Here is a 57,671-nt window from a genome sequence, read left to right on the forward strand (position 1 = left end):
CTGCGTACCTGATGAAGCTCTATGCACGAAGCGTCTTCCCGGTGAACGCTGATCGGTTCGAGCGCGTGTAGAAACACATCACGCGATTTTTTCACCGTCGAGAAACACGTTCTTGAGCGTCGCACCTCCGTTCCGAATGACTCGGGCCTTTGTCGCATTCCACCCGGGCGTGTTGATCACGAAGTCTTTGACCGTCGCCTGATCAACGCCCTCGTCGACGACAAGGGCTTTCATCGGCGTATCCTTGATCGTCACCTCCACGTTTTGAATCACTGCTTTCTCAACACCGTGCAACGCTGTAAGTGACCATCCGGTCGGCTTTGTTTGGACGATTTTCGTATTCGAGACGGTACATGTGCCGTCGTCGATTCGAATCGGGCGCTGTTCGTAGTAGAACTCGTCCCCAAACGAGCGATCGGTCACAACGACACAGTTGTGGATTCGTGAATTATCGCCGCCGATACGGATATTCGACGCCTGACTGTTCGCCGCGATGCAGTTCACGACCTCGACCGTCCCGTCGCCCGTTTCAGGATGCCCACCAATCACGTAGATGCCGTTGTCCGGCCACCCGCCGAACAGTGAGTTCTCGACACGGAGGTATCCTTGTGCCTTCGGATGCATCGTAATTCCCGACGTCGCCCACGAACGGCCAGCGTATGGGCCACCGTCGTACGTATCCCGTGTGTTGATCGTCTTCTGGTACGTGAGTCCACCAAAGCGAAAATCAACGTTACTTACGCGGGCTCGGGCGTTCTCCGTCGCCGGATGAATACGAAGTGGTCCCTGGCACCCGAGCGAATGCATGCCGACTTGGCGAAGCGAACGAATCTCCGATGTCCCTGCTGTATGGTGGTTCAACACCTGTATCCCTTGGTTATCCCCGCGCCAATCGAGCGTGAACCCGCCGAACACGAACTTCCCCCGATGTGGATTGTCTGGAATGCCAATTTTGAAATGCTGGGCAGGGCCGTGGAACTCGCCTGCTGTCACATCGAAGCCGTTGATTGCGTCGACACGGCCATGAACGAGGGTTGCGTTTTGGCCGATAATGCCGAGGTTCTGAAGCCCGACACGCCGAACCTGGCTGTTCATCTTGTATCGTCCTGGTGGGAAATAGAGGAGCGTATCACTCCCAATTTCGCGCTGGATGACGGGTGAGACGTCCTCATCTCCCGTCGGATCCGCACCTGCCTTCGCCATGTTCACGATATTATCGAACTTGCCGCGCCACGGCTGGGGATCGATCGATCCGAAATCACCATTCGTTGCGTTCGTGCTGTTGTTTGTCGGGCCTGCAGGGGGAACACTTCCGCTACTCGCGCCTGTCGGGAGGAGACAGCCCGATAGAGCTGTCGCTCCTACACTTGCGCCTGTCGCGAGAAACGCCCGTCTGCTGTACGATTCGCGGGTATCTGAATCAGCGGGTGGAGATGGTGTCATGGAGGGGGATCACTCGTGGTTCAGTGCGAACGTTGTTCCAAGAATATATCATTACATCTATCTAGATAAGATTTTCGTGAGTTACTGCATTTACTGATTTAAGTATCTTAGAAGTTGCAACTGTCGTGTTAGCATACGATGCTAATGAGAAAGCGTCACTGTCTAGATAAGGACGAGCAGGTTGAAGAGATAGTGATTGATACTCTCTTCGCCGGACATATCACCGTCTACTATGGTGGACTTGATTCGGTTTGATTCACTCATGGGAACGGGGAAAGCTCGAAGAAAACAATAGCTATCCCAAATATGTCACTATTATCTAAGCTCAAAACGGCAATCCGACTGCATTCCCGAGTATATCCTCTTTAATACTCAATATTTGGCTGGCTCTGACCATTCGGCTATATTAGCACTCCCTAAACTCGCCAATCGATTTACCGGTCCCAAACTATCTATCGAATTTTCGTCGATGACAAACATTATTTATCCCCAATATAAAAAACCAAACTATTAGACAGGGTTTTATTCAATAATCAAACAAGTGGATGTTCCTCTGACATAAATACCATGCTACTCGGTAACAATGGGTAGTCTCATGAGCTTTATCGCCGAGTTTGAGCTTGACACTCCGATCATGCGAGAGGCCTTATCGACAGTTCCTAAGATGGTGCTTCAGATTGAGGACCTTCACCTACCTCGGAATGGTAGTGCGAAGATCGTATTTTGGACAGACAATGGTGATTTCAAGCAGTTTGAGTTGGCACTGCAGTCTGACCCCACCACTAAAGACTATACGTTACTTACTAAAATAAATGATCGACGATTATATCGAGTAACTCTTACCGACAGGGGAGAAAACATGTTAAGTTATCCAATATGGGCGGCATACGATATTGTGTTCCTCGACTCGACCATTACACATAACGGAGCACAGATTCGAGCCCAAATACCGACGCGCAAAGCGCTACAAGAATATCGCGAGGCCTGCCAGGAGCTAGGAGTTCGGTTTCTTCTTCGGAGTCTTTATCGTGAAGAGGCAGATAATCCTACCGACCGGTTCGGTTTAACGCCGGCCCAGCGCGATGTGCTTGTGCGGGCGCATGACCAGGGGTATTTCAATGCCCCACGGGGGATTACGCTCGAGGGGTTGGCTGAGGAGTTCGAGGTCACTGCCTCCGCGCTCGGGCGACGGATGCGTCGTGCCCAGAATACTCTTATAGACCAAACGCTTCGCACTGAGATCGAATAGATAAAGTATTCAACCTGTCCTGATGGCTAATACAAAAACTCGATAGATGCGTATTAGCTTATATTGAAAACGATCACGGTTTCTTCTAAAAGCTCATTTAAAACCGTAGATGGTTACTACAGAGATTCACCTGCAAAACGGTACTCGTAGTAATTGAATGGCAAGTAGAACACCCCGGATGAAATACGAGATAGGTAAAGATGAGTTGCCGAGTGAAGCGGTTATCAGTGCTGTGGCCGCGAAATCCAATAGTGATCCAATGGAGTTGGATCCCCTCTATGAGTTCATTGCTCCGGAAGCATTAGATACCATCTTCCAACTCCAGTCTGCCAAGGAGTCACGATCCAATGACATTCACCTTGAGTTCAAGATGGAGGGTTACCGTGTGACGGTGAAAACTGAACACGTGTGCGTCCGCAGTTGATGAATAATCGCTAAGCAATTAAAAGACACCATGACTAATTACAATCATTCGCAATCTAATAACTACATTCGAGAGACATACACGGAGTATCAAGTGGGAGATTGTACGATTGCTGTAATTGCCGATCCACAGATCGAAAACGCGTGGATTAAATCGAATATCACATCAATAGTAGAACCATAATTAATTCAATGTCAGACCATCAGTCAATCGACGATACTGAAGCGTTGCGATCAGCTTTGAGAAAGGTATTGGAAGAGGCACAGTCAAACGCGGTGGAAATAGAGGGGGCGTTCACAATCCGAACGAAAATGCAGTCTCGTCCAGACTGGGAACTCCAACTCTGGCGTATCGTATGATTTCATCAACGCAAATTTAACACTCAAAGAGATAGGCATGATTGAATCAGATTATTGTTGATAGATATTTCGCAGGCAATTTAATGATGAACATTTGATCTTATATAGCAATTGGATGAATTTTTAACAGATATTTTAAAATAGTGTCGAGAATTTCTGGGAGAGCCGATTGTTAACTGGAATATCAATCAATTCTCTGTCCGTCAATGTCGGCGATTTCAATGTCTGTACTCGCTTACAATGCGGGCCGACCGTTTCCATATGTCGTGGGGTGGATAGCCTGCTGAGCGTCAAGTAGTTGCTTGAACAATTTGGACAGTACGATGATCATTAAAGACCGAACCAATCGCTCGATACCGAACTCTTTGAAGAATAGCTAAACTAGACGTGCGTTAATCGTTCGTTTGATATTGTTGGCTGCAACTGTACACATAACCCAGAGAACTGGTGAATTAGACCCGTACTTGAGAACTTTGCTATCCAAGCGTTTGATAACCAAGATAAAATTATCAATCTATGAGTGTTGCACCGCCTGTATGTATCTGCGTTTTCCTTGCCTTGTAACCAGCATCAGATAGACCTGTTTCAAGCGCGAAAACTGTATCACCAAGCATCGCCATGGCTGCTTCCCCATTTACTTCATCAACAGCCTGGATAGCTCTGTGTACATTGGGTGTCAGTAACTCTGCCTCCTGGGAGAACCGCCTTGAGGCACTCATTAGTGCTGGCAATGTAGGGGTATCTGTAAGACGCTCAAGTGCCTGTTCTCCCGCTGTTGACAACGCAGAAAGAGAGCTATCATTAGCAAGGATTGATTCTGTCGATAGGGTATCAAATACAACATATTCAATCGGAGTCACTGCAGGAATACCATCTAGTAAGTTATATTGGGGACTTCCAGGTTCACGTACGAGCCGGACACCACCACGCGCCTGACCAATGACATCACCAAGACCGGTGCCTGCTTGTACCTCTGCTACATGAGCAATTGTAATAAGTTCATTCTCTGATTTTGCCAAACCGAATTCCTGGTTTGCCGCTATAGCTGTACCAAGTGCTAGAGCTCCAGACACCCCAAATCCAGCCCCAATTGGTAGTGGTGTTTCAGCATCCACTCGCGCTGTAACTCCCAATGTATCTAATACTCGATCGACCGCTTCAACAGTTATTTGTTCATCATTAAATCGTAATATTGTACGGTTAGTGTCTGTACTACAAACATTGATTGTAACTCCATCTGATAGTGCAAGACCTGCTCCACGTGAACCCGCTCGTTTTGGGTCGTCGTGAGCATGAACACTAAAAAAGCCAGAAAGAGCCCCTGGAACAAAAACTTGTGTGCGATTATTACGCATACGTTGCCATTCTAATCACAAGAACAAATTATTTTATTCTCTTTCACGCTTAAGGCGGTAGATTATTAGTCACGCAGAGATAGTGCTGTGAAAGCGTAGCGGACAAGAATGAAATTCAGGCGCGATCAAGTTTAACACCCCGTCGGTGGCCGTTCTTCCATTGAGAGATTGGTGCGGTCACTGATGGTTGTAGTAATCGAAGAACTGTTCAACCTCTTCTCATGCGCTCGATCGACTGCCCACCCACGACGTGTGGAGACGGTTGTGGCGCATTTGAGGGTGTGAAACCACTTTTCGATGAGGTTTCGGTCGGTATAATCTGTCTAAGAAATTATATTTCTCGTGGAGTCCATGCAGAAATGCAGCCCCGGGTCAGTGCCATGGCGTCTGAATAACTGAACGTCGTAGATCAAATTTCTGTCGAGGTCGAATGCAGCTCATTAGTAACTCCACTCACCATTAATCTTAATAGCAGTCTCATCGTTAGCGGCCCGTTTCGGCTGCGCCTTGGGCGGTTCGTCAATGCTATTAGATACTCGATGAACCCACTGGAGGATCGCTTGATGGGAGCGTTCACCGCTGAATAACTGATGAATATTTTATACCTCTCTCGGTGAACACCTGATCGCGTGGGGGCAGACGACAAACGCCCCGACGGGCGTCCCCAAGAAGCGTTGATTTTTGGTGTGCGATCCAGATTTGGAGTGTTTCGTTACCGCCGCCATCCATTTACGCTCCTACCATTCACAACTCGCTGTTTCTAACGCTTTGCTGAGCAGTTTTTGGTTGAGCATAGGCTCTCAGACAAACGATCTGGTCGTTGCTCAAACTATCTCAACTAAACAGGACCGGTATAGAGAGTATATCTAAGAGTTTCAGCTATAAGCTAAATAAGTCATCTTTGAAGTGAGCGTTCGTTAGATATTAGTCACCCGTTCATATTCATCGTCAAGCGCGGCTGCATCCTCGGGTAACAGGGCAGCGACAAGATACCCAGCATACTCGCTAAAGTATTCAACTAATGTCGCAATCCGATCTGAGTCGATCGCTTCCAACGAGTCCAGCAGAATAAATGGCACCACCTCATAGACTTCATGCGCCAGGTAACCCGCAAGTGCGAATACCAATCCGGTTACTTCACGCTCGCTCTCACTCAAATGGTCAATCGTGTCTTCATAGGCCGCTCCCGACTCTGTACTTCGAATCACGTGGAGAGAGAAGACACTTTTCGTGACTTTCCGGCGTCCCTCACGAACGTCTTGCTGTGATCGTTCAATCCAAATACGCTCGAGATTCGCATAGTCAAGCAACTCAAGTACAGTCTCCATATGTGTGTTGAACTCATCGACTGCATTCTGCTCGATTTTCTCGATGCGAGTGCGGAGATCAGCTAACTCGGCTTGAATCTCCTCTCGCTCTGCTTCAAGTTGTTCTTGTTCCGCGAGCTTCGCCTCTATCTCTTCAATTTCCGCTTCAACATCATCAAGATCAGACTCAAGTCGTTCGAGTTCGAATTCAAGCTGATTCGCTTCTTTGTGGAGGTCAAGGACTTCACTGTAGTCTTCCTGTTCGAGTGCCTCAACTTCATTTTCAAGCCTCTCAATATCGTCAGTTAGGTCGGCACGTTCAGTTCTGAGTTCCTCGAGACGGTCTTTCCGATCCGCAAGCTCATCGGAATTCTGCGTAAGTTGCCGCTCGGTTTGATTACGCTCACGTTGTTTCGTCTCTATTTCGGACTTTTCACTTTGGAGGTCGCTAATTTCGGAATCTAACTCGGAACGCTCGCCAAGCGTCTCTTGCCGAAGTGTACGAAGTCGCTCGAGGGTTGCTTCGATTTCTTGTTTGTCGACTTCCGTCCCACACGTCCAACATACAACTGTTTCAGAATCAGCGACTAGCTGATCGGTAATCGATCCGCTAGAGTCCTCCTCGGAGGTTGTTGTCGGCTCGAGGGCGCTCCGAACATCGGGACTCGTCCCTTCGAGCATTTCTTCATTAAATTGGATTATTGTTTGTAGCTCATTCAGTGTTGAACTAATCCGTTGTTTGCGGTCACGACGCGTTTGGATTTCCTGTTCTATTTCTGCGGTATCTCCTGTCTCGTCTGGGAGCTGTTCTTGATTCGCCTCTAGCTCAGCAAGCTCGTCCTCAAGCGCCTCAATACTATCTTCTTCAGTACTAATTTTGAAGCGAATATTTTCGAGCGTAGAGCGAGTTTTGCGGAGTTCTTCGAGTTTTTCATCAAGTTCAGCTTTTTCATCTCGCGTCTCGCTGACGTCCGTATCTACCTCCTCGAGTTCAGTTTCTTTCGCCTCGAGTTCTGTCTGCTTTTCTTCGATTTCAGTTTCGAGACGCGTCTGTTTTTGCTCGAGTTCAGGTCGCTGCTGTTTGAGTGATTCCAGAGTCTCGAGTTCAGAGTCGAGTTGCTGTTTTTCTGATTCACATCGGTTGATTTCAGCTTGGATCGCGTCAGTGTCGACGGGACGCATGATCAAGTCACGTAGATCATCATCGCGAGCGACAGCCTGACGTGCCTCGTTCGACTCAAGCAAAAAGGCAAACAGATCGGCGAGTTCTGCATCTTCGAGATACGGATCACCGCTGGCCTTAATTACCCCATTCGCGCGGGTGAGAGTTCGTGTGTATGTCTCATCGTCAATTGTGAGTTCGACTGATCCATTATCCGCGTCACCTTTGAGTGTGGCTTGGTCGCTCCCAAGTGCCGCCATAATAGCCTGGAGAAATGACGTTCGATTGGTTGCATTTCGACCCGTAAGCACCGTCACTCCAGGAGAGAACTCCACATCTGTATGGTCAATACCGCCAATATTAGTCGCGCTCAGCTCAATATGATGCTGATCCTGTTGTGATATTCCCATAATTGGATTAGTGGGCTGGAGGTTATAAGTGAATGCCGGCTGAAAGCGGCGTGCAGCAAGGATTCGTCCATGGATCTCTACCATATGAAATCAATTAACCTAATTATAACCGTCTGCACCCCACTTCCAGAACCTTTGTTCAATGCCCCGCCACCGATATCTATCTCGGAGCACTAATCACGACAGAAAATCAGCCGTTGGGTGTCGATAATAGGTATTGCGTCCTTAGAGTACATCCTTAGAGAAGCATTATTGTCCTTTTTACTGCCGCTTATTTAGATAGCAGAAGAATAACTTAATGGTGAGTAGAGAAGGTGCTCGACCTTCGCGAGATCCGTGTTTTGGTCGATGAGATATTGGAGGACGCTGTAGAGCACTTCCCAGACCTACTGGTCGACGCAAATGAGTGAAAGATCTTAACCCGCGCACAACGAAGTGCGTCTTAATCTTGATCCTTATATCTATCGAACGTCCACACATCATATAGATGCTATTCTACTACGTCTCTTTTAGAGTAACAGAATCAAATAAGACTTGAAAAGGGTGGTAGTCGGAACTTTCCACTGCATCATGAACTTATTTCTCGTTTCACGGTAAATTGCAACTATGTCCCTCAACTATTCGATTGGCTCGCTTCTGATTCGTTTGGCCCTTGGCAGCATTATGATCATCCACGGCACTGGAAAAATGTTCTCGGTCGGCCCAGCCGCGATGTCGATAACTCAGTTTACGGGGTTTCTCGCCAGTCTTGGTATTCCAGCACCATCTGTCATTGCATGGTTCGTTGCATTCGTTGAACTCGTTGGGGGTCTCTATATTCTGGTGGGCTTTCTCACGCGTTTTGCTGCATTCGCAGTTGCAATAGATATGCTCGTTGCGACACTACTAGTTCATCTTCCAAAGGGATTCTCTGATTCAGAACTGACGATCGTCCTGTGTTTGATTTCGCTCGCTCTCGTGTCAATCGGGGCAGGCACATTATCGATCGATGAGTTCATCGGTGATAACCAGTCATCATCGATGCTTCTAGTAGGCGAGTAACAGAGCTGTGCCTTTCTGTTGAGAATCGTGTTAGGAACCCAAATCCAGATATACAGTGTGAATCTCATCATAGTACCAGTTAGGTAGTATGCTAGAAACAAAGCCTTAGGAGTGATTTGAACGCTCGACTGACTCCTTTCAAAGGAGTTGCTCTACCAGCCTGAGGAGTGGTGTATTAGTATTCAATGCTCCGATAAATATAGAAATTCAATATAATCCATTTGTTTGTCATCACCCACATACTTCGAGTTCATTTCCATGTTTTCTACAGATGAGTAAGGCGAGTGACTTGAGGCCTGACCGCGAGGCGATTCTCACTAATCAAATAGGCTGGTGGAGGTATTGAGTACTGCTTTAACCACGTATGACAGGTGACTTCAAAGCAGGTCCTGTCGTGCGAGCCGAGTTTCGAGACGATTACATGGATGTGATAAAAAGTTGCATAGTGTAATTTTACTTTTTATTACTATAGACCAATACTACTGTAGAATATAATTTTCCTAATATGTATGAATAATGAGTGATATTCAGCAGGGTTGACTCACTATGTTTGAAGAGGGATACCGAAGCGGATTGTTTGCATAGAAGTTGTTGGCTAGTTTATCCGAGACCAACTCTTCTGGCGTAAACATCATGTGAAGGGATCTCAAAGAGGAGAAAATGAGCTTAATTGCTGAGTTCGAACTCGACACACCGATCTTGCGAGAAACCCTGTCGGTGGTTCCAGAGATGATGCTTCAGGTTGAGGACCATCATCTGTCTCGGAATGGGGGTGCAAAGCTCGTGTTTTGGGCTGAAAACGGCGATTTCGAGCAATTTGAATCGGCACTGCAATCTGACTTCACGATTGAGGATTATACCTCCCTGACAGAGGTGGAGGGTAGACGACTGTATCGTGTGACGCTCTCCGAAAAAGGAGATGGCATGTTAAGTTATCCAGGATGGTCGGCATACGATATTGTATTTCTCGATTCGACCATTACACATGACGGAGCGTACATTCGAGCGCAAATACCGACGCGTGAAGCTCTTCAAAAGTATCGTGTGGAATGTCAAAGTATAGGGATCAGGTTCCTGCTTCAAAGTCTCTACCGTCAAGAGGCCGATGATTCGATTGACCGATTCGGTTTAACACCAGCGCAGCATGATGTACTTGTACGAGCACATGACCAGGGGTATTTCAATGCCCCTCGGGGGATTACGCTCGAAGAGCTAGCTAACGAATTTGAGGTTACCTCCTCTGCACTCGGGCGACGGATGCGTCGTGCGGAGAATACGCTTATTGAGCAGACGCTTTGCACAGGAGTCTAATAGCAGAAGTATCCAGTCTGTCTACCGCAAGACCCTAATCAATCTGTGCCAGCATATTCTGCAGCGAAATACGCGTTCGCTATTCTCTACTAAGTTTTACTATTTAAAACTGTAGATGATTACTACAGAAGTTCACGTAGCTCACGATAGTTAGTAGATTCACATGGCCTCTAACATGTGCCAAGTGAAACATGAGTACAGTAGCAGTGAGTTGCCGAGTGAAGCGGTCATTAACGCTATTACCACGATATCCAATTGTGGTGCCCTAGAGCTGGATCCCCTCTATAACGTTATTGAACCAGAGGCGTTGGACACCATCTTTCGTGCTCAGACTCAAAAAGAGTCGCACTCTGGTGACATCCAGGTTGCATTCTGGATGGAAGATTACCGTGTGACGGTGACTAAAGATGAAGTGTGCGTCCAGAGTCCCAAGAAACTATAATCCACTTAATCTATTAAATACTATGATAGATCGCAAGACCCCACAGTACAGTAAGTTCATTCGAGAACCATTACGAAGTATCAACAGAGAGGCTACAAGATTTCTGTGATTGCCGATCCACAGATAGAAAACGCGTGGATAAGATCAAATGTTACCTCAAGGGTAAAACCATAGTCAAAATAATGTCGGACTCTCAGCCAATTGAAAATACTGAAGCACTACGGACTGCTTTGCGAGAGATATTGGAAGAGGCACAGTCGAATGGTGTTGGAATAGAAGGATCTTATGCACTTCGAACATCGTCACAGTATCACTCAGACTGGGAATTACAGCTTTGGAGAATCGAATGAGTTCCTAAGTTCAATGAACAGATATAATGGCTTACATACGGACCCCAACATAATCCACAGGTCATTGATCGTTGCAATACCAATTCTAATCTCGATGTTGCTCGAACAGTAGCTTCAGATCGATGAATTAGAAGAGGAGCTTGATCACTCAGAGGGAGATTTGAACGATCGGAGGTGAGGCGATCGTGTACAAAATCGACTACATTGGTGGCGACGCGATCATTTGGCCACTAATTGAGACGGAAAAGAACTATGAGACAATGAGTTGTAAATAAACTTTTTACTATACTTTAGATCGTCAAAACTAACGGAGTGAGTTTTTACCCGCTGTCTCCATTGCTTTGATTCTGAGAATCAGGACATTGTTAGTCTCATCACTGTTATCGAGTTGGCCTTCGATAACCAGATTTGAGAGTGGTGTCGGTCCAACACGTACTGCATCGTCGACATGGAAGTCAGTCAGTGATCCCTGAATATGAATCTCGGCACGGCAGAGTTCTGGGTGATGAACACTATTTAGTGAAATCTGCTCGACGGTTGTGTCCTCTACTGGGTCACCGTTGCGGAGGAGTGGCACTTCGACTGCTTTGTCAAGAGTTTGTATATCGAGGGCGTTATAAGCCGTCTCGGTTGGCTTATACCCACCCTTTGGTCCAGTTACACCTTCGACGAGTTGGAGTGCTTTCAGCGATTGCATCTGATTCCGAATCGTCCCTGTATTCCGATCGATTTCTTCTGCAATGTCTTCGCCCTTGATTCTACTTTCGCTTTCACCGTGGAGGTTGACGAGTGCAGTCAAGATCGTTTTTTGGCTTGAGGTCAACTCTATTGTTGACATAGTGTGGTATCTCTGTTGTTGGGGGTTAAATCCATCTTTCGGGCAAATAGTCGATTTTTTAAGACTTTAATTTATTCAACTGACCACTAATCTACTATTACTAAGTCTCCAGATATCTTCGGCGAACTATCTTAAATTACTTTTTTAGAAGTGTTTCAGCATGGATTACCAGCAATAACATTGCATGCTATTATTCCGTCAAGTAATATTCTCTCATTTCACCTGTAGTCGGAGCAAGTCTACTCCCAGAGATCCTCAATAACCGTGTGCTATTAGACCGGACGGATGGACCACTGGTCAACAATCATCAAATTATTGTTTGATAACTTCTGCAAAAGCAAATCTCGGTGTTACGGACGTAATTTCAATCGTTACTCGCTCATCGGGTTTTGTGTCAGGAACGATTACTACGTAGCCGCGTTCAATACTAACAATTCCATCGCCCTGTTCACCAATATCATCGATTTCAACACTCCGTCGCTCTCCTTCCTCGACGGGTGGCTCAAGCCAACCATCAGGTTCGTCAGAGTTTCCGTCCGAACCGTCTGTTTTTGTTGATTGGGACGCGAGTAATGCAATTCGATACGAACCATTTTCGTGGATACGTCCATCCACTACCTCCTGCTTTGGTACTGTAATAGTGTATGATCCTTGTTGTTCTTCGATAGATTCGCTGAACAAGCAGAGCAACTCATCGGGAATCTCCATAGATCATACCATATAACACAACAGCAAAAGCATGTACCTAGTTCCCAAAAATTACGTAACTAATGGATATTCTCGATATAGCTAGTCGAACGCTATCGATGGTCATCTGAGCTTTTCAATTAACGTGAATCCATTTCTGAATTCTATTTAGCTTTCGAATCATCGACTTTCGGTCGCGCTCACAACACCCATGCCTACATGTGTGTCTGTCGCGACAACGGTGACTGGCGCTACGCCGTCGCTACAACGTAACTACATCGCAACACCAGCAAGCGTAGTGTCTACTTTCTCAACCTGTCCTTGATTCGACGCTCGAAGCCGGTTCGTAACTCAGAGCAGTACAGCTGTAGTGAGTACGACGGATTAATTCGCAGTGGGGGAATATGGACCTTAACCGACTTTCGTTTAAGCGGCTATCACGATAATAAAATGTTCGAAGGGTTTCTTAGACAATTAGCATACATATAAGTCATTTTTATTTGCGAATTCCTATTACCTAGTTTGAACGTATGTACATAGGTTTATAACTGAGTAATACTACTGGATCATATGTGGCAAAAACACAAATCCAACGTGCCCGGTCTGGTAAGATAACACCGGCGGCAAAGCGAGTTGCAACGCGCGAAAATCGTGATCCCGAATTCATTCGTAAACAAGTTGCTACTGGACAGGCCGTTATTCCGCATAATCAGACTCATGAATCTCTTGATCCGATGATCATCGGACGGGAGTTTGCCACGAAGGTTAACGCTAATATCGGCAATAGCGAGACCACTAGCGATCTCCAGGGTGAACTCCAGAAACTCCATACGGCAGTTCACTACGGAGCAGACACGGTGATGGATCTCTCAACAGGAGATGATCTCGATAAAATCCGAACGACAAACATCAGATACTCTCCTGTTCCAGTTGGTACTGTACCCATCTACGAGGCGGTCAAGCACGCAGAAAGCCCAGAAAGGATCACACACGAACTCCTGCTCGACATCATCAGAAAACAGGCACAACAAGGCGTTGATTATATGACAATCCATGCTGGCGTCCGTATGGAACATCTTTCACTAACCGATAGCCGAAAGACCGGGATCGTCTCACGGGGTGGGTCCATTCTGGCTCAGTGGATTGAAGAAAACGGCATGGAAAACCCGCTCTATACAAAATTCGAGGAGATTTGTGAAATCTTCGCCGAATACGACGTGACTTTCTCACTCGGTGACGGTCTCCGCCCAGGCTGTCTTGCCGATGCCAGTGATGCTGCCCAGTTTGCCGAACTCGACACACTTGGTGACCTTACGCGAACGGCATGGGAGCACGGTGTCCAAGTCATGGTTGAGGGCCCGGGTCACGTCCCCCTAAACCAGATTCAAGAGAACGTTGAGCGACAACAGGAGATTTGTGATGGGGCTCCATTTTATGTTCTCGGCCCGTTGGTGACTGATATCGCACCGGGGTATGATCACATCACCAGCGCAATTGGGGCAACAGAAGCCGCTCGTGCCGGAGCTGCCATGCTTTGTTACGTTACCCCAAAAGAGCATCTCGGATTGCCAGAAAAAGAAGACGTACGAGATGGTCTTGCAGCGTATCGGATTGCAGCGCATGCCGCTGATGTCGCGACTGATCAACCAGACGCCCGGAAATGGGATGATGCGCTTTCAGAAGCTCGTTACGATTTCGATTGGCAGCGACAGTTCGAATTAGCGCTCGATCCCGAGTGTGCACGGAGCTATCATGATCAAACACTTCCGGGCGACAACTACAAAGAGGCCCGATTCTGTTCGATGTGTGGTGTTGAGTTCTGTTCAATGCGCATTGATCAGGATACTCGTGACGTAGACGGTGATATGTCGTCCCTTACTGACACCACAGATTTAGAGGCCTCAACTGCTGCAGAAGTCAACCTTCCACCAGTTGGAACGCACGACACTAGTCGTATTCCAAAGAAGATTGAAATCAATGGCGTCACATTCAGATCGGAATCCCATGTTGATGACTGAATAGATATCTCTCTTTCTGTTTCTACGAAACTGACAAAGTGGCAATGGAAATGGCAATGTGATGGCCTATACGTGTTCATATCCGGTCGATTGCAACGCTGTATGCAAATACATGGCCGGAGTCGAGACCGCATCCGTGAGGTTCTTCATAATTTGGTTATATTTGTAGTAGCGCGGGGCATATGAGGACCAAAGTGTCCAACGACTACAACAATGACTGGTCGAAGTGTGATGGGACGATTACTGAATTCAGTTTCAACCGGCAGTATTTGGACACTGGCCAACAAATAATGGTCTGGAAAGGCATCACCTGCATGATGGCCTACGAAAATTTAGATGCAGAATTAATCAATGTCTTATTGAATGACGGTCGAGCCAGTCTCCGTGGCATTGCCAAAGAGTTAGAAGTCTCGGTGACAACCGTCTCAAATCATCTTGAAGACTTACAAGATACCGGTGTTGTTACAAGCTACACCCCTCGGCTCGACTATGATCCATTGGGCTACGATGTGACCGCAATCATACAACTCAAAGTGGAAGGTACGGCACTCCCAGAAGTCACTAGCCGTCTCCAAGACCAACCCCAGATGATCAGCGTATATGAAGTCACTGGCGACCATGACATCATTGCGATCGGGAAATACACTGGCACTGATGAAATGAGCCAACAGATCAAAACGCTGCTGAGTGATGTAGACATTAATGAAAGCAATACAAGCGTGGTCCTGAATGCGGCTTGCGAACACGAACAGTTCAAAATTAAAGAGGAAAGTTAAGATTGGAGAGCCACTCTATGTGAGGGAAAATTCTGACGGGGTGAAGTTCCGCCGCATGATTGCGAACGAAGACTGGTCGATATTAGTTCCATAGTTTGTTGATCAGTCATCAATGATATCGAGGATGAGCGACGGTTAGAGTAGACTGATGAAATACCGGTTGCAATCAAATCGACATTAACTGAGCAACATAGAATGTATGAGCATGCGCATAGACGTACTGGATAGTCCTCTGTCTCGTTACTAACGAGTAGAATTAATAAACCATCCAGCTACTCCACGATCTCCTCGATGAGTGTTTTTTCGGCATACTGCTGGAGTGGATAATGACTGTCGAGTTCACGTTCAATAACGAACGTGGAATCAGTGCGAGCCACTTCGTCAAGTTCTTCAAAATCAGAGATGAGCCGCTCAACGCTGTCACTATCGGGGAGCCGAGCTACTGCTATGAAATCTGTGCCACCCATCGTAAAGAAGACCTTTGTCACCCCTTCAATATCAGCGATAACCTCCCCACTCTCGGAATGAGATTGATTGTCTTTCGTGAACACTTGTACAAGAATGGTTACCCCCAACCCAAATTCGTCGAGATCAAGATCCAATCGATCATTTGTGATGACTCCTGTATCCCGGAGTTTGTTGAGGCGATAGTGAATCGTCGACAGCGGAATCTCTATGGCTTCGCTCACTGCTTCGGTACTCGTGGTTTCGAGTTCTTCGAGCGCTTTCAGAATTCGAATGTCCTTTTCGTCCATAGCGTGTTGATAACTCTCATTCGAAGTAGCTTCAAACTTTATCTTATTTCTCGCGGCTATCTCGAAGCACATACAGAGAATACAAAATCCGCTCGGAGAACTGCCGTGTTCATCCTATTATTGCCAATCCAGTGATTATCAATAGACAACACACTATGGGTGCGACACGTCAGCAACGATTTCAGATCCCTGTAGGGCTCACCATCATTGGATTGGGTTTTCTCTGGGGAGCAGGCTTCCCGGCGATCGATATCGTCGTGGCACAGCTACCGCCACTGGGTGCAGCGGGCATTCGGTACGCTGTTTCCGGTTGTATTGTCCTTATGTATGCACAAATGGTGACTGACCGGCTGCTTCCAAAAACCATTCATGAACTCCGAAATATTGGCATCGTTGGTGGATTCATGTTTGGTGGCTACCAAGCGGGATTGTACTTAGGTACACAGCACATTTCAGGGGCGATCGCGTCTGTCGTCACTACAATGTCGCCAGTCGTAGCCGCCCTCGTTGCAGTCCCAATCCTCGGCGAGTCCCGAGGCCTCCTTGATGGTATCGGATTTTGTCTTGGTCTTAGTGGTGTCGTGATCCTTTCACAACCATCAGTCGGAACCACATCCTTTTCATCAACCGCACTCGGCGTTGGATTGGTCTTTCTTGGAACGACATTATTCGCAGTTGGCTCTGTGATATTCCAGTTATTCGATGACAATACAGAACTGCCGGCTGAAGTCCTTCAAGGATGGGCAATGCTCGTTGGGGCGGCATTACTATTCTGCGGCGGTATTCTTCGCGGTGAATCGATTCCAAATGTCCAGTCTCTCTCTCCACTTGCACTTGCTTCGTTGCTGTATATTACATTAGTTGCTGGTGCGGGTGGCTATCTCCTCTACTTCCGGTTGGTACGTCAGGTTGGAGCGACAGAAACAACGTTGGTGGCGTATCTGGAACCAGTCGCAGCAACAGTCGTATCGGTGCTACTCCTTAATCAGACGATTGATTCGACGACTATTATTGGATTCCTCGGTGTTGCTGCAGGGTTTACACTTGTTAGTCGAGACACAATGCGCCGAGCAGTAGCCCGGTTCCGCACGACAGAATCAACCACGAACTCTGCATATCGGCCCGATGATAACTGATCTCCATTGGTTTCAGCAGACTGATTGTCCCATCGGTGGTAGCAATGATGGTCATTCGGCCCATGCTGGTAGTCAGGTAGAGTGATTTCATTCGGCACGTTTCCTTTCGCCCAATTTTCAGCCGGGCGACATAGAACGGCATTCTGGTAAGGCCGAATAATTATTACTGTGAGGAGATCTACCAGACGATTTATTGACTCAGTATTATGAAAACAATCGCGGATTTATCTGAGCCAATCTTCACCCCATTCGTCTAACGCGTCGAATACTGGACAGAGGCCACTGCCTTTCTTGGTCAGAGTATAGTAGCTTGCGACCGGCGATTCGAACTCTTTTCGGTTCTCGATGAACCCTTTCTCCTCTAAGTCATTGAGCACACGTGAGAGCGTATAGGAACTTGCGCCCGTCGAACGTTTTAATTCGTTAAATCGCTTTTCACCGTCGCGCAGGTCGTTGAGGACAATGAGCTTCCACTTCGAACCCATTTCCTCGATCGACCCTACAACATTGCAAACGTCCGAATTTCGCCGTTTGACCTCGGTGTTTTCATCAGCATCAGTCGATGGTGGTTGGGTTGGCATTACTTGGTTATACTCTTGTTACCTGACCTATATATAGGTTTGGTAACAAACTAGGTGATGTAATGGAACTACAACAGTCGACGGTGCTCGTGACCGGTGCCACCGGGAACATGGGCCCGTACCTGACAGACCAGCTCGTCGACAGCGGGGCCAGCGTCATCGGTACTTACATCACTGAAGCAGCAAGAGATGACGTCGAGAACCGTGCTGAGCTCGCCGACGCGGTATCGTACTACCAGGTCGATCTGACTGATCAGGCAGCAGTCGAAGCCTTCGCCGATACGATCGCCGATGAACACGGGACGGTCGATCACATCGTTTCTCTGGCCGGTGGCTTCTCGATGGGCGGCATCGACGATACCGACGGTGATGCGTTCCGGGCTGCATTGGATCGTCACGCTACGACGGCATTCCTAACCGTAAAAACCTTTGCGGACCACCTCTCCTCACAGAGTGGCGTTGTCCTGTTTAGCTCTGATCGCGCAATTGATCCAGTACCTGGAACGCTCGCTTACAACGTGGGGAAAGGTGCAGTCCGCACACTGACTGAGTCACTCGACAGTGAACTCGATGCACGAGTCAATGCAGTCGCTCCCTTTCTCATCGACGTACCCGGAAATCGAAAAGCGATGCCGGATGCCGACTTCTCGGAGTGGACGGCTCCGAATTCGGTCGTCGACGAAGTAATCCACCTGCTTTCGAACGAGGGTTTGACGGGACAGATCATCCAGATGACCAGCGGTCAGTCGAAACTCGAAGAATAATGTCACATCAGATGTCATCAAAGACGGCTACGTGGTGGAGTCCGGTATTCGTTCGACTCGCCCTTGGAATCCCGATGCTCATTTCAGGCGTCGGCAAAATCCTTGCAATCGGTCCGAAACCGATGGGTATCTCGGGCTTTGCGGGCTTCTTGGCAAGTCTCGGCGTTCCACTGCCAACGATTGCTGCGTGGGGTGTTGGTCTCGTCGAACTTGTCGGCGGCATCTTGTTGCTGGTCGGCTTGGCCGTTCGAATCATAAGCGCATTGATTGCCATTGATATGCTCGTCGCAACAGGACTATACCATCTTCCCAACGGGTATCCCGCCGCAAGCAACGGAATCGAATTGACGCTTACGTTAAGCCTGGTCGCACTCGCGCTTGTTGTGAGTGGTCCAGGTGCACTCTCCATAGAACATGCCTTGTTCGACGAGGAGGAACTTTCCTCTGACTCAACTCAGTCGAAGGGTACAGACGTATAAGCAGTGCTCGCATTTGTCTTATGACTACAATGAATCCAAACGTACTCCCGCAGGGAACACGTATCGGACGGACTGCGCTCCGGGTCTCGGACCTGGAGGAACTAACCGAGTTTTATCGGGACGTCGTCGGACTTGAGGTGCTCCATGATTCCGACGCCCCCTCAATTCTCGGAGTGGGGGAAACACCGCTCCTTGTTCTAGAGGAGGATACAAACGCACCCACACGTCACCGATCGGGTACCGGTCTCTACCACACAGCCTTTAGAGTCCCCTCGCGTGCAGCGGTGGGTGACGCACTGGCTCGAATACGGGATCGCTGGCAACTCGGTGGCGCCTCAGATCACTGGGTCAGCGAAGCATTGTACCTCACTGATCCAGAAGGGAACGGTATCGAGATCTACTGCGACTTCCCACGCGACGAGTGGCCAATCGCAGACGACGGGACTGTTCAGATCAGTACAGAGCGACTCGACCTCGACAGCATCGAAGCTACAGCCACAGGAGACAGTCAGATGCCGGTTGGTACAGATATCGGGCACATCCATCTCGAGGTCTCTTCACTTGACGCATTCAGGGACTTCTATGTAGACACTCTCGGGTTCGAGGTGCAAACAACAGTGCCTGCCGCAACCTTCGTGTCTGCGGGTGGGTATCACCACCACATCGGGGCGAATACGTGGCACCACCGGACAAACCCAATCAGCGGGCGTGGGCTGTCGTGGTTCGAGGTGCTCGTCCCGGAGCAGGAATCACTTGATGCGATTGGAGAGCGTCTCGCAGCCCATGAGATTTCACTCATCGAGACTGATGAGGGCCTCATAATTCACGATCCCGATGAAATCGAGGTCCGCATTCGAGTTGCCCCATCGGATAAGTAGCCAAGACACAGACTGATGAATTCGTCAAGATACCGCAATATTCACAATGCTCCTGACTTCATCAATTCTTGCTTCTTTGACGCTCTGTAAAGGCGTTCGAACGCTTAGACAGTGCCGTCTGGCATGTCCTATTCGACGTTTTCCATGTCACACTTTCTGTGAGCCAATTGAGTTCGCACTCGGACAGAAAGCGAGCCACTCATCACGTCCCAGTTTAGCTAGCCAGTGATATTCCTCACATTTAGTGGTGTTGTGCTCATCGAGTTAGCACTGTTCTAGCTCACCAGTCGTGGTCTCGGACGCAGTGTTGGTACTGAGTCGTCGTTTACCGAGTTCGGCAACGTCTCTAAAACAAGAACGCCTGGCTCGTCGGGAGCCTCGGCTTCCTCGGGTATTTGTTCTATCTGTTTCTCAACAGATAGGGTTGTGCGTATCTCACTGAAGTGATCGTGTCCTCGTAAATAGTTGACAGATTGCTTAACGCGTTGTTCTTTGCCTAGATTCCTGCTCCAAGAACTGATCCATCTTTCATCCCGTCGTGATTTTGTTTCCGATCCAGACGAGTACCAGAACAGGGAGAAGAGGAAGAAGTAGGACAACTAACGGAGTAATGATTAGGAACCCAATCGTATTCATTTCAGTGTTCGAGCGGTCTGTCCGGGAACGACTCACCGATCTCGTCATACACGATACTACGTGTTCCTACAACAAAAACTGATCGATTGATAAGTCCCTTAGAAGGTAATGCAGCCGTCAACTATCAATATCTGTTTCTACGTGCTCGTCTATGCTGATTAAGTAGTTAACAAGTGTAACAAGGAACGAGTCCGTTCAGTCATGTTCGAAAATATATTGATAGAACGCTACCAACGCAGAATAGCCAATAATCCGGCGAAGGTAAGGGATAGACATAAGCACAGATGGTATTGGCAGATATATGTGACATGGAGTAAATTGCTATTTATCACATCGATGACGGGATGAAACCCAATATTTGATGTCAACTATCTATATATCTATCGATCAAGTGAGGACCTGGTAGTGATTATACCTTAAGCGATGGTATAAGAGAGAGCTGCCTCGTATCACTCGTTGGTTGCGACTATCAGGTGTAATCAGATTATTCAGATCGTGGGAACATCGAATTTTGAAGAGAGTTGTGAATGAAATCATCAGTTGCTCTCAAGGTAGGAATTCTTAGTGAAGCTCAGTCTAAGCCTATTTACTCGACAGCTTAAGTTGTGTGAGTGCGCTTTCGACAGCGTCTTTTTGACCGATAAGCGTGATTGTGTCGCCAAGTTCGAGTTCGAACTCGTCATCTGGAATGTGGGCGGAGCCATCACGGCTGACGATTGCGAGCAGACAGCCATTGGGAAGCTCCGCCCGAATCGTTCCGATGGACTGTCCAATACGCTCCTCAGACGTGACTTCGGTCTCCTGCACGTCACCTGTGTGGCTGAGTTCGAACATCCAGTTCGAAAGTGCGGGTCGCTCGACGAGACTATCGATCGCCCAGACTGTCGCGAGCGTCGGCGAAATCGTTCGGACATCGAGATCTTCGAACACATCGAGGTTTTTCGGGTCATTCACCCGGACGAACACCTGTTCGACACCAAACGTCGATGTCGCTAGTTGTGCGGCCAGCAGATTTCTATCGTCGTCACCCGTCGCGACGATGACAAGCTTCGTGTTCTCGATGCCGGCTGACGTGAGCACCTCCCGATTAGTTCCGTCACCGACATGAACTGAATGTCCCCCGGACCGCCCTCGTTGTACCGCCTTGCTATCCTCCTCAACGATCACGACGTTCTCTCCGCGCTCTTCGAATCGATTAGCGAGGCCACGCCCGACCGTACCTCCACCGACAATGAGTACCCGCATAGGAATCACGTCGAGCACCTGCGCAATAACCGATGCGAATCCCCCTTCGATTACGACCGTCGCAAGTATGACGAGAAACACGGTCCCAACGAGTGTCGTAGCCTCAGAGTTAAGGCCGGCGTTTGTGAGCTCAACCGCAAACAGAGTCGCGACCGACGCAGGGATGATACCCCGTGGGGCGACAAAGCTCATGAACAAACGCTCCGAGTTGGTAAACTGCTGTCCGGCCGTCGAAACGAACACGAGGAGCGGGCGAATCACGACGATGACGGCCACAACGACGAAGAATCCACTGATGCCAAGTGCCGAAATATCATCGAACGTCAATAGCGCTGCGAGGATGATGAACACAAACGAGAGCGTGAACTGGGTGATATCCCCTTTAAACGCGGCGACAGTGTCGTCGTATGGAAGTTTTGAATTCCCGAGAACGACACCGGCTGTCGCCGCTGCGGCGATTCCGGCTTCCTCAGCAAGGAGTTCAGCACCAGCATAGGAGACGAGCGCAGCTGTGAGGACAAGTAGCCGCACATTCCGTGACACATTACCGGGCGACCGATCCACATAGCGGATCAAGAACCGAACCCCGGCGGCGACGACAACGCCGGTAATAATTCCGAGAGCAAGTCTGATGGTGAACTCTCGCAGAAACGCAATTTCGGTTGGGTCCGACGCAAGTACGAGCTCGAAGGCGACGACAGCAAGGATAGCGGCCGTCACGTCGTTTACGACGCCTTCAAAAGAGAGGGCTTTCTCGACTCGGTCACGAACCGGTACAACTTCCAAGATCGGTTCAATTACCGTTGGGCCAGTTGCGACTAACAGTGATCCGATAAGGAAGGCCAGATCCCATGGTGTATTCAGTGCGACTCGAATTACGAGGGTAGTCCCGATGAGGGCGATGAGCGCACCAACAGTGATGAAACGGAGGCGTGTTCGTCGAGTTGATAGGAGTTCCGAGGCGCGGAGATTGTACGCCCCCTCAAAGACGATGATCGCGACCGCGAGGCCGACGATTACCGGGAGTGCGGTACCAAAAACATCCCGCGTGACGATGCCAAGTCCCTCAGGACCAAGCACGAGACCGGCGGCGATCAGAAAGACGATACTCGGCACCTGAAACCGCTCGGAGAACACCTGTGCTAATACTCCAACCGCAAAGATCATCGCAACAAGGCCGATGAGGATCGCGGTGTTCGTCATTAGTGTTCTTGAGTACGATGCTCCGGGTGACAATATATACCCCGAGTCGTCTGGTGTTCTAAGTAATCATTCGTGGCTATTTCGCGGTTTTTGATCCTATACATTTTCGATAAATACGAAATTATGTTTGAGAGTAACATCGTTGTAGTGGGTATGTCTGAGCAATACCAATCCAACTGTCAGACTGAAACGATTTACCGTAATGTTGCATCGACGTATTCACTTGCTGACCGCCGTGCTGTTTCGAGTGCATTAATATCATTTAACGCCATTGTCCAAATTCGGGAACCATTAACGATAGCCATTAGTGAGCATATTATGTGGTCGGTATCAACATTATTGAATGAGTCTTTATCGATTCCATGGTCGATGGCTGAATTGAGTATACACCAAATGTATTCGCCATTGTGTTAAAAGGGCTCGGTAGGTTGCTTCCATGATCGCCTCGCTAGGTTCCGAAAAGGACCGATGCAATAATCCCGCCATTAAGTATTAGTTTTACCTCTGGCAGGATATCAGTTGTGACTCACACAGCGAGCTTCGAAAGATTTCTGGCCATCTAGTTAGTTTACATCTATCCGTGTGTCACTGATAGCCATCTTCTGGTAAATTACCAGGCCTTCCGAAAGCCTTTTTATTAATTAGTTAGTAAGTCACGATAGTGACCGCAATGGATGATACAGCTACTGAAATTCTAAAAGCGACATATCGTGCTCTCTGCCGGCACGGATACGCAGACCTTACTCTCGAAGATATTGCTGACGAGGCAGATCGGAGCAAAGCATCCATTCACTACTACTACGACAGTAAGGAGAATCTCTTCATCGAGTTTCTTGACTACCTATACGAACAATACACTGCGCAACTTCGATCAATCGACAGTAATACGCCGCGTGAACAGCTCTATGCACTCCTTGAAATAGTCTTTGCTGACAAAGAATCGACTCCCGGCCAAGAGCTCCGAACCGCACTGCTTGAGGTGAAAGCACAAGCACCGTACAACGACGCCATCCAGACACGACTCTCCAAATTTGATGCGGTGCTCTTAGAGCAAGTACAGAAAATCATCACGGCTGGCGTCGCAATAGGTGAGTTCGACACAACGGTCGAGCCAACCGTCGCTGCTGAGTTTCTCGTGACGGCCATCACGGGTGCCCATACACGGCGTGTAGCCGTGAATCATTCACCTGAGAAGCTTTACGGGACAATAACACGATACGTTGATAGACATCTTGTCGCCGACGAGCTATCCGAGGCGCCCCACTAATGGGAGTTCAAGGTCGAATTCGCTCCTTATTCAAAGGGCTTGAGGAATTCGATATTACCGAAGATCACATCGGGAAGCCCCTGTTCTTCCTGTCGATGCCGATCGTCGTGACGAATCTCTTCCAGACGGCATACAACCTCACGGACACGTTCTGGCTCGGCCAGTATAGCACAGACGCCCTGGCAGCGATCAGCTTCGCGTTTCCGATGGTCTTCTTGCTTATCTCGCTCGGGATGGGCATCTCCGTCGTCGACAGCCTACTTGTCGCCCAGTTTACGGGTGCAGACGAGGAACGCAAAACCGAGTATGTCGCCTCGCAGGCGGTCACGTTCGCGATTATTGTTTCGGTCTTCCTCGGCATCAGAGACTACTTCGGTGTCGGTACATTCCTCAGCCTATTGGGTGCCTCTCGGGACGTCCTGCCGATGGCGACCAGTTACATCGAAGTCATCTCGATGGGCCTGCTCGTCATGTTCGGATCGGTCGTACTCAATATTATCACTGACCCGTTCCTCATCGTTGGGTGGACGATAGTCGAGAACGCGCCACTCATCGGCACGCTCTCCGTTCCCGAACTCGGAATACAGGGTGCCGCCATCGCGACCGTGTTCTCGCGTTCATTCGCCTTGCTCGTCGGTCTGGCAATCATGTCCCGTGGAAACCGCGGAGTTCAGATTCGCGCACAGGATATGGTGCCGGATTTCTCATACATCGCTTACGCATGGTATCAACATGGAACGTGGCGACAGACTACTTTCACAGAATCGCGATTTGACCTCAACAAAACCGCTACAGGGGTCCCTGCAGACGAAGATTGATGACTATGACCCATTCAGAGATTGATCAACAGTCTAAAATTGACGCACAACTCGACCGAGTTCTCAGCGACGTGGATGAACATGAAGTACGTCTCGCTCGCGAGGCTATCAATGAACCGGACGACAGGTGGTACGGCCAACTCGTTGTGAACGTACATGCAACGCTGACAGATTCTCCAGATGTCGAGACTATCCTTTCCGCTGCCACCGCAATTGAACTGCTCCGTGGGTACATTCGTCTCCGGAGTCGGCTTTTTATCCAGCTTACAGATAAATTCGCTCACTCGCTCACATTGGATCCCTCGACAGCTCTTTTGGCCGGAGATTACCTCTATACCACAGCGTTTACCACACTCAGTTCGACTCCCCATTCCGCTCATCAAAGGAGTATCGAAGAACTTGCCAACCTCCTCGAGACAATCACTGAAGCGTTTGCTCTCACCTATACATCATCTCCGCCACTAGATTCCGATCAGTCGTCGTTTATCGACCGGACAGCAGGAAGTCTTGGCGAGGGTGCCGCGATCCTTGGAGCGTCGCTGGCTGGCGTTGGATTGACTCACCGAGGAAAGGTGGCACGCGTTGGGCGGGGGTTCAGCACGGCACGACAGATCTACCGTGTTCTCGAAGTTGATTCGGCGGAACTCATGGTTGTACCTCCCATTTTGAACGAGGGTCAACTTTGTGAACGTGCGAAACACTGGCGAAACAAAGCAGAGAAAGCTCTCAATTCGCTGTCTAAAACTGTAGACGTGACGATGCTTCGAGCCCTCGTTGATACAGATGATTCGATGATGTTCGTCACAACCGTCGACGAGAACGGCGACGAGAACGAGGAAGGATCCTGATGGAGTCGCATCAGCCGCGGGTTGGAGAAAATCGTATTCCGACATATGACATCGATTTACCGTTCGTCAACCACTAGTCGACGCAGTCAATGACCGGCGATCACTCCCCTGAAGACGAGTGTATGGCGCTGTTCGGGGCGACTTGCTAGAGGGCTTCTCAAAACCTTATTATCTAAAGTATTATACTTACCCACTCACAAAAAGAGGCAGACACGAAGTGCCAGCAGAACTAGTCAATCTTCGACGTACTCTTCCATCGCTATCCGCAGGTCGTCAGGGATCTCTATCGCGCCCTCAGCGCCGATACGAGCGCAGACGCGTTGTTCGTACCCAGAGAACGCCACTTCGCCATCACAGCGAGCGACGTACTCAAGGCGTACGCTTCTATTTCCAAGTGTTGGTGTTAATTCGATAGTGACGTCGTCCCCTGCCTCAACTGGATTTTCAAACTCGAAGTTCATGTCTACGAGCGGCAATCCAAATCCGTGTTCCTCAGTAATTTCCCAGAATGGCCACCCGATTTCTTCCATGAACATATCGGATGTTTCGTGTATAGCATCGACGATTCGGGGGTAGTGAGCTATGCCAAAGGGATCCGTGTCCGAAAATCGTACGGTCCAGATTCGTTCATACATCCGTTATTTACCCCCAAGAACGAATTGATTTGATGCTACGGTTTCAATACCTGTTTCCAACCGATAGTCGATGTCGGCTTCTGTGGTGGCATCGTTATTACGAACAAGACCACTGACGCCATGTAACGCACCAGCAAGCATTTGTGCATTAGCTTCGATCACGTCTTCGAATCCAGTATCCGCTAATATCAGCCTTTCCTCGTTAAGTGAGAGGATATGGAATGGAGTGGCATTATTTCGATGAACAACCTCATCGTACACGTCGGATTGGCTCTCTAATATCATACCTGTGTAATGGTTTTACGCGCATCGACAAATCATTTTTCCAAGGAGCTGGTCATTCCGATGCTCTCAGAATATAGCAAGCACAATTCGGCACCTATACAGATCCGGAGATGAGCCGTTAGTCGACTATCATTGTGTTTTCGATACCGGACCTCGATTAGACCCGGATTTCACTACCCATTGGGCTCGGTACGGTAGGTGCATTGTTTCTGTACTCGCAACGTAGGCGACCGTTCGACGATGACACTCATTGAAACTCGAACTTGTTTTGCAGATCAAATCCCACATTTGGTAGAGTGAGTTCTCTCCTATTGGCTTTCAGCTGTAGACCCAGAACTTTATGTGATCCATGCTCTCTAATAACATGTATGCTCTTATCGCAACTATTCCGTCAATCCGTTGCCCGAACACCCGTCACGGTTGCCGTCGTAAATCTCGAATCAGGACGGAAACTGACGTACCAAGAGCTGTCTGATCATGTATATTCGCTCGCCAATGGGTTACGGAAGCATGGTATTGGTCACGGTGATAGAGTAGCGGTCTGTATGGGGAACCGTCCGGAAACAGTCATGACCTTTCTTGCAACTCAGTTTATCGGTGCCGTCCCAGTTCTATTCAACTTCAGAGAGACTGCCGATGGAGTCACTTACCACGTCAATGATTCAAATGTAGACACATTGTTGTACGACACTTTGTCAGCAGAATCAGTACGGATGGCGGTCGATTCAATCGGCTGTGACCTCTTCTATGTTGGAGATGAAGAGACGTCTGTTGCGAAGCCGTTCACCTCACTCCTCGATGTGCCGGCAGATATGCCTGATATCAATGTATCTGCTGACGATCCGAGTGTCATCCTTTATAGTTCCGGGACGACCGGCGACCCGAAGGGAATTCCATTGGATCATCGTGCAACGACTACTCGAACGTTGGTCAACGCTATGGGCCAGCGATATTATCTCGACGAAACGCTGATCGGCATAATGCCGCTGTATCATACCGTCGGACTTCACGGTATTCTCTGTAACGTTCTGAGCGTGTCCGGAACATATCTCTGTATGCCGAAATTCAATCCGGAACGGTGTGTTGAAGCCATCCCAGAGTGGGAGGTTACTGCTCTTCATGAAGCACCGACAATCTTCAGTCAATATCTCGCTACTGATGCAATAAATGAAGTCGACGTCAGCAGTGTTCGAGCAATAGGGTACTCGGGGGCACCGATGAGTTCAGAGCTCTTCAAAAACGTCGTTGACGTCTTTGATCCAGATCACATTGCAAATCTATATGGGACGACCGAAGCGTTCGGTACAACTGCACACGTAGGACTGGATGAGAATGACGATCCGAGAGTAACGGGACCAGCAAACGTTTTCTACGAGACACGAATTGTCAACCTAGGTAACGATCCCAACGATGAGGTTGAGCAAGGTGAAGAAGGAGAACTTATTGTCAATACAGAATCGCCACTCTCTTTTGACGGATACCTGAACAAGCCGAAACACACCGAGGAAGTCATTCATGACGGTTGGTTCTTCACCGGTGACGCAGCCTGTGAAACAGACGAAGGGAATATCGTTATAACCGGTCGAACTGACGATATGATCATTAGCGGCGGCGAGAACATACATCCTGCAAATGTGGAAAATATCCTCATTTCCCATCCCAAAATTCGAGATGTTGGCGTTGTTGGGATTCCAGACGGCGAGTGGGGAGAACGTGTTAAGGCGTTCGTTGTCGCTGACGATGATCTAACCTCGAACGACCTTGAAGAGTGGTGTACAAGCAATGATTCCTTAGCGAATTTCAAACGGCCACGAGCATACGAGTTTCTCGACGAACTCCCTCGGAATCCAAGTGGAAAAATACTCCGCTATAAACTCCCCTGAGACAATCACACTGAACATTTGAGCTGACCGCTGCAGTCTGGATGCCAATCTTATATCTGAGAGCGGTCAATAATGATATGGATTTACATGGTTTCGATAACAATTGAGACTATGGTTCAAGAGATAGATCTTGAAGCAGCTACAGAACAGCGTGAGGATATCCCAGATGTTGATACTGTGTATGACCGCGATGAGGAGATTTCCATCACCGACTTGTTTGATACAACGTTTATCCGAAACCACACCAGGTTCGACTCATTCGATGAGCTGGTCGCAGCAAGCCCCAGTAACGCCCGTTCCGCCGCCGAACTCGATCGAGTGTCTCACAGGGAATGGGATGAGTTCGTAGCCGAAACAACCGATTTCGATAATGAGAAATCACTGGTGATGGCTGCCCGGGATCACTGGGTCGCTAAAAAATTGCAATTGGAATAAGAACACTATACTTTGTTATCTACGGATAGAGTTAGGCAATGTTGCCATCTGTCTTCGAAACCGTGACTGCTGGCTGTGATTCAGTAGTTTCCCGTCGAGATGATTGGCGGATTTCCGTGAGGACCGTACGGAGCATCATCAAGCCACTCACCAGCGGTTTCGAAGTGATCTGCCAAGGTGGCGGCTGCCTCTTTTCGAAGAATTGTCGTTGGATTATCGCCTTGGAGGTATTCCAGGGCCTGACCGGCAGCATTGAGGTTGAATTCAGCGGCCGTCTCACGACGAGCAGCATACATCTCAACCTCATCGCGGATTACCGCATCGGTCTTAGCGTTAATTGCGGCTGCGATAGCCGAGGCTGCCTCATCTGCATCGGCAATCCCGGAGTTCATTCCGCGAGCACCGAATGGTGCCAACAAATGGGCTGCTTCTCCTGCAAGTAACACTCGACGATGTTCGTCTACGAACGTATCCGCCATCACTTGGAGGAAATAATAGCTCGAGACCCACTCTAGATTGTCTGCATAGCGCTCACCCATTATATCGCGGACGAATTCACGCATTCGTTCATCGCTGCAAAGTTCTTCAGGGTCGTCACCCTCGATACACTGAATGTCGAGCCGCCAACCACCAGAAAAGGGAACAAGCAACACATTCCGTCCATCAGCGGCTGGAGCATCATAATGGAACAGTCGTTCGTTCGGATGTGGATCATTTTCGACTTCCGCGACGTCTGCAATGATGAAGGCGTTCTCGGACTGGTCACCATCAAAATTCGCGCCGATTTCCTTTCGGACGGTTGATCCACCGCCGTCAGCACCGACCAAGAATTTCCCCGTCCATTCACGATTGTCGGTTGTTTCGATCTCGACTCCATTGGGGGACGTCTCCACTGTCTCTACTTCAGCGTCCCAGTGGATATCGATGCCGGCTTCGTCTAATGCGTGGTGCATGTAGTCTTCAGTTACGACCTGTGGGATACTGGTGAAGTGAGGAATATCACCGGAACCACCGGGCGAGTCGTACGTTCGACTGAACACTTCTTTTCCACGGAAAAGAGTTCGTCTCGTTGGCCAGACGAGCCCTTCGGCAACGAGATCAGTTCCAAGTCCAGGATGAATTCGTTCGAGTGTTCGGAGTGTTGATCCGTGGACGTAGATGGCACGACTCCCGGACCGGTCGCGATCTTTGGATTCGGCTTCGAGTATCGTTGTCTCCACACCACGTGCGTGTAGTGCTAATGCTGTAGATATCCCAACTGGACCTGCGCCGGCTATCAATACTGGCGCTGCTGTCGTATTACCGCTCATAATCATATCATTGGAGTAAATCATGATAACAGTTGTGGTCACAGTATTGTACGAGACTATTACGAGGTCAACGTGCTATCAGTCGGTGGTGCTTGTAGGACTCATTTGATTAGAACTAGATCTGGACAAGTAGGCATCGTCGTTATTCTCAACTCGTGAAGATTCAATTCGTTCTATCCACTCGTTCACAGAGCAAAACAATACCGACAGCTCCGAGACGGTTCTCGGCGAACTTAACGAGGGACATTCTCCATACATTCTGATATTTTCACCTGCCAGATCCTGGTGATCGGAACGTAATGGGCGGTATAATGCAAGAATTCACTCGTTGGCACATCTCTTGATAATGACGTACCTCCAATACGCATAAAAACACACGCATACGTGCTCCCGTAGTTATCACCCTGAGAGTCATAGTGAGAAAGAGGCGACTGGCTATCGAACGCTACTGGCATCGTGGGAATTTCATCCAACTAGTATTATATATAGACCATGACTCGTGGTGAGCATTAAAAGATCAACGCTCAATAAAACGGTGGCGCTCGGAAAACAGTACAGCAAAACCCGGAAACTTATGGTACAACACTTGGTCTATCCCAATATGGGTGTGACAGACTTCTTTGACCCAGACGGTATTGCCGTTATCGGAGCATCGAAAACACCGGGAAAGCTTGGGAATGACGCGATGTCAAATATCGAAGCGTACGACGCTAACATTTACCCCGTTAATCCATCGAGTTCGGGAGCTGTTTTCGGATACGAATTTGTCGACTCGGTCCACGAAACCAACGCGGACTTAGCACTCTGTTGTGTTCCAAGACACCTACAGCCAAACGTGCTTACAGAATGTGGCGAAGCGGGCATCAATGCTGCTGTAATCTTCGCTGGTGGATTTGCCGAAGCCGGTGATATGGGACGTGAACTCCAAGCGGAAATCACGGCGACCGCAGCCGAGTATGATATTACCGTTCTCGGACCAAATACGGCAGGATATGCGATCCCTCACAAAGATCTATATGGGTCGTTTGTTCCCCGAATTCGCGATGTCAAGTCCGGGAATATTGGCGTCGTCACCCAGAGTGCTGGCGTCGGCATTACAATGTCATTCCAGCTAACCCGTGAAGGATATGGTATCTCAGCGATGTTCGGTCTTGGGAATCGGATGAACACCGAATTCGCCGACGTTATCCCACTGCTCGACACCGACCCGAAAACTGATGCAATCGTCATGCACGTTGAAGGGACAGAGGACATTGGTGCACTCCTCAAATCCTGTCGGGAGTCGGACACCCCAATTGTTGCATACAAAGTTGGTAAGCATGATATTGCTGATCTCGCCAAAGCACACACAGCGGCTCCAACACAGGAAAATGCGATTTATGAGGATGGGTTCAATCACCCCGGCTTAGTGACTGTGTCTTCGACCACTGAATTGCTTGATGCTGGTAGAGCCCTAGCTGACTCGCCGACACCTAATGGTAAAAATGTAGGGATCGTGACGGCCCAGGCCGGACCAGGAATCATTATCACAGATATACTCAAGGGAACAGACGCCAACTTCCCGAAATTGACCAAAGAGACACAAGAACGATTAGATGACATCCTTCCTGGGATCACGTATACGGACAATCCTGTTGATACCAGTCGCCCAATGCCGGAGTTCGGGGAAGCTGTCGATGCCGTTGCGCGTGATAATCACATTGATGTTGTCCTTGTCTATGAGATATACGAAGATTCGTTGGGCTATCCAGTCGACGAACTGGCGACACTTGCGACCGAGGTGGATAAACCGATTCTTTTCACGGTTGCTGGCCCCGACCATGCCCTTGAGGATGAACGACGGCAGATGGAGAACGTCGGGATCCCTACATTCAATACACCAGAACGTGGGGCGCAAGCTGTTGCAGCGCTCATCGACTCGGTCTCAGATGATTAATGAGCGCAGTGTTAAAGATGAAGCGGTCGTGCAGGTAGTGGATATGAATCCTACTGATCTGTTCGAAGAAACACTGTCGCCACTAAGTATTGATACTGAAATGGAACGGTGACGTCTGCCAAGGTTTTGCTATCTATTTACTCATTACAAGGTTGACGGTCATGAACCAATAGTATTCCAGGGTACATCAATATTGATCGGTTATATCTGGTTATCATACAGTTGACTCATCGGTTGACAGAAAACGGTCGCGATCTTCCAATAGACCAGTCGGAGACCACTGTCGACAAAATTGTTGTCTAATCTGTGATAGAACCACCCTGTCTATGTAAGTGGACCGACCTCTGCTGTTCCTGATTTGATAGAGCGTTTTGCGAAATAATCGAAATTAGTGGTAGCAAATATAAGGCTAAGCAGTATACGACAGTTAATTTCCCGCGGACGATACCCATCAAAACATCCCATTACATATCTAATATTGTAATGCACTTGTTAGCCTTAGGTGAATCACTCTAATTTTCGGTCAGCTAGTTGCTCTCAGAATTAGCCGCATTGAAAGTAATTACGTTATACAAGGATGAATTTGTATCATACCATTTAATGTTGAATCAAGAGAAGAGATGCAGAAATTGTATTAGAGATACCACGACTATACAAATATATGGTCATTGTCTTTATTCTTCTCCTCCTTCCCTATTTGCGACTATATCGCAACTACACATCTACTATGAGATAATACTTACAACCGTCATCATCTCTCCTTTCATAGAGTGTGGCCATTACCAGTAAAATGCATTGGTTTAAGATTTATATCAACTATATATGTCAAAGGAGAGATTGTATAGCGATCTATTTCGAGATAATCGCAAACTCCAAGTAGTCTATTCAATAGTATAATCATATGTCACACAAAGCACCCTCACTCAAGACAGTCCAAAAAGCGTTAGAGATTATTGAAATTCTTTGGAGTCAATCCAGTGCTACTCCAGTGGAACTCGCTGCACAGTTGGATATCCCACAAAGTACCATTTACGATTATCTCCAAACTCTACAGTCGATGGGATACATAAAGCGGATTGATGGAGAATATCAGTTAAGTTATAAGCCGCTCACCATTGGTGCGAGAGTCAAATACCGGAGTCGATTATTCAGAGTTGCACAGACTGAACTCCAGCAGATAGTCTCAGAGACCGGTGAAGTGGCGGACATAAACGTCGAGGACAACGGACGAGCAATTATTCTCCATCACGAACGTGGTGAGCAAGCCCTGAGCCTTGGTATGTATCCTGGGATGCGGACACCGCTTCATACTCATGCTTCTGGAAAGACGATCCTGGCGCACCTTCCTGAAACCCGCGTTAACGAGATTATTGATCTGCACGGGTTAGATTCGATGACTGATGATTCGATCACAAGTGTTAAAACTCTTAAGAAAGAACTTCAACATATCCGGGAAGATGGGTATGCTGTCGACTGGGATCAACAGGTCAGAGGTATGGGCGTCGTCGCTGCTCCTATTCTCGTGGATAACGATATATTGGGAGCTGTTGGTATCCTTGCGCCGAGTGACCGTGTCCAAAATGAAACATACCAAGATCAACTCCAACAGAGAGTTCGTGAGGCCTCAAGTACAATATCGATAAATTATAAGTATAGAAAGTAGCGATAATTGACCGGATGCTTGATTCTATCACCTATTGTCCACCATTATAGCCATAGTTGTATTCCTAGTTCAATACTCTCTCAATTGGCTTTTAGTAGTATTTTCGTCGAATTATCCACTATCTCCAACGATGTGATATCCTCAAAATTAATGGGCGAACATTGGTATTGCGGTTCGACGTAATAACGAGTAGTGAGCTGTGACAGACAGAAGAAAGTTCGTCGAAGCTACAAGTGGTCCAAAATACTATCTGCCGTGCTCTGACCACCTGCCTTGGACGCATTGCGCTGAGCATCCACCGTCTCGGAATCTTTGTGACACGTCGTTTCTGGTCGGCTCTGGAGGACGTAGAAATATGTCTCGTCACCCGTTTCCTCTATCGCCCACTCAATGTCCTGTGGTTCACCGTAATGTTGTTCGATTTCTTTAGCAATATCCGTGAGACCGATGATTTCATCTGCGGTCAATGACGGCAGGTCCTTGCGATCTTCTTCAACGGGAACTTTCTGGGTTCCATCGTCGGTTGGCTTTATCATGATCTGCTTGTCCGGAATGGTTCGGTCGACAATCTTGTATACTGGTTTGTCAACAAGGAAACTATCCGGTGTTACTTCCCCACTTACGACAGCCTCGCCAAGGCCCCAGTTCGATTCGATTCGAACCTTTGATCGATCCCCGTTCGCGGGGTTCACTGTGAACATGACGCCAGAGGAACGCGCATCGACCATCTTCTGGATACCAACGCTAATCAATACCTCGTTGTGGTCGAAGCCATTCTCTTCACGATACGAGATTGCACGGGCAGTGAACAAGCTTGCCATACATTCCTTCGTACGCTGTTTGACCTGCTCAAATTCATCCACATTGAGATAGGTATCCTGCTGGCCAGCAAAAGAAGCGTCAGGTAGGTCTTCGGCCGTTGCTGAGGATCGTACGGCTACCTGAAAATTATCTGGCTGGTTATTCTCTTGTAATTGCGTCCAAGATGACTCCAGATCTCCTTCGAGAAATGCCGGGAATTGCGCGTTAAGGATATGCGACCTGATTGCTTTGCTCGCTTCAGCGACGGATGCATCGTCCCCAAAATTGGCCTCTGCAAGACGGTTGGTAATGTATTCGCCGAGGTTCTGGTCGTCAATAAACGCCTCGTAAAATGCCGTTGTCACGGCGAAACCGGGCGGTACTTGAACAGAGTCTCCAATAGTCATCAATTCTCCGAGTGATGCATTCTTTCCGCCGACAAGAATGACATTCTCTTTGTTGCAGTCCATCGCATCAAATTGCAGTGTATATGGTGAATTGTCCATCGTTTATTTTTGGTTATTGGGATTTTTGTTTATTGTGGCGACTCTGCTTTCTCTACGATTTCAACCATACCTGTTTCGCCGTCGAGACGAACCAAATCACCAGTTTCAATGATCGATGTCGCATGACCGGTTCCAGTTACAGCAGGAAGACCGTATTCCCGACAGACAATAGCGGCATGGCTCGTGATCCCACCATCGTCGGTGATGGCTCCTTTCGCACGCGGGAATACTGGGGCCCACGCCGGATTTGTGAGTGGAGCCACGAGAATTTCACCCTCCTCCAATTCGTCGATATTCTTTGCACCCTTGAATACATGTGCCCTTCCTTCGGCTTGGCCAGAAGAGGAGCCGAAGCCTTCAAGCACAGACTCGTCGCCAGTCTTTGACTCGATGTCGAGCCATCCGGTGACCTTCTCAGTAGTGATACCCCATAACATCTGCATGAGGGGGTCCGTGACTGCTTCAGGGGGTTCACCCAGTGCTGGTGATGGTTCCCAGTCCTTGGCAGCCTCAAATATCTCTCGCCGGTCGTCTGCTCGGACCTGCCACCGCTTGGAAATAAATGCCCCTTCACCGAGTGCCCATGTTTCACACACTTCTTCGATCAGCTGAGCTACCTCGAACCGGTCGAATAGGAAGATGTCATCGGCATTTTCAAGCATCTGGTGATTGACAGCAAATTGACCAAACTCACGAATTTTACCGAAGACAATGGTGTGAAGCCAATTTTCGATCCAAAATTGATGATTCTCAGCGTACTCGTAGATCTCCATGCAGGTTTCGTAAGCATGGTCGAACTTCTCACGCTCTTCTGGATCAAGATACTGTCGGTACTCATCGACGATGGCGTCACGGTCTGCCTGCAGTGCCTCGAAATCCCGACCAAGCGATTCACCCGATTCCAGCCGCTCAATCTTGGCTTGGAGATGGTTAAATGGGGCTTCTAAATCGTCGATCCATGATCCCTTATAGCTATGGAAACCATCACCATAGGTCATGTAGAACCAGGGATCCTTGACATCATCAAACAACTCCATGAACACTTGTCCTTGCTCGCTAGCTCGGAGCCGTTCGGTTTTCTCGTCTGGATCCCAATCTGATTTAAGAATCTCGGGCACGTCGCCCCCGAGTTCGAGTGCTTTGTGAGCCAGTTTGTCAAGTTCCTGGTCGGGACGGAAGACGTCTGCCTCCACCGCAGAGACCATCTTCCCAATGGCGTCATCGGAGATGTCTGGAAACAGTTCACGACTTGTTTCGGTGAATTGCATGTACGCTAGATAAGCAAGATATAAAAACTCGAAATGGCGTTGCCATCCCTCAAGTGCAAGTTCAGTGAGTCGATTGTAGCTCTGAATCACTTCCAATGTTTGGGTACTTTGACCCTTTGCTTCAGTAATGACGTTGTCGGAAACGTAGTCAGGTAGTTTATCGGGTACCTCTAGTGACTGAATTTTGTCGCCAATCTCCTTTACGGCAGGAAGCCAAACACCATTGTACAGTGCGTCGTAGTTCTCGTAGTAGTACTCGCTTCGTTCCTTGAATATCTCGGCGCGTTCTTGTAGAAGATCCCCGTCTTCCACCTGGATGCCAGTGAAGTACGCGTAGCCAGCGATTACGCGAATGTCGACCGACATCGATGGAGGGATCGCGAACACACGGCTCGTGTTCTGTGCCATCGCGATCTGCCACGCTTGAGCACTAATCGTCATATCCCATGGCATAAGCGGCTCTGTGGTGTCTTTCTTATCCCAGAACCAAAATCGGTCACGCTCATAGGCCGCCCGGTCATCGGTCAATTCGAACCGGAAGTACTCTGGATACATTTCCTCCCAACCCTCAAGCTCATCAGGTAACTCTATTTCTCCGGCAAATGGGAATCGATCACGTATTTTGTTGGTACTCTGTCCGGCTCGTTCTGTTGGTGCGGGCTCTCCGTCAGTACCCATGGTAACATCGTGCGTACTGCGAGTATTTATAACTATCGTACAGTAACTTATTACGTAATGTATATGGCGGTGATATCAGTCTACTGTATCCTATTGCCCCAGAATACAATACAGAACACTATTCGAGGGAAACGTTAAACACAGTACGAATACAATACTGCATATGAAAATTGGACTCCTCAGTGACGTTCATGGCAATAGTCCTGCGCTAGCTGCCGTTCTTGACGATATGCCTGATGTGGACAGCTACGTCCATGCAGGAGATGTCGTTGGCTACGGACCGTATCCTAAGGATGTCATCGCGACATTTCAGGATTACGATATTATCTCGATCCAAGGTAACCACGACAGGGCGGTTCTGGGCGACTTCTACGACAACTTCCATGACATTCCGAAGGCTGTAGCACTCTGGACGACCAATCGTCTTGGAGCTGACGAATTAGCCTATCTCGAGAAGTTACCACTCGAATTGGATCTATACGACGGACGCATACACGTTGCCCACGGTGCGCCTGAAAGGCCAAATAACTATACATACCCTGAAGATTTCAGAGCCACGCTTCTCGGAAAGGAATCGGTTCTCGTCCTCGGACATACGCACATGCAGGCAAAATCAGAGTTCAAAGAAGGCATTGTCATCAACCCAGGTAGTGTCGGGCTCCCACGGGATGGAGACTGGCGGGCAGCATATGCTGTAGCCGATCTCGATTTAGGAACCGTCGACTTGTGCCGGGTTAAATATCCAAAAGAGCAGGTGCAGGCACGAATCGAGGAATACGAACTACCGCAAGTACTGGTCGAAGGGCTCGACAATGGAGAATTGGTGTTTGGCCGGACAAAACGTTCAGTTGAGGACTCCGTCGAGTAACTCAGAATGTTGGCGGGGTTGTCCCTTACCTCAAATGTCCCAAGAGAAAGTTAGCGATAATCACAATTGTGATTAGTCAATACCACTTTAGAATGAGTATTCCCGAGGTTCGTGTTGAATCGAGGTCCATTTAGGCTCAGTGAATTCATCGATAATCCACTCACCATTGTACCGTCCCATCCCCGATGCTTTGGTTCCGCCGAACGGGACATGCGGTTCGTTGTTGATCGGTTGATCATTAATGTGAACCATTCCAACATCAATTTCGTCAGCGATTGCTCGAGCTCGCGAGATAGACGTTGAATGGACAGATCCAGCAAGACCGTATTCCGTCGCATTTGCCAGTTCGATGGCTTCTTCGTCAGTCTCGAATGGGATAATCGGTGCTACTGGACCGAAGTGTTCGTTGCAGGCGGCAGCCATATGGTTGTCCATGTTTGAGAGTACAGTCGGCGTAACGAACAATCCGTCTGCAGTCCCGCCAAGTTCTAGTGAGGCACCCGCTTCGACTGACCGATCGATGTACTCAAGGATAGTATCCCGTTCTGATTCGTTGATGACTGGCCCGACGATGGTCTCGTCATCAAGTGGGTCGCCGACCGGAAGCGCCGCCGCTCGGTCGATAAATCGGTCGACATAGTCGTCATACAGTGATTCATGGACAAGATGCCGGTTGATCGAAATGCATATCTGTCCCTGATGCATGAACGACCCGAAGATACCCGCATCAACGGCTTGCCCGAGATCAGCGTCATCTAAAACGACATGGGGATTGTTGCCGCCGAGTTCCATCGCTGGTAGCGCAAGTCGTTCAGCCGCGTTTTTCGCGACGCGCTGTCCAATCTGTGTCGACCCAGTAAATGCGACAGCAGACAAATCGGGGTGCGATGCGACATGATCTCCGATTTCCGACCCGTGTCCGGTAACAACGTTCAAAACACCGTCGGGAAGGCCAGCTTCTTCAAAGAGACGTGCGATGAGCAGTCCACCACTGATCGGAGTCTCAGTCGCAGGTTTGAGTACCACGGCATTCCCCAGTGCAATCGCCGGCGCGACTGCACGCAATGAAAGCTGAAACGGGAAGTTCCAAGGAGAAATGACAGTCACCACGCCAATCGGCTCGCGTTTAACGATGTTTTCCTTGTGTGCGATCTTCGATTGGCTGTGATCCCCCGACATGCGAAACGGATAGGTCACGACGTCGCGCATCATCTCACCTGTCGACGTGAACTCTCGAGCTGCCTTTGGACGGGCACTCCCCGATTCGATCGCCAAGAGTTCGGTGAGTTTCTCGTGATTGTCTTTGATGAGTTGCTGGACATCCTCAATGATCTCGCCACGTACTTGTGGGAGTTCGGTCTTCCACTCCTCTTGTGCGCTGACTGCTGCTGCGTACGCTTCATTGACATCAGCAGCGGTCGCTGCCGGGACTTCACTAATTATTTCTTGAGTAGATGGATTTTCTACTTCGATGGTTTCTCGATTGGATGGTGACCACCACTCACCGTTAACATACAGGCTGTTCCAATCTGCATCAATCGTGAATTCGACTTTAGTATCGTGTTCTTCGTTCATAAAAGTTAATTTACCATTATGAGAGTTGTGAAATCTTGTCTTTCCAACTGCATTCAATGTGTATGGCCATCTGGACCGTGTGGCGTCTCCAGAAATCCCGAGAAGATACCGTTGTCTTGCTCGGTAAGTGCTCTGAGACACGTTGTGTCCGCTTGTAGACCAAACCGTTTCTTAGGCGCCTTGAGTACGAGCCGGTCGCCGTTGAGCGTGTCGAGAACGCGAACGATGACGTCAGCGTACTCATTACTGATGACGAACTCGGTAACGACTTCAGCGTCGGTCTCCAAACTGACTGGAAACTCATACTCATACCCGAGGAACTCGTCGAACACTTCCTGATCTTGCCATGAGAGGCTCTCAAGTCCCATCGCATCGATTCGAATGGCGTTGGTTGCTGACCGCACCTCTAATCGCTCTCCCTTTGGTGTTTTTATGTGACGAACAGTGACGTTTGTTGTACCGTCACTTAGCACCGTCTCATCGACAATATCGACGTACTGACTGTCTGCTGTTCGGTCATTCATAGGAAGATCGATATATTATCTGTGCTAAGGACTGTTTGGTTAAGCAGGATTTTCCTATCAGCAATCTCGAAGGAACTACCGTCTCGCCGCAGTCTGTCCTCTCGCTTGGCCGAATAGAAGTTATGCTTCTCGCTGTCACCGCGACTCAAGTAGACAAGAAGGTTGTTTTCGACGTCGATCACCTCATCGTTGTAATCAGTAACGACAACATTTGTCACATACCGTTCGGTCCGCGTCGGTGGACGCTCTGCCCACGCATATTCTGAATCAAACCGCATAACGCGAGCCTTCAATGATCCATAGCCTTCGTTAAAATGATAGCTATTGCCGCTGAAGACGCCCGCGGTATTCTCCCGCATTAGTCGACGCGGCATGTGATAGGTAATATCCTCGGCGATGAGATCGAACCAATCGTGAAGTTCTCTGGCGTCGAGTAACTCCGCTTCGTGGTTGAGGAACTGCCGAACTTCCCGTTCGACGAGGAGTTCCTTAATTTCGTCTTCTCGTTCACTGAATTTCATGGCTCTACCTCTACGTTCATTGGAGTCCCGAGTGCTTCTTCCCGGTCGTTGCCAGCGATCATCTCGTACCACTGTTCGTGGAAGAGCCGCATACCGCCTTCTTCTAAGTTCTCTGAGTAGGCGAATCCAGGACCTTCCCAGTCCTCATCGAGTGCCATCTCACTCATCCAATCTAGTCCCATCTGGTAGTTCAATTGTAGATCCTGGGTTCGAGCAAACTGACCACCAGCCGCTTCGGTGATGCTCTTCCAAATAGGAACGTCGTCCTGTTCGAAGTTGCCAGTTGGTCCGAAATTCGCTGTGTACATCTTGTACATTCGCTCTTTGAACGACTCCGGCGCGTTCTTCGGTACTAGTCCCCAACTCCAAAGTTCCATTTTATCGGGACCGAGTGGCCGCCACTTTCGAATCGTGAAGAATGGCGCGACATCCCTATTTGGATCATCCGTCGTGTCCCCGAAATGCAGGAATCCAAAGTTAGGGAATATTGCTCCGGTAAACGAGAGCGCTTGGCGAGCGACCTGCCACTGTGCCTCAGACAGCTCATCACTAGTGAACAGATCCTCTACGATTTCGTCTGGATACGTCAGGAACACGTCTTCATCTTCGAATCCACGAATGCTCGTCGTATGACCGTCACAGTGGATGTGGTGGTCTATACTTTCTCCAGTTCCAGCATGTCCGACAGTCTCTTCACCCCCAAGCTCAAGGTCGACGACTGAACCGTGTGCCCATGCCGTATGATAGCTGTCGCCGTTGAAATTGTCTGCAATAGTTTTCCAGTTTGCATCGATTACCCACCGATGAGGTTCGCCTACAACTTCCATTCCGCCTTCTGGCAGGTTTAACTGGATGTCTAGGTACCACTTATAGTCACCTAACCATACTTCAAGTGGCGGGACGTCCTCATCGATCGACGCGAACACAAGTCCCTCGTAGGATTCAAGGCGCGGTACGTGGACGAGACCATGTTCCTCTCGGTCGAGTGCCTGGAAGGCTTTGGTCTTCTGTGGAATCCCAGCCGCATCACCGTTGTTCTTGTACGTCCATCCATGATATGGGCACCTGAAGTGGGATGTATTGCCCTGTTCAGCGCGACATACTTGTGTCCCGCGATGACGGCAGCTATCGAACAGCAGGTTGATTTCTCCACTTTCATCACGGACGAAGATGAATGGATCGTCGCCGATGTACCGACGAACATAGTCACCTGGCTCTGGAATTTCGGACTCATGTCCGATGAACACCCATGACTGACTGAAGAGCCGTTCAACTTCGAGCTCGTGGAGGCCATCGTCCTGGAGCAACTGAAGTGGGAAACGACCCTCATCCAAAGCCTCCCTTGCCTCTCGGAGGGCTTCTGCCGTCTTCGCTGGTATGTCATCTACCATCATACACACTGTCGTTTGAGCGGGAGATATTTAAATATATGGGTGGAGAAACACATTTGTAATCTATTCTCCCCATATTTAGTTAGGTGTATCATATAGTGCCAAGATATATTACGTATGGGCCGTAAGTCATGTACATGGATCGTGTTACCAGCCCAGAATCGAACGTTCACAGTAGTAGACGGTGGTAGTCATGCACGAGATAACCGCTGCAGTATCTCACGGACAAGGAACACACACCGTTGAAAGCGTCGCGCTTGATGATCCGAAGCCAGACGAAGTCCTAGTCGACGTGCGCGCGACCGGTGTCTGTCATACCGACTATCACGCGTATACCAGTGAAAGAACCAAATTTCCAGTCGTTCTCGGTCATGAGGGATCCGGCATCGTTGAAGCTGTCGGAAACAATGTTACCACTGTTAATCCAGGAGATCACGTCGTCCTCTGGGTTCTCCCATCATGTGGTGACTGTCAGTACTGTCAGCGTGGCCAATCCTATCTCTGCCAAATTCGTAAAGAAACCCGTGGTCGGATGTTGGATGGAACACGTCGTCTCAGCCGATTGGACGTTCCGATCAATCACTTCTATGCGCAGTCATCGTTCGCTAGTATGGCCGTTATCCCCGAGCGTCAAGTTGTTCCGATAGATGAGACGCTTCCGTTCGAAATAGGCGCACTGCTCGGATGTGGAGTGACGACCGGGATAGGTGCGGTTACTAATATCGCAGAGGTCGCATGCGGTGAAACTCTTGCCGTCTTCGGATGTGGGGGCGTCGGCGCGGGGGTGATTCTCGCAGCGAATGCAGTTAGTGCTGGCGAAATCATTGCCATCGATCTGGATGCTGAGACACTAGCGACAATGCAGGAAATCGGTGCGACGAAGACGATCGATGCATCCGTGACGGATCCCATCGATGCTATCAATGCCTCGGGTAGCTCCGTTGACTATGCATTCGAGTGTATCGGTTCTCCAACGACTGTCACGCAATCGATCGAATCGCTTGGTCCCGGCGGAACAGCCGTCATCACCGGAACAAGCGGATCCGATCCTGTTGAGCTCGATCTCGGGCTCTTTACCAGTGGCATCGAGGTAATCGGAAACATTGTTGGATTCACGCAACCACATGTGGATATTCCCAAATACGTAAAGATGTACCAAAACAACGATCTAAATCTGGAGGCGATACTGACTGACCGATACGAGATCAGTGAGCTTGACGACGCATTCAAAGCACTTGAGACGAGCAAAGGCGTTCGAAGCGTCGTTCGCTTCGAACCCGGTCCGTGACCTACCGTCAAAGCGGTGTCGGTCAACGGTTGTCCTCGAAATCAAGACAATATAGGAGTGCGATAACGGTCTTCTATGTCGAATATTTCTCATTGTAAACCTACGTCCAATGCAACACGGATGACTCTGTTTGGGCTCAAATTTGTTTGTTTGCGTCCGGCTCAGGCGTTCTAGTCAGGAGCGGTGAAAAAGTGACTCGTCGTACGGAGAAAACTATCGAGCGGTTCGAACGTCTGCTTCGGAACCAGACGGTCGGTTTGGTTTCCCGTTGCTTTAGAGTTAGCGATGAGCGGTTACTTCCGATGTTTCATCGGTTGGCTCAAACTGGGCGCCCGACAAACCAATATTGAATTGCTCGAAGCTCTGTCGCCACTCTTTGACAACGAAGATCCGAACAGTCGAGGGGAGGTACAATAACGACGACCGTTTTGACAGTGTCGAGATACACAATCTCAAGTTGATCTGGGGTTTCCAAAACGGTGTCTCGATGAATATCGGAGTACTCTCTTACCTATAGACTTTTCGTGTTTCGCAGTTTCAGGGGAGAAATTCCATCGTTTATTTGGTTAATTTAGTCTTCGAAATGGCATATCAGTGTCGAACAAAAGTCCTCACAGTGAGTCGTGACTGCACGAAATACACGACCATTGCGTTATGTGACACAAGTAGACTGGAGACTAGCGACATTTTTACCTTCACGGCAAGTAAATCGAGAATAGGTATGGCAGACCAATCAGATGACATAAAACCGCGCGATATTGCTCTACTGCAGGCTCGAGTCGCAAACCCGACAGCGTCCAGTCGAGAACTCAGCAAGCTCCTTAGCGAGGAGTACGACATTCACCTCTCACACAATCATGTTAATACGCTGCTCCGAGAGATGCAGTCAGAGGATCTATTCCAAAAAACAGTTCTTCCGCGTCGAACACTCTTTAACCACTATATTTTCCGTATCGCTTTCCACTACCCGAATTTTAAGGATAATTGGGAGAAATGTCGCGAGAAGCTGATCGAGGATCCACACGTGCTAATGTTCTTCAACGCCGATAGCAAGTACCGGTGGCAATTAATCACTCAGTTCCGAACTAACCAACAAATGGACGACTGGGTAACGGCGTTCTTCGAAGAGCAGGGCGAGATGATAGACGAATTCGATACTACTTCCGTTCATAATCTTCACAAATTCAATACAGACTCCAAAATATTCGATGACATGCTCATCGAAACCAAAGAGGGACGAGGATACCTCGCGAATCGGACCGATATCAATACAGACGACGGTTCGATCGCGAGAGGTATCAACCAAGAAGAAGTAGACGATTTAAGTCAAAGCGAGTGATTATAACCATATAGAACCAACACATGCGGGTTTTGGAAACTGATGTCCGCCAGGATAGCCCGAGAGGCCTGCATAGGATCCCGGAGTCCGCCCCGCGAGTGCGGACGTTGAGCTACTCGCGCTCGTCGCCGCGTCGCGCGATGATGTTCGTCCCCACCCACGTGAGAACGGGTTCGTCGTCTCCGTCATAGGCGACCGTACGGTTCCGGACGTACCCGCGGTCGTCGCGGGACTCCGAGGCCCGCACGTCGAGCACCTCGTTCTTGACACGGATCTCGTCCCCAGGGCGGACAGGGCAAGTCCACCGGAGTTCCTCAAGGCCGGGCGAACCCATGCTGACCGTCTCGTTCAGGAACCCGTCGACCAGTAGACGCATGCACGAGGCTGCGGTCTGCCAACCGCTCGCGATCAACCCATTGAACGCGGATTCTCGGGCCCGTTCCGGCTCGACGTGTATCGGTTGCGGGTCGTAGCGCCGCGCGAACTCGACGATGTCGTCCTCGCTCAGTGTGAAACTCCCGAGCTCCCTGACGTCTCCTGGTTCGATGTCCTCGAGGTAAAGTGTCGACATGTCTCCAATGTAGTCGCGTGTGCTCAAAGTAGGTTTCGCTCGCCTCCTGGTGTAGTGGTGGTTTCAAATCCCTATGAGAACGAGAGGTGTTTGTAATCCAATGGAGTTTATAAGAAGGACTACCGTGGTCGAAGTCTGCGAAATGCGAGATTTGCACGAGCTGTACATAGATCGATTTGATGGTTCTGGTGGTAGTATAATTCCACTTAAAACACAAAGAGAGTTGATGGAGTGACTGCTGTTTACTACCGAATAGTGAGAAATAGCCTACATTATTAACTTAATGATACGAGGCACTGTCTAGTTTAATTCCTCCTCGACAGGTGTCCGGTCGTTAAGGGATTGATGCGGTCGCTGATGGTGATAGTAATGCACAAACTGTTCAAGCCACTTCTGGATGCTCGGCCAACTACCCACCCATGACGTCTTGAAGAGATCGATGCGCTGTTTGAGTGTGTGAAACCATTTTTCGATTAAGTTTCGATCTGTATAATTGAACTGATCGCCAATCTAATTTGAAAGAGGGAAGGCCGATACCTGTAGCCATCAACGAGAAACACGGTGTCCGAGAAATCGTGTTTCTCGGCCAATCCAGACAGAAACGTAGCCGCTTGATCAGTGCCATGCCGATCAAACACTTTGACATCGAGCAGCAGCTTTGTTTCGGTGTCTATTGCAGCGTACACCCAAGACCATTCGCCATTGATTTTGACAGCGGTTTCGTCGACCGCGACCCGCGTCGGCGTCGCCGACGGCGGGTCGGACACGCTGTCAGATAGCCGATGAACCCATTGAAAAATCGCTTGATGCGACCGTTTTACGCCGATGAGCACAAGAATCGCTTTTGTTTCCCTGAGCGAACAACCGGTCGCGTGGAGCCGGACGGCGAACGCCCTGACGGGCGTCGCCGTCCGCTCACGCTCCCAACATTCAAGCGTAACCGTCTCTAAACTCTTTTTGAGCAGGTTTGAGAGTAGCATCAATCACTAACTCTTCAACCTACTCGTCCTTATCTAGACAGTGCCCGCCGAGAGATCGTGTGCGGGATGAATCATATCAGGGTCAACTGCAACAAAGAATTCGTGAAGCATCAAGCTCGATCTCAATAAATTATCAATATAATCAATAACTCGAAAGCATCGTCTAGTTCATTCTTTTTTATATATTACGCTGTTGATATATGGTGCGGTGGCTGCTAATTTCAATATTTCATATATTATTCAATTCACTATTGATATTCAGCAAAGGACTAACCGACAACAGATAGACCAGTCAATCAGCGTTTTGAGTGCGTGAGATTATCTATTGGACAGAATACCCCATTTATGTTTGAGTCGACCAATCAATCGAATTCCAAGGAAGACAATCATATAACCGTAGCCATTAACGAAAAACACAATGCTTGAAAGATAGTGCTTCTGGGCCAAATCGGGCAGAATTGCATCTTCCGACTCAGTAATGTGTAAATAATATAATTTGTTATTGAGAAGTAAGTTTGTTCCGTCTTATATTGTATAGTATCCACAATATAATTCATCATTGGCTTTGATAACGATCTCATCGGCCGTCCCGTATCCACTGGGTTACCCGAGTAGGTGATACCCGTTAGAATCTCCTCAGCCGTTCGGCGGGTCTCCTCGGTGAGTGTAGGTAGTGTCCCTCCGCCACACTGGATACGGTCTGCAATGATGATTCCGGAACCGGCCTGTGCGGTAATGACCCCGTATTCGTCGGCCAACAACCTAGTCGACCCTGGTTATATCGAGCGAATCGCATAAGAAGACAAATGTTTAACCGCCTTATGAAGCATAATGAGTCCCAAATATGTGATAATGGGCGTTCTCTGGGAGCCAAGTTACGAATGGAGAACGACGATGTGATGGTGTGCGTACTTCGGACCGTCAGTCACCGTAGCCAACCACTGCGTCTATCTATATGGACTCTTACACCGAAAGTTGCTGTCGTCCTGTTGGATTATTTGTCCACTGGTGGCGACCGTGAGAACACACAGAGATCGGCACGGCCAGTCGCGACAAGTGTGTTCACCTTGTTGATAGACATTGTAGGGACAGTTGCTAAGGTTTTTATCCCTACTTCATTTCGAATATCATCGCTAAAATCGCTCGGTCCTTTCTGCCTTAGATTCCGGTCACCAAGAGCGGTATCGACTGGTGCCACGACATCGCATCCGACTTTTGAAAGCGCGCGAGCGACCACGAAAGCATCATCAAGCGATAGACCGGCTTCTTTGCTGTCGGATACGGAGAGCGTCACACCGAGTGGCTTTTCGCCCGATAACGTGTCCGACACTTCCTCAACGACCCGTTCTGGAAACTGAATTCGTTCCTTGAGCGGCGCATCCGACGTGGTTAAGAACTGACCAAGTAAGGTATCCTTTGCCGCGTGAAGTTGGATATAATCGAATCCAGCGACGTCAGCCCGCTGGACTGCAGCAACGAAGTCCACAACGATATCATCTCGATCGGCTTCGTTAATTCTGTCTACGTTGAACTCCCGCGGTGGAATGGGATACTCATCGCTGAGTCGAGGTGCCCAGGTCGATTCGCGGTCAGCAGGCACACCGTGGCCAAACACCTGTGGCTCACGTGCACTGTTTGAGCCGGCGTGAATGAGATGCGCCCCAGTAGTCACATGTTCAGGAGTTGACTGAATAGTGTCCTGCCATACAGCAGTGTGATTATCGGTGTAGAGTCCAGAACTCCCGACGGAGGGACGTGCTTCTGGAGCAATTGCCAGAGGTTCCGTGAGCAGAAGCCCAGGGGAATCAGTTGCGGCCGCGGTGAACGTGGCTAGCTGCGCCTCTGACGGTGTACCGTCGGTTGATGACATTGTTGGTTCAAGTACACGGACAAAACGGTTGGAAATGGTGGAGTTAGAGATCTGAACTTCCTGGAACGCTGGTGATCGCGTCACCGAATCGCCGGGCGTCTGTTCAGCGAACCATTCATCGAAAGCATCAATAAAAGACGGATCTCGCCGTTGCAGACTTCCATAGGTGAGTCGACCGCTCCGCGTTAAGTGATGGAGGGCGAATTGTCTCGCTGGAAGGTCATAGTACCGTTCGATATCTTCGAAGTGAATTCGACTCCGTTCGGCCGCTGACAGTAGGGTGTTGACGAACGGCTTCCGAGATGCTTCGTAGGACGAGAGTGCGAGCTCGATCTCATCGTGTTTTTCAAAAGCCTCCATTAATCCGATGGCGTCCTCCATCGCCAGCGTCGTTCCGGATCCGATTGAGTAGTGTGCGGTGTGGGCGGCATCACCGACGAGTACCATGTTCTCATGGTACCAGTGTTCGTTCGTAATAGTCCGAAACCGTTGCCAGCGGTCCTGCTGAGAGAGAATCGGATTGCCGTCAAGATACTCTGAGAACACATCTTCGAGATAGGTGAGGTACTCATCTTCTTCCATGTCTGCGAGACCAGATCGCTTCCACGTTGCAGCGTCGCAGTCGACAATGAACGTGCTCGTGGGCCCCGGATAAGTGTGAGCGCACCAGATTCCGTCCTTGTTCTCAACGAAGATGTGTGTGAGTGCATCGAAATGCGCGTCGGTCCCGAACCAGGAGAAGTGCACGCTCCCCTCGTTGACCTCCGTGCCGAACTCCTCAGAGAAGGTGTCTCTGGTCTGACTGTTGATTCCATCAGCTACAAGACAGAGGTCGGCCTCGTCAGCGAGGATGGCAGGGTTCGTTATCTCGGTTTCGTACTGCAGTTCGACCCCCACCTCCTCACAACGCTCTTGGAGAACTGCGAGAAGGTCGGTTCGCATCATACTTGCAAAGGTGTTCCCACTACACCGGAACTTTTCGCCCTCGTATTCAATGTCGAATGGATCCCAACGATCGAAGGTATCAATGATAGCTTTGTGTGACGATTGATCTGCGTCCGCGAGATTCGAGAGCGTTCGGTTTGGGAAGACGATGCCCCACCCATATGTCACGCCTCGTGGGTTTTGTTCGAATACCGTAACGTCCCAGTCTGGATGCCTATTCTTCAGGAGTAGACTTGCGTACAGACCTCCTGGTCCGCCGCCAATCGTATTGATTTTCATGGATTAGGTGTTTGACTTGCTCGGATAATTGGACCGCTATAGTTGCCGAAAGGTCAGCAAGACCATTCGTTATTTGTGTCGACCGTATCGGTACATCGTGATTGAAGCGTATTATAACTTAGTCCATAGGAACTCGTTTTACCATACGTCCTCAAAGAGTTGTTCGTACTTCGAGACTTTGTTCGTGGGTGGTTCCGGCGTCACATATGCGACAAGAACCATCAAGACTAATTGACCTACCGCGAGTGGGATAAACGGAAGGAATCCAAACGACAAATGTGCTGGAACTAATCCCAGTTCAAACGCCCAAAGACCAATGAATCCCCACACCAGTCCAACGAAGGCAGCGTATTTGTTGGATCGACGCCAGTAAAAGGCTGCACAAATCGGGAAGAACATCAGCGCATACCCCGAGAATGCGAACGTCGCAGTATCAACGATCGTGTCCCGAGTAATCATCGCCCCCACAAACGCCGCCAAAAAGATTGCAATCAGGAAAGCCCGCGTGTAGTATATCTCGTGGGATTCATTTACGTTGAAGAACGGACGGAGGATGTCCTCGGTGAAGAATGTGCTCAGCGTAAGTACCTGTCCGTCGAGGCTGGACATGAGCGCGGCGAGAATGCCAGCCAAAGCAAATCCAACAACCCAGACAGGGAGGTATTCCCCGACCATCGCCGGAAGGATGAAATCAGGATTTGATAGATTTGGGACTAAATTAACGCCCCAGAAGCCTAGCAACACAGCCGGTACCCAGACGACGATGACGGCGATCGGGTACAGAACAGCGGTCTGTTGGAGATTCTTGACGGACTTAGCGGTCATGTACCGGATGAACAAATGGGGAAACATGAACGCACCGAATGCCACGATGAGGCCTTGTGAGAACCAAATCTTTGGTTGAAACGGGGGGATTCCCGCTCGGTTCAAGAGTGCACCGTTCTTAATCTGGGAAACCGCATTCGTCGCTTCGACGAAACCCCCGGATCGCATCGGAATCCAAACAAACATTACCAAGAGGAACACGATAAATACGACCCCCTGAAAAGCATTCGTCCACCCGGTTCCACGCATACCTCCCTGATAGACATAGCCGCCAACCACCAATAAAACGATAGCAGCACCTCCCCAGTAGGGGATGAGACCGTTTGTTAGTGACTCGAAGACAATGCCGCCTCCCTGAACCCCAACGAGGAGATAGGGGACAGTCCAGATGGTCAGCATTCCCATCGCGAGTACACCGAGATACGTCGCGTCCCAGCGGTCGTTGATAATCTGAGCAGGGGTGATGTGACCGAACTCTTTTCCTACCAGCCAGATCCGGTACCCGACAGTCATCAAAAAGACTGGAAACAGAAATGCGAACAAAACGACAAAGAACCCGAATGCACCCGCTCCAGCCCTGTAAGCCAGCCCAGGAGCACCAATCATCACGACCGCGGTCATGTTCGTAGCGAACAGTGCGGCCAACAAAATCAATGTGCTGAATGATCGGTCAGCCATTAGGTAATCTTCACGCGAGGTACCTGTGACATTCGCAGCAAGATGCCCAATTCCTAGAACGATTAGCAGATAAACTGCAGTGATACCGACGATGAGAAAATTCGAACCAGAGCCCATCAGTCACTACCTCCCGAAAGAACGTCCGAATCGGAAGTTTCGGTGCTTGTTTCGACCGTTGCTTCATGTTCAGCAGGAGGTTCTGGTGATACAATGTACATCACCGAGAGGATGAGTACACCGACAATCAAGTATACGATGTCGTACATAATCTGTATAGGAAGCCAACCCAGCACCAGTGTCTGTGAATTCATTAATCCAACTAATTCACTTTGATGCAAGATAACCATCGCCACTACGGCTGCTAACAAGACTGCTCGAGCTGGACGCTTAGGCGCCCAGGAGCTATCACCCATCATGTTACAGTCCCACATATGAAAGGGAGGGCACTTGAATATTACTGATGTATAATGATGGTGGTTTGAATCAGAAAGAAATCGCTGAAAGAGCAAAACCTAGGGCAACAAGTAACCAGCACGCGATTTTGGGGTAATACTACTATTGACGAATTAGATTTATGAACCCTTACCAACAAGGTGTGTTCGTAATCATGACGAAAGAGGAGTTTGCTGACCCAGCATCGCTAACCGGATATGACCCATTTGACAAGGAACATCAACAGGCCTACGTTGAGGCAGGATACTGGCGCAATACAACGTTTCATGAAGTAATCGATCAGCACGCAGCAGAGACGCCTGACCGTAGGGCACTTATTGGACCGCACAACGAGTTCAAGTACGCCGAACTCGCAGCGAACACTAAGCACATCGCGGCATACCTTGTCGGTGAGCTAGGTTTGCAGCCAAATGAACGAGTTGTCTTTCAACTACCAAACTGCGCAGAATTTCTCGAGGCATTTATCGCCTGCTCTCGAATCGGGGTCATCCCCGTTATGGTACTCCCCCGACATCGGGAAGCAGAGGCAAAGCACGTCGTTGATCTGACCGACGCGCGTGCATACGTCGTAGATTTCGACCGCTATCCATCTCGGTTTGATTACGTGGATCTCGCACAACGTGTTCAAGAGTCCCAGGAACCATTAGACCATATCATAGCGCTTACTGATGAGAAGACGACTTCGACTGATGGATGTACCATGTTTGACAATCTTCGTCATCCAAAGTGGACCGAACAACATGGTAGTAAAGTCTCAAAGACGGTCGTAGACCCTTCAGAACCTGGTGTTATGTTACTCTCGGGGGGAACCACTGGACTTCCAAAAGCAATCCCTCGAACACATAATGACTATATTTTTCAGTGGAAACATATGGCGGAGGTTGCATCCGTAGAGCACAGCTGGGTCGCTTTCCCAAGTGTTCCTATTGGTCATAATGCCTCGCTGAACTGTATCGTCGGCGCAGCACTCTGGGAAGGTGCAACTGTCGCAGTCGAGCCGGTACTCAAACCGGATGCACTTATGGAATTCATCGAGCGTGTCGGTGGAAGCTACACGCTTCCAATGCCAACACAAATACTCGACATTCTTGAGCATCCCGACGTGGACAAATACGACCTCACTTCACTTCGAGTTCTCGTCAGTGGTGGGCAAAAAGTGCCACCGGCAGTTGTAGAAGATGCGGTCGAACGTTGGGATGTCGGCTTTTGCAACATTTTTGGAATGGCAGAGGGACCGCTCATCTGTACACGTCCTGAAGACGATATCAAGATTCAGGCAAATACCGTTGGACGTCCTATCGCCCCTGAAGCGGACGAACTCCGCATCGTCGACGGAGACCGGGAGCATGAATTAACGACCGAGAAGGCAGGCGAGCTTGCTGTTCGTGGTCCCGGCTACTTCACCGGCTATTTCCGGAACAACGAAGAAAACATGGAGAATTTCACCAATGACAGTTGGTTCTTTACCGAAGACGTCCTCGCAAAGCGTTCAGACGGTAATTTCGAAGTGTATGGACGAATTAAGGATACCATCATCCGTGGAGGTGAGAATATCTATGCGCCCGGTATTGAAGATGAACTTATTGAATATCCACAAATTCTTAATGCCGCTCTCGTCGGAATGCCAGACGAACGTCTCGGTGAGCAGCCGGTTGCTTTTATTGAACTCGCTGATGACACGGAGGAACTCACGCTTGAAAAAGTTACATCGTTCCTGGCTGATCGAGGGATTGCAGTGTTTAAGCACCCAGAGCGACTAGAAATAGTTAACTCACTACCCCGAACCGAGGTTGGTAAAATTGAGAAAAAGTCCCTCAAGGAAAACTTCTCATCTTCGTCTGACACCACGGAATCAGAGTTTAGGTAACCAGCCAGTCGGGACTTTTTCTGCTGCCCTGCCTTATTTCGAATCCTCCAGGTTCTGTATTTTACCACTTTTCTGTCCCTAGTGCTCTTATTGGATGTTGTGCAATACCACATTATCGTTCAATCATATTATATCCACCTTCCTATTTTTTGGATAATACTAATATTGGAAGATTACCATATCATTGTAGCACAATTATCAAAAAGTCACACTATATTTTCACTTTCGTCGAGAGTTACTCGTGTTCCGTCCTGTGCAATTCAACTCACCATGTTATTACCACACATAATTTGATGATGGTCTGTTGCATGAGACGGAAAAACTATGTGTGACACACCCATACAGACGAGCCATGGGAACAAATAACCGGAAAACGATAAAATCGGACGAAACACTTCTTGAAATTCTTGAAACCCTTTACAGGCTTGAGGAAGCACCCCTGACAGCGATTTCAGATGAACTCGATGTCTCCAAAAGTACGGTTCATCGCCATCTCAAGACTCTCCAGAATCGGCGATTCGTCACAAAGGATGGTAACCAGTATGTACTGGGTCTAGAGTTCCTACGTTTTGGTGGCGCATCTCGGGAACGGTACTCTTTCCACCGACAATCAAAAAATATCGTCAAACAGGTTGCGACTCAGACGAGTGAGTTTGTAGGGTTTCTCGTAGAAGAACAAGGTATTGGAACGTTCATTTACTGTGAGATGGGCGCAGAAGGAGTTCCATCAGAAGCACGGGTCGGGGGAAATCTTTTCCTTCATCAGTCAGCCTCGGGTAAAGCGATCTTAGCATTTCTCCCGGCAGAGCGACAAGACATAATCATTGAGGAACACGGTCTTCCAGCGCGGACTGAGTACACGGTGACCGATGTGGACGAACTTCGAACAGAACTCGCCGAGGTGCGAGAAGACGGATATGCGTCCGCGCGTGGGGATTACACTGACGGGCTGTACGCAGTTGCTGCACCTGCCTTTGATTCGAACGACGAACTGCTTGGAAGTCTTGTCGTCGCGGGACCATCTCACCGGATGCGAGGTGATTGGTTTGAATCAGATCTCCCAGAACTAGTCATAGGAGCCGTCAAGGAGTTTAAACTTAAAATATCTTATTCGTAAATTTGCCCCATATTTATATCTTCAGTTGAATCCTTCCTCCGTATTACATAGTTAGTGCTGTAACGGTACGCTATACAAGGCATTGCGATACTCAAGTGATTTCAATTGCTACTATCTAGTCAACAATTCGGCACCTCCTCGACAGGTGTGCGATTTTCAAGCGCTTGATTCGGTCGCTGGAAGTTATAGTAGTAGACAAAGGCGGCTGAGCCAGAGCTGCGCGCTAGTTCGCCGCCAATCCACGTCTGATGGAAGCGATTGATCCGCATTGTAAATGTTTGGAACCACTTGCCGATCAATATCCGGTCGACATAGTCAAGATGACCGCGGAGATCGCACCGTGCGAGTGCAGCCATGTAGCCCATTTCGTCGACGAGAAACGTCGTCTCAGAGAAGTCGTGTTTATCGGCTAGCTAGCCGATAAACGCGGCGACTGGTCCGTGCCACAATGCTCAGACACGACCGCACCGAGCAGCAGCTTCGTCTCGACGTTGATTGCGCCGTGCTGCCAGGTTAATCGGTACCGATTTTCACTATGATTTCGTCGATCACGGCCCACGAAGGAGAAGCATTCGACGGGTCTGGGGTGTTCTCCGCAGTGCGGTAAACCCAGTGCGACACCGACTGAGGTAATCGGGTCACGTTGAATTGCCCAAGCGGGTGGCAGTTTTATGAATCGAAATCCCGGTCGGTGAAGTCGCACTGTGAGCGCTCTCAGGACTCTTGCAGTACGTTCATCATCCCACCACTCAAGCAGATTCGATTCCAAAGTAACGGTTTTGGACGGCTATTGCATTCGTTTCCAGAAACTGTTTATTCTTTGGCTAGTTAGTACCGTTTATTGTATGGCTTCAGCAACTACATCAATTGATCGGTGGACGAACAATTTTGCGATATCATCTATATACTTCCCAATTTCCCACGGTATCAATTTCCGTATTGGTATTTTATGGATATAGATTCCCTTGTTTCTTGGAGTTTTCTTAACAAATCCTTCTGATACTCTTCGTTCTTTATTCGTTCAGTTGGACAAGCAATTGCTATTGCTCCTTTAACGCCATCATTGATCGTGAGTGGTACAGCGTTTACACCCATCCCCTCAATTTGTTGATTCCAATCAATAGCAAAGCCATCCTCTCGAATTTGCTCGAGTTCTTTTTGTAACTGGCCATCATCAGTGATTGTCTTTGAAGTAACACATTTTAGTCCGTAGGTCTCGATCACCTTTTTATACCGACTTTTCGGCATGTGTGCAAGAAGTACTTTTCCAGCTGCCTGTGAATGAAGCGGTGTAGTGATTCCAGGATAAATTCCTACATCAATCGCCTGTTCACCCTCTTCAACGAGAATCATAACTGATCGTCCGCCCTCTTCGATAACGAGTGCGGTTAACTCTCCCGTTGATTTTGCAAGGTTCTCGAGATCGCCAGTTGCAGCCTGTACAAGGTCATTTTCCCTTTTCATTTTCGATGCCATAGAGAGAAATTTGTGGCTTAGCTGGTATTCACCGTCGTCATTGATGATGTATTTGCTTGACTGAAGAGTTTGAAGGTAAGCATGAGCTGTACTCTTCGGAATCTCCATCTCTCGAGCTAGTTTCGAGGGACCAGCCCCATCGAGCTTTCTAATCGTTTCAATAACCTCAAATGCGAACTGTACCGATTTCATTGGCGGATCTGATTTGTCCATGCAGAATGTTGCCACACTACCCTAATAAAACGTACGAAGGTATTGGACAGATCGCTCTGTAATAATGATTTATATTGGCGAAACTCTGCTGATTTCTTTTGAACCGAACGACAAGTAACTTATTCGATTGAAATGTTGTCCAACTTTGTTGGACGTTTCAATAATTATTTACCATATATATCGTGTCTGTATTAAACTCCCATTCCCACATTCCTTACAGTGCTAGAGCTGTAAAGTCTGCTCTTTGTATGAACTTGTGTAGTCGCAATTTTTGAACCAACCGATTGGGATAAAGGGACTAAAGAAGAGAGCCGTACGATATTATTGTACACTCCTTCGTATTTTAGTCAATAAAAGGACCGTTTCAGGATGACTCACAGATCAGTCGAAGTCATTAGAAACACTACTAAACGCCACATGACAAACGGTTCGCAGCGATCAATTAGAAATGGAAGCCACTGTCAGCGTCCTATATTGGACCGGTTATCTCAAGGTACGATCAGGAGAGGATTCGATCACCCATCAAGAAAATACAATCCCCCTTAACATACTTTGAAGCATTTACGGGAATACTGACAGAGCATAATGTAGCAGTTGAGAGAGTTGTCAGAGGTCTTGAACGAATCGTCATATCGGCTACAAACAGGATCTGTTATCGGAATATCCGTTTAATCGAAAAGATAAGGATTTCAAACGCCAATCAGCGGCATTTTCCACTCGACCTCTAGTGGATTAATTCTTGAAATTGTACAAGGCAACCGTCCGTATTCATTGCTGACTGTAGATCAAGTCCCTCTGGATTTCGTTCGCACCTTCATATATCATCGGAATTCTCACGTCACGGTAGACACGAGCAATCCGACGATCAGTAAGAATTGACCGTCCACCGTGTAATTGCATTCCACGCTCGGCACAGAAGTTAGCTACTTCGCTAGCTTTCGTCTTCGCCATTGATGCCCAAAGACCAGGGTTCTGGTCATTCTCAACCGCCTTTGCGGCGTTCCACGTGAGAGAGCGTGCTGCCTCGAATTCCGTGCGCATATCTGCAAGCATATGCTGGACTGCTTGGAAATCGCTAACTGTTTGGCCGAATGCTTCTCGTTCGTGAACGAACTCCCATGCCTCTTCGATGGCAGCTGCAGCGAGTCCCACTGCCCCTGCGGCGACAATGACACGTCCGTGGTTGAAAAATTCAGCCAGGAGAGGGAATCCGTTACCCTCACTGCCGATCAGGTTTTCTTCAGGGATTCGGCAGTCGTCAAAGACGATGTGACCCTGTTTGGAGGCACGCATCCCCATTTTTTCGGGAATGTGCTCAGCCTGATAGCCTGGAAGGGCGGTCGGGACAATGAACAACGAGTAGTTCGAATGACGGTCATTTCCTTCACCAGTCTTTGCGTAAACGGTAAGCCAGTCGGCCTCAACGGCGTTACCAACCCAATATTTCTCACCATTGAGAACCCACTCATTTCCATCCTTTTCTGCACGCGTTGTCAGCCCAGCCATATCCGATGCACCAGGTTCAGGCTCGGAAATTGCAATTCCGGAAAGCTCCTCGCACTCGGCAACTGGACGGAGGAATTCTTCTTTTTGCTTTTGGGTTCCATGCCGTTCAACAATTACACAGTTAACACTCGCTAACCGCAGGGTGAGGCCGAGACCAGCGTCGGCGCGGAAGAACTCCTCGCTCATTGCAAGCTCTTGTTGGA

Annotated in this window: 46 protein-coding genes and 3 pseudogenes (1 of these 49 running past the window's edge); 23 read left to right on the forward strand and 26 right to left on the reverse strand. The window is 48.9% G+C overall.

The genetic code is table 11. The features are described from left to right. Positions 1–78 precede the first annotated feature (78 nt). On the reverse strand, positions 79–1,203 hold the full coding sequence (locus AC1XDK_RS16525; RefSeq protein ID WP_483351070.1) for a hypothetical protein: 1,125 nt from the start codon (positions 1,201–1,203) through the stop codon (positions 79–81). Positions 1,204–2,038: 835 nt separating this feature from the next. On the opposite strand from AC1XDK_RS16525, the gene AC1XDK_RS16530 reads away from it, so the two are divergent. Together AC1XDK_RS16530 and AC1XDK_RS16535 are read left to right on the forward strand one after the other, a co-directional pair. Then, entirely contained in the window at positions 2,039–2,692 is a 654-nt protein-coding gene (locus AC1XDK_RS16530; protein WP_483351071.1) for a helix-turn-helix domain-containing protein, read from the forward strand. Between the two features lie 157 nt (positions 2,693–2,849). Beyond that, positions 2,850–3,116, forward strand: coding sequence for a HalOD1 output domain-containing protein (locus tag AC1XDK_RS16535; RefSeq protein WP_483351072.1), 267 nt, complete (start codon positions 2,850–2,852; stop codon positions 3,114–3,116). Positions 3,117–3,984: 868 nt separating this feature from the next. Here AC1XDK_RS16535 and AC1XDK_RS16540 read toward each other — a convergent pair. The 3 genes and pseudogenes from AC1XDK_RS16540 to AC1XDK_RS16550 form a co-directional block, all read right to left on the reverse strand. Beyond that, positions 3,985–4,830, reverse strand: a complete 846-nt coding sequence (locus AC1XDK_RS16540) for a pantoate kinase (protein WP_483351073.1) — start codon at positions 4,828–4,830, stop codon at positions 3,985–3,987. A gap of 177 nt (positions 4,831–5,007) precedes the next feature. Next, positions 5,008–5,555 (reverse strand): annotated as a pseudogene (locus AC1XDK_RS16545) (IS6 family transposase). 192 nt (positions 5,556–5,747) lie between these two features. Beyond that, positions 5,748–7,709 (reverse strand): archaea-specific SMC-related protein, encoded by a 1,962-nt coding sequence (locus tag AC1XDK_RS16550; protein WP_483351359.1) that lies wholly within the window; start codon positions 7,707–7,709, stop codon positions 5,748–5,750. Between the two features lie 606 nt (positions 7,710–8,315). Between AC1XDK_RS16550 and AC1XDK_RS16555 the strand changes: the two genes are divergently transcribed. The 3 genes from AC1XDK_RS16555 to AC1XDK_RS16565 all read left to right on the forward strand — a co-directional run bounded on the left by AC1XDK_RS16555 (position 8,316) and on the right by AC1XDK_RS16565 (position 10,503). After that, entirely contained in the window at positions 8,316–8,750 is a 435-nt protein-coding gene (locus AC1XDK_RS16555) for a DoxX family protein (RefSeq protein ID WP_483351074.1), read from the forward strand. A gap of 660 nt (positions 8,751–9,410) precedes the next feature. Beyond that, the gene (locus AC1XDK_RS16560) at positions 9,411–10,061 is read left to right on the forward strand and encodes a helix-turn-helix domain-containing protein (protein WP_483351075.1); all 651 of its coding nucleotides are present in this window, start codon (positions 9,411–9,413) and stop codon (positions 10,059–10,061) included. Positions 10,062–10,236: 175 nt separating this feature from the next. After that, entirely contained in the window at positions 10,237–10,503 is a 267-nt protein-coding gene (locus AC1XDK_RS16565; protein ID WP_483351360.1) for a HalOD1 output domain-containing protein, read from the forward strand. Between the two features lie 654 nt (positions 10,504–11,157). Here AC1XDK_RS16565 and AC1XDK_RS16570 read toward each other — a convergent pair. Together AC1XDK_RS16570 and AC1XDK_RS16575 are read right to left on the reverse strand one after the other, a co-directional pair. Further along, complete coding sequence (locus AC1XDK_RS16570) at positions 11,158–11,691, reverse strand: TrmB family transcriptional regulator (RefSeq protein ID WP_483351076.1); 534 nt, start codon at positions 11,689–11,691, stop codon at positions 11,158–11,160. Between the two features lie 312 nt (positions 11,692–12,003). Continuing rightward, a complete protein-coding gene (locus AC1XDK_RS16575) occupies positions 12,004–12,399 on the reverse strand; it encodes a TRAM domain-containing protein (protein WP_483351077.1) in 396 nt (131 codons plus the stop codon). A gap of 566 nt (positions 12,400–12,965) precedes the next feature. On the opposite strand from AC1XDK_RS16575, the gene thiC reads away from it, so the two are divergent. Continuing rightward, positions 12,966–14,396, forward strand: a complete 1,431-nt coding sequence (gene thiC, locus AC1XDK_RS16580; protein ID WP_483351361.1) for a phosphomethylpyrimidine synthase ThiC — start codon at positions 12,966–12,968, stop codon at positions 14,394–14,396. Between the two features lie 317 nt (positions 14,397–14,713). Beyond that, a complete protein-coding gene (gene lrp / locus AC1XDK_RS16585) occupies positions 14,714–15,172 on the forward strand; it encodes an HTH-type transcriptional regulator Lrp (RefSeq protein ID WP_483351362.1) in 459 nt (152 codons plus the stop codon). A gap of 272 nt (positions 15,173–15,444) precedes the next feature. Here lrp and AC1XDK_RS16590 read toward each other — a convergent pair whose 3' ends face one another. After that, complete coding sequence (locus tag AC1XDK_RS16590; RefSeq protein ID WP_483351078.1) at positions 15,445–15,927, reverse strand: Lrp/AsnC family transcriptional regulator; 483 nt, start codon at positions 15,925–15,927, stop codon at positions 15,445–15,447. A gap of 155 nt (positions 15,928–16,082) precedes the next feature. On the opposite strand from AC1XDK_RS16590, the gene AC1XDK_RS16595 reads away from it, so the two are divergent. Then, positions 16,083–17,063 (forward strand): DMT family transporter, encoded by a 981-nt coding sequence (locus tag AC1XDK_RS16595; RefSeq protein WP_483351079.1) that lies wholly within the window; start codon positions 16,083–16,085, stop codon positions 17,061–17,063. Between the two features lie 224 nt (positions 17,064–17,287). Here AC1XDK_RS16595 and AC1XDK_RS16600 read toward each other — a convergent pair whose 3' ends face one another. Beyond that, complete coding sequence (locus tag AC1XDK_RS16600) at positions 17,288–17,644, reverse strand: winged helix-turn-helix transcriptional regulator (protein ID WP_483351080.1); 357 nt, start codon at positions 17,642–17,644, stop codon at positions 17,288–17,290. A 62-nt stretch (positions 17,645–17,706) separates the two neighbouring features. Between AC1XDK_RS16600 and AC1XDK_RS16605 the strand changes: the two genes are divergently transcribed. The 3 genes from AC1XDK_RS16605 to AC1XDK_RS16615 are packed head-to-tail and all read left to right on the forward strand — an operon-like array spanning position 17,707 to position 19,765. Continuing rightward, entirely contained in the window at positions 17,707–18,408 is a 702-nt protein-coding gene (locus AC1XDK_RS16605; RefSeq protein WP_483351081.1) for an SDR family NAD(P)-dependent oxidoreductase, read from the forward strand. An 11-nt stretch (positions 18,409–18,419) separates the two neighbouring features. Further along, positions 18,420–18,887, forward strand: coding sequence for a DoxX family protein (locus AC1XDK_RS16610; RefSeq protein ID WP_483351082.1), 468 nt, complete (start codon positions 18,420–18,422; stop codon positions 18,885–18,887). A 29-nt stretch (positions 18,888–18,916) separates the two neighbouring features. After that, positions 18,917–19,765 carry a VOC family protein gene (locus AC1XDK_RS16615; RefSeq protein ID WP_483351083.1) on the forward strand — a complete coding sequence of 283 codons (849 nt, stop codon included), beginning with the start codon at positions 18,917–18,919 and terminating at the stop codon, positions 19,763–19,765. Positions 19,766–20,293: 528 nt separating this feature from the next. On the opposite strand, the gene AC1XDK_RS16620 is transcribed toward AC1XDK_RS16615, so the two are convergent. Next, positions 20,294–20,449, reverse strand: a complete 156-nt coding sequence (locus tag AC1XDK_RS16620; RefSeq protein WP_483351084.1) for a DUF7535 family protein — start codon at positions 20,447–20,449, stop codon at positions 20,294–20,296. 534 nt (positions 20,450–20,983) lie between these two features. Then, the gene (locus AC1XDK_RS16625) at positions 20,984–22,849 is read right to left on the reverse strand and encodes a cation:proton antiporter domain-containing protein (RefSeq protein ID WP_483351085.1); all 1,866 of its coding nucleotides are present in this window, start codon (positions 22,847–22,849) and stop codon (positions 20,984–20,986) included. Positions 22,850–23,519: 670 nt separating this feature from the next. Between AC1XDK_RS16625 and AC1XDK_RS16630 the strand changes: the two genes are divergently transcribed. The 3 genes and pseudogenes from AC1XDK_RS16630 to AC1XDK_RS16640 all read left to right on the forward strand — a co-directional run bounded on the left by AC1XDK_RS16630 (position 23,520) and on the right by AC1XDK_RS16640 (position 25,782). Beyond that, positions 23,520–24,116: a TetR/AcrR family transcriptional regulator gene (locus tag AC1XDK_RS16630; protein WP_483351363.1), complete on the forward strand. Its 597-nt coding sequence runs from the start codon at positions 23,520–23,522 to the stop codon at positions 24,114–24,116. Further along, a pseudogene (locus AC1XDK_RS16635) lies at positions 24,116–24,829 on the forward strand (MATE family efflux transporter); the annotation flags it as partial. The gene AC1XDK_RS16630 and the pseudogene AC1XDK_RS16635, both read left to right, overlap by 1 nt. A gap of 110 nt (positions 24,830–24,939) precedes the next feature. Next, positions 24,940–25,782 carry a polyprenyl synthetase family protein gene (locus tag AC1XDK_RS16640; RefSeq protein WP_483351086.1) on the forward strand — a complete coding sequence of 281 codons (843 nt, stop codon included), beginning with the start codon at positions 24,940–24,942 and terminating at the stop codon, positions 25,780–25,782. 233 nt (positions 25,783–26,015) lie between these two features. On the opposite strand, the gene AC1XDK_RS16645 is transcribed toward AC1XDK_RS16640, so the two are convergent. Together AC1XDK_RS16645 and AC1XDK_RS16650 are read right to left on the reverse strand one after the other, a co-directional pair. Then, the gene (locus AC1XDK_RS16645) at positions 26,016–26,417 is read right to left on the reverse strand and encodes an acyl-CoA thioesterase (protein ID WP_483351087.1); all 402 of its coding nucleotides are present in this window, start codon (positions 26,415–26,417) and stop codon (positions 26,016–26,018) included. A gap of 3 nt (positions 26,418–26,420) precedes the next feature. Next, the gene (locus AC1XDK_RS16650) at positions 26,421–26,678 is read right to left on the reverse strand and encodes a hypothetical protein (protein WP_483351088.1); all 258 of its coding nucleotides are present in this window, start codon (positions 26,676–26,678) and stop codon (positions 26,421–26,423) included. Positions 26,679–27,070: 392 nt separating this feature from the next. Between AC1XDK_RS16650 and AC1XDK_RS16655 the strand changes: the two genes are divergently transcribed. Then, positions 27,071–28,585 carry a class I adenylate-forming enzyme family protein gene (locus AC1XDK_RS16655; protein ID WP_483351089.1) on the forward strand — a complete coding sequence of 505 codons (1,515 nt, stop codon included), beginning with the start codon at positions 27,071–27,073 and terminating at the stop codon, positions 28,583–28,585. A 111-nt stretch (positions 28,586–28,696) separates the two neighbouring features. Next, positions 28,697–29,020, forward strand: a complete 324-nt coding sequence (locus AC1XDK_RS16660) for a hypothetical protein (RefSeq protein ID WP_483351090.1) — start codon at positions 28,697–28,699, stop codon at positions 29,018–29,020. Between the two features lie 80 nt (positions 29,021–29,100). On the opposite strand, the gene AC1XDK_RS16665 is transcribed toward AC1XDK_RS16660, so the two are convergent. Then, positions 29,101–30,330, reverse strand: a complete 1,230-nt coding sequence (locus AC1XDK_RS16665; RefSeq protein ID WP_483351091.1) for an FAD-dependent monooxygenase — start codon at positions 30,328–30,330, stop codon at positions 29,101–29,103. Between the two features lie 601 nt (positions 30,331–30,931). Between AC1XDK_RS16665 and AC1XDK_RS16670 the strand changes: the two genes are divergently transcribed. Both AC1XDK_RS16670 and AC1XDK_RS16675 read left to right on the forward strand, forming a co-directional pair. Next, positions 30,932–32,266, forward strand: a complete 1,335-nt coding sequence (locus AC1XDK_RS16670) for a CoA-binding protein (protein WP_483351092.1) — start codon at positions 30,932–30,934, stop codon at positions 32,264–32,266. 901 nt (positions 32,267–33,167) lie between these two features. Further along, the gene (locus AC1XDK_RS16675; RefSeq protein ID WP_483351093.1) at positions 33,168–33,929 is read left to right on the forward strand and encodes an IclR family transcriptional regulator; all 762 of its coding nucleotides are present in this window, start codon (positions 33,168–33,170) and stop codon (positions 33,927–33,929) included. A 227-nt stretch (positions 33,930–34,156) separates the two neighbouring features. Here the strand turns inward: AC1XDK_RS16675 and AC1XDK_RS16680 are convergent, their stop codons facing one another. Further along, on the reverse strand, positions 34,157–35,236 hold the full coding sequence (locus AC1XDK_RS16680; RefSeq protein ID WP_483351094.1) for a PEP/pyruvate-binding domain-containing protein: 1,080 nt from the start codon (positions 35,234–35,236) through the stop codon (positions 34,157–34,159). A gap of 29 nt (positions 35,237–35,265) precedes the next feature. After that, complete coding sequence (locus AC1XDK_RS16685; RefSeq protein ID WP_483351095.1) at positions 35,266–37,182, reverse strand: PEP-utilizing enzyme; 1,917 nt, start codon at positions 37,180–37,182, stop codon at positions 35,266–35,268. A 163-nt stretch (positions 37,183–37,345) separates the two neighbouring features. Between AC1XDK_RS16685 and AC1XDK_RS16690 the strand changes: the two genes are divergently transcribed. Beyond that, positions 37,346–38,050: a metallophosphoesterase family protein gene (locus AC1XDK_RS16690; protein ID WP_483351096.1), complete on the forward strand. Its 705-nt coding sequence runs from the start codon at positions 37,346–37,348 to the stop codon at positions 38,048–38,050. An 87-nt stretch (positions 38,051–38,137) separates the two neighbouring features. Here the strand turns inward: AC1XDK_RS16690 and AC1XDK_RS16695 are convergent, their stop codons facing one another. The 4 genes from AC1XDK_RS16695 to AC1XDK_RS16710 are packed head-to-tail and all read right to left on the reverse strand — an operon-like array spanning position 38,138 to position 42,064. Then, positions 38,138–39,625 (reverse strand): aldehyde dehydrogenase family protein, encoded by a 1,488-nt coding sequence (locus AC1XDK_RS16695; protein WP_483351097.1) that lies wholly within the window; start codon positions 39,623–39,625, stop codon positions 38,138–38,140. A 53-nt stretch (positions 39,626–39,678) separates the two neighbouring features. Beyond that, on the reverse strand, positions 39,679–40,149 hold the full coding sequence (locus AC1XDK_RS16700; protein ID WP_483351098.1) for a hypothetical protein: 471 nt from the start codon (positions 40,147–40,149) through the stop codon (positions 39,679–39,681). Further along, a complete protein-coding gene (locus AC1XDK_RS16705) occupies positions 40,146–40,670 on the reverse strand; it encodes an aromatic-ring-hydroxylating dioxygenase subunit beta (RefSeq protein ID WP_483351099.1) in 525 nt (174 codons plus the stop codon). The genes AC1XDK_RS16700 and AC1XDK_RS16705 overlap by 4 nt, the downstream gene beginning before the upstream one ends. Then, positions 40,667–42,064 carry an aromatic ring-hydroxylating oxygenase subunit alpha gene (locus AC1XDK_RS16710; RefSeq protein WP_483351100.1) on the reverse strand — a complete coding sequence of 466 codons (1,398 nt, stop codon included), beginning with the start codon at positions 42,062–42,064 and terminating at the stop codon, positions 40,667–40,669. The genes AC1XDK_RS16705 and AC1XDK_RS16710 overlap by 4 nt, the downstream gene beginning before the upstream one ends. Positions 42,065–42,254: 190 nt before the next feature. Between AC1XDK_RS16710 and AC1XDK_RS16715 the strand changes: the two genes are divergently transcribed. After that, positions 42,255–43,349 carry an alcohol dehydrogenase catalytic domain-containing protein gene (locus tag AC1XDK_RS16715; protein WP_483351101.1) on the forward strand — a complete coding sequence of 365 codons (1,095 nt, stop codon included), beginning with the start codon at positions 42,255–42,257 and terminating at the stop codon, positions 43,347–43,349. 721 nt (positions 43,350–44,070) lie between these two features. Continuing rightward, entirely contained in the window at positions 44,071–44,688 is a 618-nt protein-coding gene (locus AC1XDK_RS16720) for a helix-turn-helix domain-containing protein (protein WP_483351102.1), read from the forward strand. A 112-nt stretch (positions 44,689–44,800) separates the two neighbouring features. Here the strand turns inward: AC1XDK_RS16720 and AC1XDK_RS16725 are convergent, their stop codons facing one another. The 5 genes and pseudogenes from AC1XDK_RS16725 to AC1XDK_RS16745 form a co-directional block, all read right to left on the reverse strand. Next, positions 44,801–45,259, reverse strand: coding sequence for a MaoC family dehydratase (locus AC1XDK_RS16725; RefSeq protein ID WP_483351103.1), 459 nt, complete (start codon positions 45,257–45,259; stop codon positions 44,801–44,803). A 300-nt stretch (positions 45,260–45,559) separates the two neighbouring features. Then, positions 45,560–46,239: pseudogene (locus tag AC1XDK_RS16730) on the reverse strand (IS6 family transposase). A gap of 994 nt (positions 46,240–47,233) precedes the next feature. Continuing rightward, positions 47,234–49,333: an oxidoreductase gene (locus AC1XDK_RS16735; protein WP_483351104.1), complete on the reverse strand. Its 2,100-nt coding sequence runs from the start codon at positions 49,331–49,333 to the stop codon at positions 47,234–47,236. 138 nt (positions 49,334–49,471) lie between these two features. Further along, positions 49,472–50,953 (reverse strand): sodium:solute symporter family protein, encoded by a 1,482-nt coding sequence (locus tag AC1XDK_RS16740; RefSeq protein ID WP_483351105.1) that lies wholly within the window; start codon positions 50,951–50,953, stop codon positions 49,472–49,474. After that, positions 50,953–51,252 carry a hypothetical protein gene (locus AC1XDK_RS16745; protein ID WP_483351106.1) on the reverse strand — a complete coding sequence of 100 codons (300 nt, stop codon included), beginning with the start codon at positions 51,250–51,252 and terminating at the stop codon, positions 50,953–50,955. The genes AC1XDK_RS16740 and AC1XDK_RS16745 overlap by 1 nt, the downstream gene beginning before the upstream one ends. A 191-nt stretch (positions 51,253–51,443) precedes the next feature. Between AC1XDK_RS16745 and AC1XDK_RS16750 the strand changes: the two genes are divergently transcribed. Next, positions 51,444–53,156: a (2,3-dihydroxybenzoyl)adenylate synthase gene (locus AC1XDK_RS16750; protein WP_483351107.1), complete on the forward strand. Its 1,713-nt coding sequence runs from the start codon at positions 51,444–51,446 to the stop codon at positions 53,154–53,156. A gap of 352 nt (positions 53,157–53,508) precedes the next feature. Then, positions 53,509–54,273, forward strand: a complete 765-nt coding sequence (locus AC1XDK_RS16755) for an IclR family transcriptional regulator (protein WP_483351108.1) — start codon at positions 53,509–53,511, stop codon at positions 54,271–54,273. Between the two features lie 927 nt (positions 54,274–55,200). Here AC1XDK_RS16755 and AC1XDK_RS16760 read toward each other — a convergent pair. Together AC1XDK_RS16760 and AC1XDK_RS16765 are read right to left on the reverse strand one after the other, a co-directional pair. After that, positions 55,201–55,962 (reverse strand): IclR family transcriptional regulator, encoded by a 762-nt coding sequence (locus tag AC1XDK_RS16760; protein ID WP_483351109.1) that lies wholly within the window; start codon positions 55,960–55,962, stop codon positions 55,201–55,203. Between the two features lie 768 nt (positions 55,963–56,730). Further along, on the reverse strand, positions 56,731–57,671 hold the 3' portion of the coding sequence (locus tag AC1XDK_RS16765) for an acyl-CoA dehydrogenase family protein (protein WP_483351110.1). It continues 208 nt past the right edge of the window; the window shows 941 of its 1,149 coding nt (coding positions 209–1,149); the start codon falls outside the window, past its right edge; it ends in the stop codon at positions 56,731–56,733.

It is taken from the genome of Haladaptatus sp. HS23 (assembly GCF_056892285.1).

Excerpts from the sequence above, each read along its gene's own strand:
- AC1XDK_RS16745 (WP_483351106.1), bottom strand. The coding sequence starts at position 51,252 with ATGATGGGTGATAGCTCCTGGGCGCCTAAGCGTCCAGCTCGAGCAGTC.
- AC1XDK_RS16535 (WP_483351072.1), top strand. The coding sequence starts at position 2,850 with ATGGCAAGTAGAACACCCCGGATGAAATACGAGATAGGTAAAGATGAG.
- AC1XDK_RS16690 (WP_483351096.1), top strand. The coding sequence starts at position 37,346 with ATGAAAATTGGACTCCTCAGTGACGTTCATGGCAATAGTCCTGCGCTA.
- AC1XDK_RS16525 (WP_483351070.1), bottom strand. The coding sequence starts at position 1,203 with ATGGCGAAGGCAGGTGCGGATCCGACGGGAGATGAGGACGTCTCACCC.
- AC1XDK_RS16555 (WP_483351074.1), top strand. The coding sequence starts at position 8,316 with ATGTCCCTCAACTATTCGATTGGCTCGCTTCTGATTCGTTTGGCCCTT.
- AC1XDK_RS16750 (WP_483351107.1), top strand. The coding sequence starts at position 51,444 with ATGACGAAAGAGGAGTTTGCTGACCCAGCATCGCTAACCGGATATGAC.
- AC1XDK_RS16710 (WP_483351100.1), bottom strand. The coding sequence starts at position 42,064 with ATGATGGTAGATGACATACCAGCGAAGACGGCAGAAGCCCTCCGAGAG.
- AC1XDK_RS16755 (WP_483351108.1), top strand. The coding sequence starts at position 53,509 with ATGGGAACAAATAACCGGAAAACGATAAAATCGGACGAAACACTTCTT.
- AC1XDK_RS16715 (WP_483351101.1), top strand. The coding sequence starts at position 42,255 with ATGCACGAGATAACCGCTGCAGTATCTCACGGACAAGGAACACACACC.
- AC1XDK_RS16590 (WP_483351078.1), bottom strand. The coding sequence starts at position 15,927 with ATGGACGAAAAGGACATTCGAATTCTGAAAGCGCTCGAAGAACTCGAA.
- AC1XDK_RS16685 (WP_483351095.1), bottom strand. The coding sequence starts at position 37,182 with ATGGGTACTGACGGAGAGCCCGCACCAACAGAACGAGCCGGACAGAGT.
- AC1XDK_RS16665 (WP_483351091.1), bottom strand. The coding sequence starts at position 30,330 with ATGAGCGGTAATACGACAGCAGCGCCAGTATTGATAGCCGGCGCAGGT.
- AC1XDK_RS16610 (WP_483351082.1), top strand. The coding sequence starts at position 18,420 with ATGTCATCAAAGACGGCTACGTGGTGGAGTCCGGTATTCGTTCGACTC.
- AC1XDK_RS16695 (WP_483351097.1), bottom strand. The coding sequence starts at position 39,625 with ATGAACGAAGAACACGATACTAAAGTCGAATTCACGATTGATGCAGAT.
- AC1XDK_RS16575 (WP_483351077.1), bottom strand. The coding sequence starts at position 12,399 with ATGGAGATTCCCGATGAGTTGCTCTGCTTGTTCAGCGAATCTATCGAA.
- AC1XDK_RS16735 (WP_483351104.1), bottom strand. The coding sequence starts at position 49,333 with ATGAAAATCAATACGATTGGCGGCGGACCAGGAGGTCTGTACGCAAGT.
- AC1XDK_RS16705 (WP_483351099.1), bottom strand. The coding sequence starts at position 40,670 with ATGAAATTCAGTGAACGAGAAGACGAAATTAAGGAACTCCTCGTCGAA.
- AC1XDK_RS16595 (WP_483351079.1), top strand. The coding sequence starts at position 16,083 with ATGGGTGCGACACGTCAGCAACGATTTCAGATCCCTGTAGGGCTCACC.
- AC1XDK_RS16550 (WP_483351359.1), bottom strand. The coding sequence starts at position 7,709 with ATGGGAATATCACAACAGGATCAGCATCATATTGAGCTGAGCGCGACT.
- AC1XDK_RS16660 (WP_483351090.1), top strand. The coding sequence starts at position 28,697 with ATGGTTCAAGAGATAGATCTTGAAGCAGCTACAGAACAGCGTGAGGAT.
- AC1XDK_RS16615 (WP_483351083.1), top strand. The coding sequence starts at position 18,917 with ATGAATCCAAACGTACTCCCGCAGGGAACACGTATCGGACGGACTGCG.
- AC1XDK_RS16655 (WP_483351089.1), top strand. The coding sequence starts at position 27,071 with ATGCTCTTATCGCAACTATTCCGTCAATCCGTTGCCCGAACACCCGTC.
- AC1XDK_RS16540 (WP_483351073.1), bottom strand. The coding sequence starts at position 4,830 with ATGCGTAATAATCGCACACAAGTTTTTGTTCCAGGGGCTCTTTCTGGC.
- AC1XDK_RS16630 (WP_483351363.1), top strand. The coding sequence starts at position 23,520 with ATGGATGATACAGCTACTGAAATTCTAAAAGCGACATATCGTGCTCTC.
- AC1XDK_RS16620 (WP_483351084.1), bottom strand. The coding sequence starts at position 20,449 with ATGACGAGATCGGTGAGTCGTTCCCGGACAGACCGCTCGAACACTGAA.
- lrp (WP_483351362.1), top strand. The coding sequence starts at position 14,714 with ATGGCCTACGAAAATTTAGATGCAGAATTAATCAATGTCTTATTGAAT.
- AC1XDK_RS16560 (WP_483351075.1), top strand. The coding sequence starts at position 9,411 with ATGAGCTTAATTGCTGAGTTCGAACTCGACACACCGATCTTGCGAGAA.
- AC1XDK_RS16670 (WP_483351092.1), top strand. The coding sequence starts at position 30,932 with ATGGGTGTGACAGACTTCTTTGACCCAGACGGTATTGCCGTTATCGGA.
- AC1XDK_RS16565 (WP_483351360.1), top strand. The coding sequence starts at position 10,237 with ATGTGCCAAGTGAAACATGAGTACAGTAGCAGTGAGTTGCCGAGTGAA.
- AC1XDK_RS16530 (WP_483351071.1), top strand. The coding sequence starts at position 2,039 with ATGAGCTTTATCGCCGAGTTTGAGCTTGACACTCCGATCATGCGAGAG.
- AC1XDK_RS16640 (WP_483351086.1), top strand. The coding sequence starts at position 24,940 with ATGACCCATTCAGAGATTGATCAACAGTCTAAAATTGACGCACAACTC.
- AC1XDK_RS16740 (WP_483351105.1), bottom strand. The coding sequence starts at position 50,953 with ATGGGCTCTGGTTCGAATTTTCTCATCGTCGGTATCACTGCAGTTTAT.
- AC1XDK_RS16600 (WP_483351080.1), bottom strand. The coding sequence starts at position 17,644 with ATGCCAACCCAACCACCATCGACTGATGCTGATGAAAACACCGAGGTC.
- AC1XDK_RS16725 (WP_483351103.1), bottom strand. The coding sequence starts at position 45,259 with ATGTCGACACTTTACCTCGAGGACATCGAACCAGGAGACGTCAGGGAG.
- AC1XDK_RS16605 (WP_483351081.1), top strand. The coding sequence starts at position 17,707 with ATGGAACTACAACAGTCGACGGTGCTCGTGACCGGTGCCACCGGGAAC.
- AC1XDK_RS16700 (WP_483351098.1), bottom strand. The coding sequence starts at position 40,149 with ATGAATGACCGAACAGCAGACAGTCAGTACGTCGATATTGTCGATGAG.
- AC1XDK_RS16645 (WP_483351087.1), bottom strand. The coding sequence starts at position 26,417 with ATGTATGAACGAATCTGGACCGTACGATTTTCGGACACGGATCCCTTT.
- AC1XDK_RS16720 (WP_483351102.1), top strand. The coding sequence starts at position 44,071 with ATGGCAGACCAATCAGATGACATAAAACCGCGCGATATTGCTCTACTG.
- AC1XDK_RS16760 (WP_483351109.1), bottom strand. The coding sequence starts at position 55,962 with ATGGACAAATCAGATCCGCCAATGAAATCGGTACAGTTCGCATTTGAG.
- AC1XDK_RS16680 (WP_483351094.1), bottom strand. The coding sequence starts at position 35,236 with ATGGACAATTCACCATATACACTGCAATTTGATGCGATGGACTGCAAC.
- AC1XDK_RS16625 (WP_483351085.1), bottom strand. The coding sequence starts at position 22,849 with ATGACGAACACCGCGATCCTCATCGGCCTTGTTGCGATGATCTTTGCG.
- AC1XDK_RS16675 (WP_483351093.1), top strand. The coding sequence starts at position 33,168 with ATGTCACACAAAGCACCCTCACTCAAGACAGTCCAAAAAGCGTTAGAG.
- AC1XDK_RS16570 (WP_483351076.1), bottom strand. The coding sequence starts at position 11,691 with ATGTCAACAATAGAGTTGACCTCAAGCCAAAAAACGATCTTGACTGCA.